This window comes from Micromonospora sp. NPDC005163 (assembly GCF_053599835.1).
In genome coordinates this window covers 55,795-109,956 of record NZ_JBSFYP010000019.1, presented here as the reverse complement: position 1 = coordinate 109,956, position 54,162 = coordinate 55,795, and the positions used below count along the sequence as shown (strand labels likewise).

The window sequence follows — 54,162 nt, the reverse complement described above, 5'->3', positions numbered from 1 at the left end:
TTCCCAGTCTCTGAACCGGTGGTAGCGGTCGAGGAGTTCTCCGCCATAGGCGTCATTCGCGGCGATCTGGCGTAGGTCGGCGTGGCCGGCGAGGACGTCGCGGGCCATCTCCTGGAGGTCGCCGCCGGCGGCTCCCTCGCGTAGCCGGGGTGAGGCTGGCGTGGAGGAGCCTGGCCAGGCCCGGGTCGCCTTCGGTGAGGTCGAGGAACTGCTGCTCTGGTGGTGGTTCAGGTTGGGTCACGGACCACCGGGCTCGTGTAGGGCTGGTCGGGCAGGGGCACCTTGGACAGGTCGCCGCCCTGCTCGGCGAGGGTCTTGATGAAGCTGAAGAAGCCGAGGATCGCGGTGCCGGCGGCTTGGATCTTCAGCGCGGCGTCGTTGACCTTCTTGACCAGTTCGATGGCTTGCCAGGCGGCGACCCCGTAGCCGACGACGGCTCCGGCGCCGGGTTCGATGAGCGCCGTGCCTGCGGCGGCGCTGACGCCGATGATGATGGCTTTGTCGATCATCATCTCGACGAGGCCGTCGATCATGTCGGCCAAAAGCCAGATGGCGCGCGCCGCTTCGTGGTACTTCTCTTTGATCTCGATGAGGACGAGGTTCTGCAGAACGAGTGCCTTGGTGAGCTAACGGAAGTAGACGAAAGCCGCGTCACCGGCCTGGCCGTCCCACTGCTGATCCATGTGCGAGGCGGTCGGACTGACGTTCTGACCGAGGGCCTGCAGGCTCTGGCCGAGGTTGCCGTAGGCATCGCCCGCCTTGTAGAAGCTCTCCCAGTCTCCGACCAGGGCGTTGCTGATGGTGCCGATGACGTCGTAGCCGGCGCAGTCCTTGATGATCTGGTTGACCCAGTGCGAGATGGAGATCGCGTCCAGGACGCCGATCGGGTTGGCGAAGCCCTTGGTCATTGTGGGATCGGGTTCGCCGGGCTCGACGAGGAAGTCGGTCGGCTCTCTCACGGCAGGTTCCACCCGTCGGGTGACCACGGGGAAGCTCATAGCCGCTGCGGTCGACGGTCGGGTAGGTCGCGTCCAGCCGGGCCGCGCTGCCGGTGTCGGTGCGCCGGTAGTAGTCGGCGGTTTCCTGAAGTGCGTCGCGTGACTTGCCGAGCAGCTCCATCAGGTGGGTGAGCCGCTTGTTCATCTCGTCGACGAGCTTCTGGTGTGCGGGCCACGCTTCGTTGAGCAGGCCCTGACCGTGCCACGGCAGGTCGGTGTGCTTGAGCGTGTACGCCTTGGCGGTCTGGGCGTCGAGGGCGGCGTCGTTGAGGCGGGAGACGGCGCGCTCCAGGGCGCTGGGGTCGACCGAGAAGCTCACGACAGGCGATCCCCGATGATGCCCGTCACCACGAGCAGGACCGCGGCAACGAGCAACGCGAGAGCCATGATCCGACCGCGCCGTTTCGACTCCGCATTGGTGCTCGCTCGGTGGACGCCGAGGCCGGCCACGGCAGCCACCCCGAGGGGTGTCGCCACCGACATGAAGCGGAAGAACGACCAGACGCTGAAGGTACCGTCGTCCCCCACGATCGCCAGCTGGTAGACCAGGAAGCCGAGGCCGACCACGCAGAAGAAGAACAGCACCATCGACACCAGCGCGACGCTCTTGCGGAAGTCGTGCCACTGATCGAGCTTGTCCGGCACCGCCGTCACCGGATCCGTCCGCCCCGTCTCGCCCACGACCGCACCATGCCACAGCCCGACCACGCACCGCGACCCCGCCGTCACCCGCAGACATGAGAGGTCGGGGCCGAGCGCACCGGCACGCCTGGGTCTCGGAAGACGCCGCATGCGCTGCGGGCGTCCCGCGCGGCGGTGAACGATCGGGTACGGTCCGTTCCGAGCCGTTCACCAGTGGACAGTACGAGGGCCACGCGCACTGTCCACTGCGGCGGGTCGCTGCCGGGAAGCCGCCGGCCGGTCGGAGAGGAGCCCTTCATGACGGCCAGCGCAGACGAGTTCCGCCAGTCGATGGACGACGCTCTGCGTACCCTGCGCGAGTTGCGGGCCAGCCGCCCCGCGGAGGAGAGCGTCGAGACCCGCGGCGAGGCCAGTGCGGCAAACGGCCTGATCACCGTGGTGGCTGCTCCGGGCGGTCGGATCGAGTCGATCACCGTGTCGCCGCAGGTGCTGCGTGAGGGCGGCGACTACCTTGCCGAACAGTTGACGATCTCCGTCAACGCCGCCCTCGACGACCTGCGGGCCCGCACGGTCACCGACGCACCGGACGTGCCGGATCCGTCCGTGCTGCTCGAGCGCCTCGAAGGCGTCCAGCAGCAGTCGGTGCGCCAGATGCAGTCGTTCCTGAGCACGCTCACCGCCGCTCAGACCCGAATCGCGCGGTCAGGAGGCTGACCGATGTCCTTGGAGATCGATCCGGATCAGGTCCAGGCGGCCGGCACCCGGCTCGTCGACGTGGGTGAGCGCCTGGCGACGGCGATCGAGGGGCTCGACGCGCGGCTGAAGGGCTTGGGCGAGCCGTGGGGCGGAGACATGCTCGGCACCCTCGTCGCCGCTTCCTTTCCGGTCATCTCCGGCTATCTGCTGGAGTGCTGCGCCGCGATGGCCGACGAGTACCAGAGCAGCGGCGAGGATCTGATGGCCTTAGCGGACGACATGACAGCCGTCGAGGAGGAGCTGGTCGGCCGCTTCCGCGCGCTGGCCGGGGAGTTGGGCTGACCGTTGGGCATGACGATCCCGGGTGAACTCGCCTCGCTGCTCGCCATGATCGGGTACGACTGGCCGGAGGGCGACGAGGCGAAGCTCTTCGATCTCGGGCAGGTCTGGATGGACTTCGCCACCACCGTCGACGAGATGGGCCGGAAGGCCGATGAGCTGGCCGCAGAGGTGACCGGCGCCAATCGGGGGGAGGTCGTGGCCGCCTTCAACGCGTACTGGTCCGGCGGCGAGGGGCCGGGCGGCGTGCTGGCCGGAAACACCACCGCCACCACCGTGCTGGGCGCCGGCTACGTGGTGGTCGCCGCGGTCGTACTGGCGCTGAAAGTCCAGATCATCGTTCAGTTGATCATCCTCGCCGTCCAGATCGCCCAGGCGGTCGCCACGGCGGTGGCCACCTTCGGTGCGTCCCTGCTCGAGATCCCGATCTTCAAGATGATCACCAGCTTGATCGTCGACCAGCTCATCGACATGGCCCTGCAGGCGATCCTCGGTGGGTAAGCGCAACCGCAACCGACACCTGCGCGATGCGGCGGTGCCGCCCGAGGTGGAGTCGGCGTTGGTCAAGCCGGTCGCCCAACTTGCCAGGACCCCTCGGGTACGCCGCGAGTACCACGTCGGCGACGAGCAGCGACCCAAGCACCGGGACACTGACCGGAACCTGGCCATGGGCAGCGCGAGCCGCGCTCCGGCCAACGGCCAGACCGCGCTGGACCGCTCGGTGCAGATCAAGGAAACCAACGAGCGTCGCCGAATCGGCGTCGACCACGAGACCGGCGAGATCGTCATCCTGGACCGGCACCGCCGCATCGAGCCGAGCAATCCCGGCGAGGACGTCGTCGAGATCTACCACGGCCACGTCCGCGGCTGGGATGACCACAGCTCGGACGGCCTGAACGACGACATGCGCAACGCGCTCAAGCGGAGCGGGCTGGTAGACAAGAAGGGCCGGCCGACCGCGCCGCCGAAGGACGAGGAATGAGCACACAGCGCAGCTACTACGAGCCGGCACCGGCGACCCACGACGGCGCCACGGCCGCGCTCGCCGCGGGTGACATCGACGCTCTCACCGACTCGATGGTCGGGCTGGCCCTGCACGACGCGGACTGGCGCTGGTGCCAGGACTTCTACCTGCGGCTACTGGACCACCCGGAGGAGGACGTCCGGGCGACTGCGGCGATCTGCCTCGGTCATCTGGCCCGCATCCACCATCGGCTCGACACCGACCGGGTCATGCCAGCCCTGCGCGCCCGGCTGCGCGACCCGGCCATCGGCGGCACGGTGGAGGACGCCATCGCCGACATCGAGCAGTTCCTCGGCCTGCCGCCGGGATAGGCGACCCGTTCGTCAAGCCGCACACGTTCCGGTCAACGCGCGAGTTGAAGCCTTCTGACACAGGTGGCACCGAGCACCGTCTTGCCGCGCCTCGGGTCCGCCGTGGCTCTCGCTGGCCTGACCTGGCTTCTAGTCCACCTGGACGCTCAGAGCAGGAAGTCGTACAGGTCCCGGGGCACAGGGGTCGTCGCCTGCTTGGCCCAATCGGTGGGTAGCCCTCGCGCGTCAAGCGCCGCGATGTCGTTGAGCAGCATCCCGAAGGCAATGAACGTCTTGACGCGCAACGGGTCGAGGCCGCTGATGGCGGCGACGCGCGACCAGAGCCGGCCGAAGGCGTCGCGAACCGCGTCGCGTACGTCGGGATCCCCGCAGGCGGCGAATCCCTGCATCTGCAGCATGAGCCGCTGGCGGTCGACAAGCAGCTGCTTGTACTCCGCACCCATCAGCATGAGCGCATCGACACCGGTGGCGTCGCCCGCGGCGGCGACCATGCCGTCGGACATGGCGTCAAAGGCCGCGGTCACGACGTCGATGAACAGTGCGCGTTTCGTGCCGAAGAGCCGGAACACGTACGCCTCGCTGATTCCGATCTCGCTGGCGATCAGCTTGACCGATGTGCCGTGCAGGCCGGCGCCGGCGAACGCCGCGGCGGCCGCCTGCCGGATCTGCGTACGCCGCTCTTCAGCCGTGGCCCTTCCCGACATGGCACCCCCCACTTGTGAGTAGTAACTCACCATAGGTCGCCGGGTTCAGCTTGCTGTGAGTGGGTACTCACAATTACGTTGTGAGTGGTCACTCACAACGCGCCTGAGGAGGAACGATGGACGACAGCACGAGCGTCGTCGAGACCACGAAGGGTGCGGTACGGGGCCGGAGCACCGGCGGTGTCAGCGCCTTTCTGGGTATCCCCTACGCCGCGCCGCCGCTCGGACCGAACCGGCTCCGGGCGCCACAACCGGTACAGCCGTGGACCGGGGTCCGCGACGCGACCGCGTACGGCCCGACCGTGCCGAAAAGCGACTACCCCGCGCCCGTCGTCCCACTGCTTCCCGAAGTTACGATTCCGGGCGAGGACTGCCTCAACCTGAACGTCTGGACACCCGGCACATCGCCGTCCGACCGTCCCGTCTTCGTGTGGATCCACGGTGGGTCGTTCACCAGCGGCTCCGGGGCGAACGCCGAGTACGACGGGACCGCCTTCGCCCGCGACGGTGTGGTCTGCGTGACCATCAACTACCGGCTCGGCGCGGACGGCTTCCTCGAACTGCCCGACGCCGACACGAACCGCGGGCTACGCGACATGATCGCCGCCCTCGAGTGGGTACGCGACAACATCGCCGCGTTCGGCGGCGACCCCCGTCAGGTCACGCTCGCTGGCGAGTCGGCAGGCGCGATGGCCGTCGCGCCGCTGATGGCGGTGCCCGCCGCCCGCGGCCTGTTCGCCCGCGCTGTGCTGCAGAGCGGCGCAGCCTCGAACGTGCTGACCGTCGATCAAGCCGCCCTGGTGGCAGAACGGCTCACGGCGGGACTCCGCATCCCGGCGACAAGAGAGGCCGTCGCCGGTGTACCGATCGACCAGCTCATCGGCGCCGTCACGCAGCTGGGACTGCACGTACGGGCCCCCGGCACGGCTGCCGGATGGGGTGACATCGCGCGGCTGCTGCCCTTCGCCCCCGTGGTCGATGGCGACCTGCTCCCACACCCGCCGATGGAGGTCGCAACCACCCAGGTGCCGGCATTGATCGGCACCAACCGGGACGAGGGTCGGCTCTTCTTCGTCCCAGGTCGAGCCATCGACGTCATCGACGAAGCCATGCTCGCGGGATTCGCCGCGAACAACGGGATCACCGATCTCGCACCGTTCGTCGGCACGACGCCCGGCGAGACGTTGGTCAACGCCTACACCCACGCCCGTTTCGTACGGCCAGCGACCCAGCTGGTCAGGGCCAGGGGTGCGGTGCCGACATGGAGCTACCGATTCGACGGGCTCGACCTCGAGGACAACGACGGCCTCGGCTCCTGTCACACAGCGGAGGTGCCATTCGTCTTCGCCACCACCGGTCTACCGCAGATGCGACCGCGGATCGGCGCGCATCCGTCGGCTGCCGTGGCCGACACGATGCACTCCACCTGGGTCCGCTTCGCAACCACCGGCGACCCAGGCTGGGCACCCGGCACGACGGCGCACCTGGCGAGCCACCCTACGGGGAGTGTGGTCTAACGATATTCGGATCGGCGCCCTCGGACATAGGTTGATTTGCCGGGAGCTGTCCCGAACGTCCGCGCCAGGGCGGGCTCCGCCACGTGGTACGAATGCCTCAATAGGGGCATGAGCCACAGGACGGGCGAGCCGATGACGACGAGCAGGGCGGGCAAGCTGCTGCGGAAGCCCGAGGATCCGCAACGGGCGACGTTCCTGGAGCTGTTCTTCGACCTGGCGTTCGTCTACGTGCTCACCCAGCTCTCGCAGGTGCTCAGCCGGGACCTCACGTGGCGCGGCGCCTTCCACACGCTGGTGCTGCTGCTGGCGGTGTGGTGGGTCTGGTGCAGCACGGCGACGGTCCCGGACAGGTTCGACCCGCAGCGGCCGACGATCCAACTGCTGGTCATCGCGACCCTGGTCGGCAGCCTGGTGATGGCTGTCGCGCTGCCGGCGGTGTTCGGCGCGCAGGGCCTGGTCTTCGCGGGCGCGTACGTCGCCGTCCAGGTCGGTCGCAGCCTCGGCCTACTCATCGCCCTGCGGGGTCACGAGTTGCAGCGCGGTGCCCTACGGGTGCTCATCTGGTTCTGCGCATCCGCCGTGCCGTGGATCGCGGGGGCGCTGGTGCACGGCACGGCCCGCGAGGCACTGTGGACGCTGGCGGTGGCCATGGACTACCTGGCGGGGAAGCTCCGCTACCTCACCCCAGGTCTGGGCCGCTCACCGCCCGCGGAGTTGCCGAGCGCGGCCGAGCACCTGGCCGAACGCCACCGACAGTTCTTCATCATCGCGCTCGGTGAGTTGATCCTGGTCTCCGCTTCGACCCTCGGCGGCAGCGGCTTCGCGCCCGACCGGACCGCGGCGTTCGTGGTATCGATCGCCACCACGGTGCTGCTCTGGCGTATCTACATCTACCGGGCGGGCGAGCTGTCGGCCGCGGCCATCGCGGGCTCCGCCGATCCGGCCCGCCTCGGCCTGTCGGCGTTCTACGCCCACCTGGTCATGGTGGCCGGCGTCGTCGTCACCGCGGTCGGTGCCGAACTCGTCATCGCCCATCCAACCCGGCACGCCCAAACGGCCTGGATCGCGGTCATCCTCGGCGGACCCGCGCTGTTCCTGGCCGGGCGTGCCCGCTTCGAGTACGCGGTCTTCAGCCGGGTGTCCCGGGATCGACCGATCGGGCTGCTCGCGTTGGCCGCGCTGGCACCGGTGATGCTCCTCGTACCACCGCTCGTGGCCGCCCTAGCCGCCACCGCGGTCCTGGCCGGGGTCGCCGTCTCGGACGCCGCCGGCGCGCGAGGGCGTCCACCTGAGCCGCCGTCGCCACCCGGATAACCCGAAGCGCGCCCGGTTGGCCACCGTCGTGTGGATGCCACCACACCCGGCCGGAAAGATTCCGCGAGGATCCCCGCATCGCCGCAATGTGACAACGACGACAGGAGCTTCATGGACCAGTTGAGCCGCCGCGCCCGCGACCTCGGGATCGTCGTGGGGGCGCTGCCCACGGGGCGGGACAACGCGATCACCGACGTCGACGGAGTCCTGGTCGGGCACACCACCATCGACGACGGCGCCGACCTGCACACCGGCGTCACCGCCGTCGTACCGAGTCAGCTCGGCCCCGGACGATGGACCCTGCCGGCCGCCGTGTTCTCCGGCAACGGCCACGGGAAGCTGGTCGGCTCGACACAGGTGGACGAACTCGGCGTGCTGGAATCACCGATCGTCCTGACCGCCACGCTGTCCGTCTTCCGGGCCGCGGACGCGCTGCTGAGCCACCTGATGGACCGTCGCCCCGAGGGTCTGTCATTCAACCCCCTGGTTGGCGAGACCAACGACGGCCACCTCTCCGACATCCGCCGCCGCCCGATCAACGAGGGACACGTGCTCGCCGCCGTCGCGGGGGCGTCCGGCGGGCCACCGGTGGAGGGCTGCGTCGGGGCCGGCACCGGCACCACGGCGCTGGGCTTCAAGGGCGGCATCGGCACGTCGTCGAGGACGGTGCGGGTCGCCAACCGACCGGGGACGATCGGTGCGCTCGTCCAGTCCAACTTCGGCGGAGTGCTCACCGCCCTCGGCGTGCCGCTGCCGGTCGGTGAGCTGATCCCGGACGCCGACCGGGCCGAACCACCCGGCAACTCCTGCATGATCGTCGTCGCCACCGACGTACCCCTGGACGCCCGGCAGCTCGGACGACTAGCCCGGCGGGCGGTCTTCGCGATGGGCCGGGTCGGGGCGTCCTACAGCAACGGCAGCGGCGACTACGCGATCGCGTTCAGCACGGCGGAGCCGGACCAGCAGCCCATCCCCGACGGGGAGATCAACCCGGTCTTCGCGGCCGTCCTGGATTCTGTCGAGGAGGCGCTGCTCAACTCGCTCTTCACCGCCTTCACCACCACCGGTGTGGCCGGTCATACCAGTCGTGCCATTCCACACGGGGCGGTGGTCCGGCGATTGGCGGCGGCCGGCCGGCTGGCGACGCCAGCCTGATTCACGCGGTGGAGTTGACGCCGGCCGGACAGCGAGTGGGGTACCGATCGTCAACGGGCTCGGGTGCGAGCGGCGGTGACGATGCCCGCACGGTCCAGGACGGCCACCACGATCAGCACCCCGGTGGCGGTCGCGCTGGCCGCGACCAGCGGCAGTCGCAGGACGATCGCCGCGCCGGACAGGACGAACAGGCCGATCACCCGCGGCCAGGAGAGTCGCCGGTGGATCGCCAGGGAGAACAGGATCCGCCCGACGAGGAAGAGGGTGGGCCCGCTCAGGATGACCACGACGGCGGTCGTGTCACCGATCTCGGTGGGGTGGGCGATGCTCAGTTCGGCCCCGACGGCGGTGACCACTATGCCGGCGATCATCACCAGGTGCAGGTAGCTGGTGGCGACCCCTAGCCGGGACGGGTCGGCGTTCTCGATGGCCGGGCCCAGACGCTGGCCGGCCGGCGTCACGTAGAGCAGACCGATCAGCACAGCGGTGGTGAAGACCAGCAGGAACGCGGCTGTCTCCGGGAGGTTGAGGCGGGTGCGGGCGTACGTGAGGCCGGCGACCAGGACGAGTTCGCCTAGCGCGATGATCATGATCTGCTGGTACCGCTCGGCGAAGTGCTCACCGGCGAGGTGCAGCTCCTCCTGTCGGGCCCGACCCAGCCGGGGCGTGGGCCAGCCGAGTCGTGGGCCGATGAGGTCGATCGCGAGAGCGAGCACCCAGAGCGGCACCCGCCACTCCGGCAGGAACGCGCCGGCCAGCCACGGTACGGCGGAGACGCCGTACCAGCAGAGGATCCGCAGCGCCCGGCTCTGCCGCGGGTGACCGCGCAACATGAGGCCGGTGACCGTGCCCCGGGCAAGGTGAACCGCGACGTACGCGCCGGCGAAGAGCAGGCCTCGCCCGTCCAGCGCCTGCGGGATCGCCACCCCGGCCAGCAGGCTGCCCAGCGTGGCGCCGATCAGCAGCCCACGCAGCGCCTGAGTCTCCGGGTCGTACCAGTCGGCCAGCCAGGTGGTGGTCACCCAGATCCACCAGACCCCGGTCAGGAGCAGCGCGGTGCGCAGCGCGCCCACCAGGGTGAGGTCGGCGAGGAGGTGCTGGGCCAGTTGGCTGAGGGCGAGGACGAACGCCAGGTCGAAGAAGAGTTCCAGGAAGGAGGCGCTGAGCGGGACGTCCCTTCCTCGCAGCAGCCGTTCGGGCCTGCTCACCATCAGCGCTCCTCCCGGCGGCATGCCCTGCGTCCGTCGTACCACCCGGGACCGGCCGCCGCGGCGAAAGCCGGCAACGGGCGCGGTCGGGTGGGGAGGAAAGGTCGCCGGTTCGCCACCTGTCGCCCGATCCGGGCGGCTGGTCTGCTGGTGGTGCAGCTCAGGTCCACCAGAGAAAGCAGGGTTTTCCATGTCGACTCTCCGCCGTACCCTCGCCGTCACCGCGACGCTCGCCGCGGCCGCCGCCACCTCGGTGTTCACCGCGTCGCCGGCGATGGCCAGCACGCCAGCCAGCTGCTCCAGCGTCCGCCAGATCGGCACGACGCGGGTGCTGACAGTCGGCGGGATGGAGGCCGCCTCGGTCAAGCAGTACTACGGCTGCGGCTACAACTACGCCTACATCTACGTCTGGGAGCAGTACCGCAACACCCACTCCAACTGGGACCTGTACGTGCACGTGATCGACCACAGCGACAGCGGCTCCGACTACGGCGTGGGCGAGCTGAACAACACGACCCGCGCGGAGCTGTGAGGCGCGCCCGCGAACACGGCCGCCCACTGCACGCACGTCACCGGTTACCTGAACTCGACGGGCGGCTCGACCAGCAAGGTCTGCTGACGCCCCCAGACCATGCACGTCGAGCCGGCGTCCCCGCCGCCCGGACGCGCCGGGAGCAGGAGGTGCTGACCGTGCTCTGCCGCCCGTTCGTCGAGGGTGGGGTGCCATTCCCCGAGCCACCTCCGGTGCGGGCGATCGCGGCCACCCTGCACGTCACCGAGAGCGCCGTGAAGAAACACCTGTCGCGGCTGTACGACAAGTTCGACCTCACCACAAACGACGACCGCCGCCGCTCGCGGCTGGCCGGCGAGGCCGTCCGTCGGGGTGCGGCCGGTCCAGCACCGGCCGCACCCTGACCTTGCGGCAGGGGCTGGTCGCCCCGCCGTGTCGTTGATCCGGTTGTAGCCTGCCCCACCAGGGACGACGGTGGGAGCACCGACCGTCGAGGGGGACGCCGATGACCAGTCAGCGGGAGACCGTGCAGGTCGACCACGACCTGTTCCGCGCCGTGTACGACTCACCCGCGTCGCTGCCCGGCCGACACCGGTGGACCACCCCGGAATCGGACGTCCGGCGGCTGGAGAAGCTGCTCGGCATGCCGGCGCGCACCATCGGCGCCCCGCTCTGGGTCAGCGGCGACGAGCCGGACTGCCCGAAGTGCGGCCGGCGGATCACCTGGTACGACATCGTCTCGTCGGCGCTCTCCGGCCTGCACGACAAGAACATGATCGCCACCGTCATCCTCGGCGAACGCAAGTACGTCAACACCGAGATCCCGGACGCCATCCCCGGAGTGCGCTGCGCCGACTGCCACACGACCATCGACGGCCTGCGCAGCTTCAAGTGCCACAACTGGGCGTACGCCTTCGAGGCGCTGGAGGCCGTCCGCGAACGGATGGCCGGCGGCCTCGGGCCGACCTGAGGCCACCAAGCAGAGCGGCTGTGCGGTCGCTGGACGAAGGTCGGTAAGCCGTCCCGACCTTCGACTCCTGCGCGGCCGCCTGCTGCGTTCCTACCCTTTCTCCCAGATGAACGGGGTATGAACATCTGGTGAGGTGATGCATGGTCGACACCGGCAACATGGACGTTCCGGAGATCAGCGCCGAGTGGTACCGCGACGTGATCGGCGTCGCCGCCGACAGCCCGCCCCCGGTGCAGTGGTTCGTCGGGCACGCCACCGAGGGGATGATCCTGCTGCTCGGCGCGCTGCTGCTGGTTGCCGCGCTGAGCCGCCTGTCCGGCGGCCCGCACGACCGGGCACTCGCCCTGGTCGCGCCGGTGCCGACCCTCCTGGCGTACGCCGGCAGCGAATGGCTCAAGACCGTGGTGGACGAGGAGCGACCGTGCCGGACGGTGGGCCGGGCCATCATCGCCGGCAGCTGCCCACCACCGGGCGACTGGTCGTTTCCCAGCAATCACGCAACCCTGGCCGGCGCGCTGGCGATCACCACGCTGTTGCTCTCCCGCCGACTCGGACTGGTCGCGCTGCCGCTGGCCGCGCTGGCGGCGATCTCGCGGGTCTTCGTGGGCGTGCACTATCCGCACGACGTGATCGCTGGGCTGCTCCTCGGCGCCCTGGTCGCCGCGCTGGCCACCCCGGTGCTGGCCCGCCCGACCACCGAAGCGCTACGCCGCCGCGCCGACGCCCGTCGCCCGGTCCCCGACCTGGCGGGCCGGCCCCGCCCCTGATCCCGCCCGCCCCGCGTCGCCCGGGCGCTACGCCCCGCGCACGCCCTCCCGAGCGTGACGACGTCCCACCCGACGGCATCTGGCCGCCGAAGATCGTGCTCGATCCTGGTTGTAGTGGTCTCAGGCGCGGCAGAGGCAACTACATCGTGAATCGAGCACGATCTTGAGCGGCGGGCGGCGGGCGGCGGGCGTCCCACGGGCGGCAGTCAGGTGGCTAGCAGGAGGGTGCCGAGGGTGCCGAGCAGGAGGAACGGGCCGAACGGAAGGTGGGTGGACCAGCGGGCCCGGCGGGCGGCCAACAGGCCCAGGCTGACCAGCGCGGACAGCCCGAACGCGAGAAGCAGCCCGAGCAGCAGGAACGGCCAGCCGTACCAGCCGAGCAGCGCGCCCACGCTGAGCGCCAGCTTGGCGTCGCCCAGCCCGAAGCCGCGGCGGCCGAGCAGCAGCGTGCTGCCGGCGAAGAGCACCGCCAGCCCCGCGCCCGCGGCGACGGCTCGCAGCCAGGGCCCCGGCTCGGGGTCGCCGAGCGCGGCCGCGCCGAGCAGCAGCCACGTCCCGGCCGCCGCCGGCAGGGTGAGCCGGTCCGGCAGGCGGTGCACGGCCAGGTCGACGAAGACCGCCGGGACCGTCCAGCCGAGCCACCAGGCCAGCGCCGGCAACGCCCCACCTGGCGGACCGGCCAGCGCCAGCAGCAGCACCACGGCGAGCCCGGCGATCGCGGCCAGCTCGACGGTTCCCGGCGGCGGGCCGACCCGGGCGCGGCAGCGACCGCACCGGCCGGCCGGGCCGAGCGCGGGCCAGGGCCGGGTCAGCCCGACCGGCGCCCCGCACGCGTCGCAGCCGGTCCGGCTGGCGGTGCCCGACGGTACGGCGTGACGCAGGACGGCCAACCGCAGGAGCGGGCTGACCGCCACGGTCGCCAGCACGGCGGGGAGCCAGGCGCTCGTGGCACCGGACGGCGGGGGTGCGGGGTGCCGATCGGGTGGATTCTCCTGACCCGGTACGGCCGCCGGAGGGCCGGTCAGCGGCATGTCGACGCCCGCACGGCCCGTGCGTCGAGCGCGAAGGCGAACACGGATCGTGACTGAACGATCGCTTGGGTGTAGCGGATGGCGCAGAAAGGGACGTGGGCAGCCGGTCGTCCGACGGCCTCCCGGGCCGGGCCCGGGCCAGCCATCCCGCCGGCCGGTGCGGCTCCTCGATCGGACGCCGGCTCCGCCCGGATGCCGGGATGACGCCGCGATGTCCCACTCTCGGGACCGGCGGAGCGGTCCCTGCCGACCCGTTCGGCCCGGAGTGGGCAGGCCGTGGCCCGCCCGTCGGTCGGCCGATGCTCGGAGCGCGGCACAGACACCCCTCACCACCACCTGTCATCACGCAGAGTGTTCACTTGAATTGCCTCTGTTGCATCGGCGAGCGTCAGCCTATGCTCGCCCCTTGGGTGTGACGCAAGCCTCACTGCAACAACCGACCGACACAGGACCATCCATTTGTAAAAGATCCGTAACGGTGAATGCAGAAGCGCAATGAACGGCTCCGGATGTGCTGATCCGGGCGCGCTTCCGCATGCCCGGCGGCGGTGATCCGTCGCCGCACCGGGCGACCACGAGGAGGCTCGACGGTGCGCGGACGACAGCTCAGGCGAGCAGCAATCTGCCTGCTAGCGGTCGTGGCGGCGGTGTCAGTCACCGCCTGCGGCAGCGGACGGGAGGCCGTCGAACGGCCGGCGCCGGCCCGGAGCGACGGACAACAAGCGGACCGGGAGGTCGAAAGGCGGGCTGCGGAAAAGGCGGCGCTCGACGCGTACTCCGGTTATCTCGCCGCCTCGCGTACGGCGAGTCGACGCAGTGATCCGCGCGCGCCGGAACTGTCCCGGTATCTCGCCGATCCACTGCTCACTCGGGTGCGAGTGTCCATTCGCGAGGCAAAGGAGCACGGCGCGATGCGTACCGGGGCGGTGAAGTCCGACCCGACCGTGACCTCGATCAGCCTGGACTCGGCCCCGGCCACGGTGGAGATCCAGGACTGCCTGGACGCGAGCGGTTACCGGCTGGTCTACGCCAAGGACAAGCGGGTGGTCCCGGGCAGTGGCGGCGGCAGGCACCTGGCCACCGCCACCGCGACCCGCTATCCCGACGGCCGCTGGCTGATCAACTCCAGTGCCGCGCACCGGGACCAGCCGTGCTGACCTGGGGAGGAAGGGGCGCCCCGGCCCGTACCGCCCGGGCCGGGACGCCCCGCCGGGCACTCACCGGGATCGGCCTCGCGCTGCTGCTGGTGGTCGGTGCAACCGTGCCGGCCGGCGCCGCCCGGCGCGCCGACCCCGGGGCGGAGTGCCCGCTCGACCAGCCGGACTGCAGCGTCTGGGACGACGAGCCCGGCACGCCGGGCGGTCCCGGCGGCGGCGGCGACAACGGCGGCGGGGACTCCGGCGGCGGGGACTCCGGCGGCGGGGACTCCGGCGGCGGAGGTGGTGGCGGCGTCTGCCAGTGGGGCGGGCGGACCATCCCCTGCTACGACGACCTGCTCGGCCGGTTCAACAACGGCGACGGGTGCTACTACAAGCTGACCGAGGGGGACGTCGAGCCGCCCGAGGGCCAGCAGTGGTATCTGCAGACCTGCAACGGCGGCGACCTGGGTGCCCAGGACATGGTGCTGCTGGATGGGCCACCGCCCGGCTACGGCGCACCGCCCGACCCGGAGGAGCTGGCCCGCCGCGCCCTGGCGTCGATCAAACTGTTGCCGGCGCGGCTCAGGGTGGCACCCCGCAAGAGCGTCGGCCCCGGACTGGTCGGCCTGCCGGTCTGGATGTGGGCGACACCGAGCGCCAATTACTTCGGCCCGCTGCACGCCTCCGCGTCCGACCGTGGGCTGACCGTCTCCATCGAGGCGAAGGTCGACCGGATCGTCTGGGACATGGGCAACGGCGACAAGGTCACCTGCCCGGGCGCCGGCACCCCGTACGACGCGAAGGGCAAACACGCCGGCCAGCCGTCCCCGGACTGCGGCTACGACAGCGGCTACCCGAAGGCCGGCACCTACCGGGTCGGCGCCACCACGTACTGGACGGTGCGGTGGTGGACCAACGGCGGCGTCCAGGGCGAACCGATTCCGCAGACCGGACCAGCGGCACCGTGCCGATCCAGATCAACGAACTCCAGGTGGTGACGCGATGAGCGGGCGGAACGAGTGGCTTTCGACGGAGCTGGTCCGGTGAGCCTCGCGACACGCAACGGAACCCCGGTGGACGCGCCGGTCAGCCCGCCCAAGGTGGTCCGGCAGCGCCGGATCCGCCCGGGGCTGCTGGGTCTGGCTGTACTCCTGATCGCGCTGGGCGGGCTGGGCGCGGCGTTCGCGGTCACCTCGGTCCGGGCTACCGGCAGCTACCTCGCGGTGGCCCGGCCGGTGGAGGTGGGGCGGGAGATCAGCGCCGCCGACCTGATCGCCGTGCAGGTCGCCGGCGGTCAGGGACTGCGTCCCGTGCCCGCCGGGCGGCTGGACGAGGTGGTCGGCAAGCGCGCCGCCGTGGCGCTGGTCCCGGGCACCCTGCTCACGCTGGGGCAGGTCACCGACGACGCGCTGCTAGGCCCCGGCCAGCAGCAGATCGCGCTCGGCCTCAAGACCGCGCAGGTGCCAGCGCGTGAACTGCACCCCGGCGACAAGGTCCTGCTGGTCAGCACCCCGGACGACAACGCCACCGGAGCGGCTGCCGCGGGCACCCGCTTCTCCGCCACCGTGATCGACATGGTGAGCCCGGCCAACGACGACAAGGTGCTGTACCTGACGCTCACCATCCGGGACGTGCCCGCGGTGGTGGCGCTGGCCGCGCAGGAGCGGATCGCCGTCGTGCTGACCGAGGCGGCCTGAACATGGCGATCATCGCGCTGGTGTCCGCGAAGGGTTCGCCCGGCGTGACCACCTCGGCGCTGGCCTGCGCGCTGGCCTGGCACCGACGACTGGTGCTCGCGGAGTGCGACCCGGCCGGCGGGTCGATCCTCGCCGGCTACCTGGGTGGTCAGCTGGACGGGCCGCGCGGCATCGGCGAGCTGGCCGTCGGGGAGCTGCGCGACGGCAGCCTGGAGACCGCCTTCTGGTCCCAGCTGGTCGACCTCGACGCGCCCCGGCGGGAACGGCTGCTGCTGCCCGGGCTGGTCGACCCGACGCAGGCCGGCAGCGTCACCCCGCTCTGGCAGCGCTTCGCCGACTACTTCAACGCCCTGGACCGCGGCACCCCCGGCTACGACGTGCTGGTCGACTGCGGCCGGCTGCACGTCAACGGCCCGCCGTGGCCGGTGCTGCGGGCCGCCTCGGTGGTGCTGCTGGTGACCCGGGCCGAGCTGCCGGATCTCTCCGGCACCCGGGCGGTGGTCACCGCGATCGAACGGGACTTCGCCGAGCACCGGGTGCCGCCGGGCACCCTGCGGCTGCTGCTGGTCGGTGGTGGGCAAGGTCGGGCCGAGATCAGCCGCGCGCTGAAACTGCCGGTGATCGCCCGGCTGCCGCACGATTCGCGTACCGCCGGGGTGCTCAGCCTGGGCGGGACGGTACGCGCCGGACGGCCGCTGCTGCGCGCGGCGGCCGCGCTGGAGGTGCCGGTCGGCGCGCTGCTGGAACGGCGGCGCGCCCGGCTGGCCTGGCCGGTGCAGCAGGGAGTGCCGGATGCGGTTGGAACCGGTCTCCGCCGACCCGCGCCAACAGCCGCCCGGCGTCACCTCCACGACGCCGCCGCTGGCCGCGCCGAACGGCCGGCACCATTCGGTGCCACTGCCGGCGCCGCCTCCGGCACCCGCGGCCAGCCCGCCGCCGGAGCCGCCACCCCGCCCCCGGATGGACTTCCAGGTGGTCCGGGAGCTGCGCCGGGAACTGACCGAGCGGCTCACCCTGTGGCAGCGCGGCCGTGAGTTCACCGTCGACGAGGAGGACACCGAGCGGGCCCGGCTGGCCGTCACGGTGGTCGCCGAGTACGCGGACGCGGTCCGCCGGGCCGGCACGCCGATGGCCGCCGGTGAGGAACGCCTGCTGCTCGACCAGGTGACCGCCGAGCTGGTCGGGTTGGGTCGGCTGCAGACCCTGCTGGTCGACGACACCATCGAGGAGGTGCACATCCTCGGCTGCGACCAGGTACGCATCACCCGGCACGGCGGCGGGGTCGACTGGGCGGAGCCGATCGCCGACAGCGACGCGGAACTGGTGGAGATCCTCCAGGCGGCGGCACGCCGTGCGGGCGCGACCGAGCGGTCACTGTCCACCGTGAAGCCCACCCTCGACCTGCAACTGCCCGACGGCAGCCGGCTGGCCGCGGTGTTCCTGGTCAGCCACCGCCCGTACGCGGTGATTCGCAAACACAACACCCTGGACGTGAGCCTGGACGACGTGGCCGGCGCCCGGGGTGACCTGGACGAGATGATCGACCCACTGCTGCGCGACTTCCTCCGCGCGGCGATGCGCGCCGGGCTGAACATCATGGTCGCCGGGCTGGCCGGCGCCGGGAAGACCACGATCATCCGGGCGCTGATGAACGAGATCCCGCCCGACGAGCCGTACGTGCTGCTGGAGGAGAGCCGGGAGCTGCTGCCGGCCCGCCGCCGGGAGCGGCACCGGGCGGTGATGAGTTTCGAGGCCCGCGAGGGGCACGGCGAACGTGGCTTCGACGGCCGGCCGGCCGGCGAGGTGACGATCGCCGACCTGATCCCGCTCTCGCTCCGGATGGGCGTACTGCGGATCATCGTGGGTGAGGTGCGGTCCCGGGAGATCGTGCCGATGCTCCAGGCGATGACCACCAGCCGGGGCTCGATGTGCACCATCCACGCCCGCACGTCCGCCGGCGTCGGTGAACGGATCGTCGAGCTGGCGCTGGCACACGGCCGCGAGATGACCGTCGACCAGGCCCGCCGGATGGCCGGCAACGCCCTGGACCTGATCGTCTACGTCACCGTCGAGGACGAGACCGCGATTGGCGGCCGTAAGCACCGGTTCGTCTCGCACGTGGAGGAGGTGATCGGGGCTGGCGAAGCCGGGCGCATCACCACCACCACGGTCTTCGGGCCCGGCCCCGACGGCCGCGCGGTCCCCCGGCACCTGCCGGAACGGGTCCGTGAGCAACTGCTGCGGGTGGGCTACGACGCCCGGCTGCTGACCCGGTGGATCGAGGCTGGCACCGGTGCCTGGCGCCGCCCCCGGCAGACCCGACTGGCCCGGCGGTGATCCGGTGCGGGACAACCTGGAACTGATCGCGGTGGTCTCCGGCGCCGCCTGTGTCGCCGGTCTGCTGCTGGCCGTGGTCGCGCTGATCGGCACCCGGCGGCCCGCCGGCCCAGGCCCGGGCGCCGGACCGGGTCTGAGCCGGCTCTGGCGCGGCTCCGGCGCCACCCCCGGCGAGCGACGGGCCTACCAGGCTCTGCTGATCACCGCGTTGGTCGCCGGCGCGCTGGCCTTTCTGCTGACCGGGCTGCCGGTGGTGGGTCTGCTGGTGGCGGTGGCGGTGCCCGGCACCCCGTGGCTGTTCGCGGTGGGCAAGGCCGAGCAACGGGCAATCGCCCGGATCGAGGCGGTCGGCGAGTGGACCCGCCGACTCAAGGACGTCTCCGGCACCGGGCAGGGCCTCCAGCAGTCGATCATCGGCACGATCGGCAGCGTGCCACCCGGCATCGAGGACGAGGTCCGGCTGCTCGCCGCCCGGTTGCAGGCCGGCTGGATGGCCCGCTCCGCGCTGCTGGCGTTCGCCGACGACATCGGTGACCCGGTCTGCGACCAGGTGGTGGCGGCGCTGATCCTGCACCTCACCGACCGGGGCGAGCGGCTCGGTGACGTACTCGGCTCGATCGCCGGCGCGGCGGCGGCGGAGGTCGCCACCCGCCGGGAGATCGAGGCCAAGCGCACCCAGCCCCGGTTCGCGGTCCGCTTCCTCACCGGCATGACCCTCGCCACCCTGGCGTACGGGCTGATCAACACCGAGTACATCGAGCCGTACGGCACACCGGTGGGTCAACTCGTGATGGCCGCCCTCGGTGCCGCCTTCATCGGCCTGCTGGCCTGGGTGCGGTCGATGAGCCAGCCGCAGCGGCCGGCCCGGTTCCTGCCGTCGCCGGACCCGCAGGAGGTGATCGCGTGATCGTGAACTGGCACCTGGCCATCGCGGTGTGCGGTGGAGCTGCCGTGGGGCTGGGTCTGTTCCTGGTGGTCCGCGAGCTGGTGCCGGCGACCCCGGCGCTCGGACCGGCACTGCGCCGGTTGCACCAGCCGGCCGGCACCGGCCGGGTCGCCGCTCCCGCGTCCCGGCAACTGGACTGGTTGACCGGGCTGGCCCGCTGGCTGCGGCCGCCGCACCGGCAGCTCGCCCTGATCGGCCAGACCTCCGAGCAGTACGCGCTGTCGGCGCTGATCGGGCTGGCCGTGCCGACCCTGCTCGGGGTGGCGCTGTTCGTGCTGGGTATCTCGCTACCGCTGGTCGTACCGGTGCTCGGCAGCCTCGGCATGGCGCTGATCGCCGGGCTGCTGGCGCACCGGTCGGTGCTCGCCAAGGCGGACGCCGCCCGGGACGAGTTCCGCCAGGCCGTCTGCACGTACCTGGATCTGGTGGCGTTGCAGCTCTCCGCCGCGCACGGGCCCGTGCAGTCGCTGGAGCGGGCCGCGGCCGTGTGCGACGGCTGGGTCTTCGACCGGATCCAGGAGTCGCTGCGGATCGCCCAGATGCAGATGCACGCGCCCTGGGACGAGCTGCGCGACCTCGCCGACAAGATCGGCATTCCGGAACTGGGCGACGTCGGCGCGATCATGCGCTCCTCCGGGAGTGAGGGAGCGCAGGTGCACGAGACCCTGCGCAGCCGGGCCGACTCGCTACGCGACCAGATCCGCACCGACAACCTCGCCCGCGCCGAGGGGGTGACCAGCAAGCTCGACATTCCGGGCGCACTGCTCGTCTTCGTGCTGCTCGGCTTCGTCGTCTACCCGTTCATCGCCCGCGTCTGACCCCACCCCGAGAAGGAGTACGCCATGTCCATCATCAGCTACCTGCACGTCGTGATGACGACGCGTCTGGCCGAGCTGCGCCGCGACGGCGAGCGCGGCGACAGCCCGGTGCCGACCGCGGTGATCATCTTCGGTCTGGTCTTCGTGGCGACCATCGTCACCGGCCTGGCCCTGGGCAAGGCCAACGACTGGATGAAGGCCATCCCGAACCACACGAACCCGAAGTAGCCGGCGTGCGCCGAGTCGCGTTCCCGAGGTGGCGCCGGGTGATGGCCGACGCCCGGCGCGCCACCTCGCGGCCGGCGACCGGGAGCGGGGAGCCAACCCGGTGGAGCTGGCGGTGGTGATGCCGCTGATCCTGGTGCTGCTCTTCGCGTCGCTCCAGGTCGCGGCCGTCTTCCTGGCCCGCTCCACGGCGTTGAACGCCGCGCAGAGCGGGGTCAACGCCCAGCGGCTGTACGACGCTCCGGACGACGCCGGGGTCGCCAGCGCCACCCGCTTCCTGAACGCCACCGGCGGCTGGCTGGTGGGCTGGGCAAAGACCGGCCCAAGCTGCGTGACCACCGACACCGAGGTGACCTGCACGGTGCGCGGCCGGTCCCTGTCGGTGGTGCCCGGCGTGGACTTCGCGGTGCGGCAGACCGCGCACGGGACAGTGGAACGGGTGACCACGCCATGAGCCGCGGCGTCGAGCGGGGCTCGGTCTCCATCGAGGTGGCGGTGCTCGCACCCGCGTTCATCGCGCTGATGGTGCTGGCCGGCGTGGCCGGGCGTAGCGCGGTGGCGGCGGAGGCGATCGACGCCGCCGCGCACGACGCGGCCCGCGCCGCCTCGATCTCCCGGAATGCCGACACCGCGCGGACCGCGGCGCGGGAGGCCGCCCGCAAACAGCTGGACTGGCACGGGCTGGCCTGCAGCAACGACCTCGACCCGACGTTCACCGGTTCGGTCGCCGGCAGGTCCACCAGCTTCGACGCCGCCTTCAGCAGCCCGCTCGGTGCAGACGCCACGGTGACGGTGGAGATCAGTTGCCTGGTGTCGTTCAAGGACATCTCGCTGAGCGTCGTGCCCGGTATGCCGACCGACAACCGGATCACCGCGGACTTCACCTCTCCGCTGGACCGCTACCGGAGCCGGCAGTGACCGCGTTCGCTCCCCGGCCTCCGCACACCGGTGAGCACGGCCGGGTCAGCATCTTCCTGGCGGTGGCGATGACCGGCGTACTGGCCATCGTGGGCCTCTCCTTCGACGGCGCCGGGCAGCTGCGCACCCTGCAACGTTCCGACAAACTGGCCGCCGAGGCGGCCCGGGCCGGTGGGCAGGCCATCGACCGGGCCACCGCGATCGAGGGCGGGCCGACGCGGCTCAACCGGCCGCAGGCCCGCGTCGCGGTCGCCAACTACCTGGCCGCCGCCGGCACCACCGGCCACACCGTGAGCTTCCCGGAAGTCGCCGGGGAGACCCTCGTCCGGGTTCGCGTCACGATCACCTACCGCCGTTCGATGCTCGGGCTGTTCGGCTTCGCCCGCACGGTCAGGGTCACCGGCGAGGCGACCGCGCGAGCCATCACCCGCGAGCCATCACCGCAGGAACCGTAGGAAGGAAGGCAGCCATGCCCGCATCGGGTGGGTCCGTCGTACGGCGGACCGGACGGATCCTCACCGGCTTTGGCGCGCTGATCGTGCTCTGTACGCTGCTGGCCGGCGCGCCGGTCGCGCTGCTCGCCTTCGCGGGCAACCCTCTGCCCGACCACCTGCCGAGCCTCGCCGAGGTGGGCACCGCGCTGACCAGCAGGGATGACGGCCAGCTCTTTCTGCGGGCGTTGGCGCTGGCCGGCTGGTTCGGCTGGGCCACGTTCGCATTCTCGGTCCTCGTCGAGCTGGTTGCACAAAGCGTGCGTCGGCCGGCGCCGAAGCTGCCCGGGATGAGCCGGCAGCAGAAGGCCGCCGCCGCCCTGGTCGGCTCGGTGGCGCTGATCCTCGCGGCCAGCCCGGCCGCCGCCAGCGCCGCCGCCGTCTACGCCGGCACGCCGTACGCCCACCCGGACTCGCCGGCCGTCGCCACCCTGGCCGGTCCGGCGTCGGCGTCGGCGTCGGCCGCGAGTGACGAGGCGTCTCCGGTGTACCGCGTGGCCCGGGGCGACTACCTCGGCGAGGTGGCCGAGCGTTACCTGGACGAGTTCGCCGACTACCGACGGCTGGCCGAGCTGAACCGGCTCGACGACCCGGACCGGATCCGTCCCGGCCAGTTGCTCCGATTGCCCGCCGAGGCCACCGACCAGGGTGCCCGCTCGCACGCCACCGGCCGGCTGGTCGCCCGGCCAGCGCCCAAGCCGCCAGCGCCCCGCCCGGCACCCGAGCGGGCCGCACCGGAGCGGGTGGCACCCACACCGCCCGGTGGTACGGAGTCCGCCGGTCAGCCTCCCGCGATGACCGTCGGCGCCGCCCGGCCCGGCGCTACCGACCCGGTCAACCGGCCGCTGGCGGTCTCCGCTGTGCTGGCCGTGGCGAGCATCGTCGGCGCCCAGATCGGCGCGGTGCTCGGGCTGCGCCGCCGTCCGGCCACCGCCGGTGCGGCCCCTCGGCTGGCCGCATCCACCCGCACGCCCCGGGGCGCCGCGGGCCGGAGCATCGGCAGCACAGCTGGGACCACGACCCGGGCCGCCCGCATCACCGCCGGACCGAGCGGCGGAATGGCACCGACCGGCGCGCCCGGGCGGGCCGGCGACGAGGGTTGGGGCGGCTACGACGAACACGGTGGCCTGCTGGCCGGCGGGCCCGGCCTGGACTCCGTTCCGGACGGACCGCAGGTTGGTCGGCACCGGCGCGGCTGACCGGCGCCCGCCCGTCCCGGTCGGTCCCCACCATGGTCGCCGCCGTGTGGCGGTCAAGCGACGGACTCCCGACGTCCGCCAGGTTGGTGGTCACGCCGGGCTGGCGGCACGTTGGGTCCCGAGAGCGTTATGCCTCACAGGTATAAATATGACTCTGAGGTATATCCGCTGAAAGCAACACCGTCCCCGCAGCGCGGACACAGGGCCAGGCGGCGCAGGGTGAGCAGCGATCGGCAACCCGGCAGCCTGGCCCGAGCGCCGGGCACCAGGCCCCGGGCGGATACCCGTTCGCCGGATGTCAGGGCAGGCGGGTCTGCAGCACGCCGTTCTCGATCCGGGTGGGCAGGATCTGCTGGTCGTTGCCGGACGGCCCCTGCACGACCTCGCCGCCGTTCAGCCGGAAGGCGCTGCCGTGCCACGGGCACACCACGCAGGCGTGGCCGCCGATCTCCTCCACCTCACCCTCGCCGAGCGGCCCGCTCTGGTGCGGGCAGCGTTCCAGCATCACGGTGACATCGTCACCGTGCCGGTAGAGGATCACCGAGACGTCGTCCACCTCGCGGGTGACCAGTGTGCGTTGCGGCAGCGCGGCCATGTCGACCAGCGAGTGCCAGCCGTCGCTAATCAGGTGCATCTCGGAGATGCTCTGGTTGACCTGCGCACCCTGCTTGTACGCCAGGTGACCGCCGATGTACGCACCGAGGCTCACGGCGGAGAGCCCGAGAAAGCCGAGGGTACGGCCGACGCCGTGCCGCCCGGACATCCGTGCGGCGAGCGAACCGGCGTAGAGCGTCACTCCCACGGTGTTCGCGACGGCGTGCACCAGGCCGACCCGGCGCTGGTCCCGGGAGAGTGCCGCCCAGTCGTTCAGCCCGGCGACCGCCGCCGGCAGCGCGCTGACGGTGCCCAGACCGACCAGCACGGTGGCGGGACGGCGCTGCCCGGGCATCAGGTCCAGCACCGCGGCGCTGATCCAGGCGCCCACCGGCACCTGCACCATCGCCGGATGCAGCGGATGCCCCAGCGTCACTCCGTGCAGCAGGTCCCGCAGCCGCCGCGGACGCAGCGTGCCGAGGACCGCCCGCTGGAGCCGGTCACCCACCCGGTCCAGCCTTGAATCCTGCTCAACTCTCGTCAATAGCGCTCGCACCCGTACCGACTTCCCGGCGAACGCGGTCGCAAACCGGTCGGCGGTGACAGACCTGCGGCGCGGCGGGCATGCTGGGCCGATGGGTGTACGGGTGGAACGCGCCGGGCCGGTGACGACAGTGGTGCTGGACCGACCGGCAGCCCGGAACGCCGTCGACGGGCCGACCGCGCGAGCCCTGGCCGACGCCTTTCGAGCCTTCGACGCCGACCCCGGCGCGGCGGTGGCCGTGCTCTGGGGTGCCGGCGGCACGTTCTGCGCCGGCGCCGACCTCAAGGCGATCGGCACGCCGAGCGGCAACCGGGTCGAGCCGGAGGGGGAAGGCCCGATGGGCCCGACCCGGATGGCGCTGAGCAAGCCGGTGATCGCGGCGATCTCCGGGTACGCGGTGGCGGGCGGCCTGGAGTTGGCGCTCTGGTGCGACCTGCGGGTCGCCGAGTCCGACGCGACGCTCGGCGTGTTCTGCCGCCGCTGGGGAGTGCCACTGATCGATGGCGGCACGGTCCGACTGCCCCGGCTGATCGGTGAGAGTCGTGCGATGGATCTGATCCTCACCGGCCGACCGGTGCCGGCCGATGAGGCGTACGCGATGGGGTTGGTCAATCGGCTTGTGGCGCCCGGCCAGGCGCGGGCCGCGGCCGAGGAGCTGGCGGCGGGGATCGCCCGGCACCCGCAGACCTGCCTGCGCAACGACCGGGCGGCGGTGCTGGCCGGAGCGGGCCAGCCCGAGTCGGAGGCGATGGCGACCGAGCTGGCGTACGGGATGGTCTCGCTGGCCACCGACGCGGAGGCCGGCGCAGCCCGGTTCGCCGCTGGTGCGGGCCGGCACGGCACGATGCCGCCGGGAGGGGGGAACCTCCCGGCGGCATCCGGTGCGGGCTAGATCAGTTGCGGTTGATGGTGAAGGTCGACGTGGTGTTGCGGATGTCCTGGTAGTTGTTGGTCAGCCGCAGGTTGTTGAAGGTGACCGAGCCGACCGCCGGGCCCTGACCGGGTTCCGGCATCTCGTTGGCCCAGATCGCGTAACCGGACTTCGCGTCGAACGCGTCACCGCTCTTACGGACGCCGCTGATCGAGACGTTGGTGAAGACCGTGTCGGTGATCGGGTTCTCCGGCTGCGGTCCGTTGTACTTGGTCTGGAACATGATCCCGGTGTACGTCGGGTCGACGATGTCCACGTCGGACACCCGGATGCCGCGGAACTCCTTCGAGGCGGAGAAGACCCAGATCGCGGGGAATGTCTGCGCTCCCCAGAAATGCCCACCCGCCCGGATCAGCGAGATGTTCTGGAACTGGGTCGGTGGGCTGGCGCCGAACCCGATGAACGGGTAGCCGAAGTCCAGTGAGCTGATGGTGAGCCCCGAGTACGTCAACATGTCCGCGATGTACAGGTTGCGGAAGATGTTGTTGTAGCCGCCGTAGACCGCCAGCCCGGCCGCCCGCCAGGTCAGCGTGGCCGAGAGGTTCTCGAACACGTTGCCATTGTTGGAGGTCGACGCACCCTGGTCGGTGGCCGAGAAGAGGGCGAACGCGTCATCGCCGTTGGACCTCCCCTCGGTGTTGGTGATCAGGTTGTTGGTGCTGCCGTTGGTCAGGTTCACACCGTCGGCGAAGGTGTTCCGGAAGCGGCTGTTGCGGATGGTCAACCCGCTGACGCTCACTCCCCAGTACGCGCAGACGGTGTGCTCGACCCAGACGCTGTCCAGGGTCATGTTGTCGACGTCCTTCAACTCGCCCCAGACCTTGCCCGGTCCGTCCTGCCGGACGGTGTAGTTGCCGAAGAAGGCGATGTGCGAGAAGGACGACCCGCTGGCGGAGGACTCCACCCGGAAGCCCGCATCGGTGTTCGACTGGCTCGTCGGCGTCTGGAAGCGGGTGTACCACATGCCCGCGCCGACCACCGAGATCGGCTTGCCGTACACCTGAAGCTTCTGCGCGGTCTCGTACGTGCCGGCCGGCAGGTAGACGCCGATCAGGTTGCCAGTGGTGTCCATCCGAACCGCGTCCAGCGCGTTCTGCACGTCCTGGTGGCTGAAACCGGTCGGCACCCGGTACCGCGCCGGGTCCGGGTTGGCGCGCGGCGCGACCAGCTCCAGGTTGACGAAGTCGATCGCGTACGTGGTGGTGTTGGCCGGGTCCTTCTGCAGACGGATCCTGCTGCCGGCCGGGATGGTCGAGTTCAACATCACGTTCGCCTCGTCGTACAGGTGCCGGGGCGGGCCGGCGCTCGGCGAGTCACTCGGGCTGGCCTCCGCGCCGTACAGCCAGATGTGCTTGGAGGTCAGGTTGATCGGCTTGTGCAGGGTGCCGTTGACGTAGATGTTCAGCGTCGAGTCGATGCCCCCGCCGCCCGGCGAGTCGGGGATGGAGAAGCGGGTGACCAGCGTGTTGGTCGCCGCCCGGGTGGTCCACTCGACGTACGAGCCGGTGCTGTTCAGGGTCACCGCACGACGTCCGGACGCCTCACCGCCGAGATTGCCGATGTCCCGGTTCGGCCCGACCTGCCCGGCGCCACCGCCGGTCGTGCCGTCCTCGGCCTCGTACATGTCGTAGCCGAGGTTGGCGCCGCGCCCCACGAAGAGCGGGCGGTCACTGGTGTTGTTGGTCTGCTTGACCGGCAGCTCGTTGCCGTCGGCGGCGAGCACCACCCGGACGGTGTACTTGCCGTTCGCGGCGGTCCAGGTGCCGAGACTGATCGGGCCGACCGTCGCCCCGGCGTTGATCACACCGGAGTACGAGCCGGTCAGGGTACGGACCACGGCGCCGGACTCGTTGAGCACGGTCAGGGTGACGCCGTGCGCGCCGGACGCGGACGCCTGGTTACCGGCGTTGCGGATCGAGACGGAGAAGTTCACCGTGCTGCCGGGGGGCGGGTTGCCCGGTGACCAGTCGACGGCCGAGGCGACCAGGTCGGAGCTGGCGACCGCGCTGACCACCAGCGGGCTGGGGTTGGTGTAGCTGTTGTTGGTGTCGTCCTGCTCGACGACGGTGTTCGACTCGTCGACCTTCGCGCTGAGCGGGTAGCTACCCGAGTCACGCGTGCCGATGGCGGCGCTGACCGTGGTCGAGGCGCCGGCGGACAGGCCGCCGACCGACGCGGTGCCGACCCGGGTGGCGCCCAGGTAGAAGTTGACGTTGGTGGCGCCGGAGGCCGCCGAGCCCGCGTTGCGCACGGTGGCCGAGAGCGTGATGGAGCTCGTCTCGACCGGCGCGGACGGGGTGAACGACATGCCGGTCACGGTCAGGTCCGGGTTCGGTGCCGGGGTGCCGATGACCTGGAACTCGGCCACCTGTCCGGCCGGGGCGCCGGTGTTCGAGGCGATCGAGAGCCGTACGTCGGCCGCCGCACCGGAGACCGGGATGGTCACCGTGTTGCCGCTGGCCGGGTTGAAGCTGTAGTTCGCCGCGCCGACCAGGGTGGTGAAGGTCGACGAGCCCTGGTCGCGGCCGAGCACGGTGATGTTCTGGGTACGCGCCCCCCAGGCCGCGTCCGGGTTCAGCTTCAGCACGATCTGGCTGAGGCTGGCGTTCGCGCCGAGCTGCACGGTCAGCGTGCTCGGGTTGCCGTTGCCCTCCCAGTAGGTGGCCACGTTGTTGTCGTTGGCGTTGGTGGCCACGAACGTGTGCACGTACCCGGAGGCGGTGATCGGCTTACCGACCGCCAGGTTGGTGCCGACCGGCGGGTTGCCGGTGCCGGTCCGGGTCACGGTGTTGCTGTTCGCCGACTGGTTGCCGGCCGCGTCCTTGGCCCGCACGTAGTAGGAGACCGTGGCGCTGTCCGGCTGGCTGTCGGTGTACGTCAGGGTCGAGGCGTTGACGCTGCCGCGCAGTCCGCCGTTGGCGTAGACGTCGTAGCCGGTCACCCCGACGTTGTCCGTGGACGCGGACCAGGTGAGCCGGATCTGCCCGCTCGAGGGCTGGGTGTACGAAAGGTTGCCGGGGACGCTGGGGGCCTGCGTGTCGGGGCTGCCGACGGCGCCGTAGACCTCGACCTCGGAGAACTGGGCGGCCGGCCAGCCGGTGTTGCCGGTGACCTGCACCCGCACGTAGCGGGTGCTGGCGGCGGTGAAGCTGACGGTCGCGGTGTTGCCGGTGGCCGGGTTGAACGTGTAGCCGGCCGACGCCTTCAGGGTGGAGAACGACGAGCCGTTGGTGGAGCCGAGCACCGACAGTGTCTGGGTGCGGGTCTGCCAGGCCGACGCGGGCGGCAGTTTGAGCACGACCCGGTCCACGCTGACCGTGGCGCCGAGGTCAGCCTGAATCCACTGCGGGAACGCGTTGTTGGCGCTCTCCCAGTAGGTGTCCGCGTTGCCGTCGTTGGCGTTGCCCGCCACGTAGTTCTGGTTGTGGGTGCTGGCGGTCATGGTGGCGGAGAGTCCGGCGAGCATGGCCACGCGCGCGGCGGCCGCGGACGGGTCGGCCACCGGTGCCGCGCTGGCCGTGGGGGTGACGACCGGGGCGGTGACGAGGAGCGTCCCGGCGAGTACGCCGGCGAGCAGCCGCCGGTGGCCGGTGCGGGTGGTTCGGGGGACGGAACTGGGCGCGCCGGTTGGCGGCGTGCCTCGTCTGGTGCCGTTACTGGACATGGGGTCGCTACACCTCTTTCGGGGGTGGGTGGGGTGTGGTGCCCGGAGCCGGTGCCCCCGCCCCGGCTGGGCGGGGCCGCCGACCTAGCTGGAGTGGACCTCGAACTCGCTGAGCTGACCGGCCGGCCAGCCGCTGTTGCCGGTGACGGTCAGCCGCAGGTACCGCTGGCTGGTCGGCGCGAACGTCACGGTGACCGTGTTGCCGCTGGCCGGGTTGAAGGTGTAGCCGGCGGACGCCTTCAGGGTGGTGAACGACGAGCCGTTGGCGGAGTTGAGCACCGACAGCGTCTGGGTGCGGGTCTGCCAGGCCGATGACGGCGGCAGCTTCAGCACGACCCGGGACACCGACCGGGCGGTTCCCAGGTCCACGGTCACCGACTGTGGGAACGCGTTGTTGGCGCTCTCCCAGTAGGTGCTCGGGTTGCCATCCACCACGTTCAGCGCGGCGTACACGTCGACGTGGCTGGTCTCGGTGACCGGCCGCCCGGCCGCCAGGTTGCCGGTGGGTGGCGGCGTGGTCGGGGGCGGAGTCGTCGGGGGCGGCGTCGTGGGCGGCGGCGTGGTGGGCGTGCCGCCGTACACCTCGACCTCGGAGAGCTGTGCGGCTGGCCAGCCCGTGTTGCCGGTGATGCTCACCCGGATGTAGCGGCGATCACCGGCGGGCAGGCCGATCGACACGCTGTTGCCCGTGCCGGGGTCGAAGACCCGGCCGGCGGAGGCGGCCAACGTGGCGTACGACGACCCGTCGGTGGAGCCGAGCACCGACAGGGTCTGGGTACGGCGCTCCCAGCCGGCGGGCAGCTTGAGCACCACCCGGTCGACCGACCGTGCCGAGCCCAGGTCGACGGTCACGGTCTGTGGGAAGGCGTTGTTGGCGCTCTCCCAGTAGGTGGCCGCGTTGCCGTCCACCGCGTTGCCCGCGGTGTAGCTCTGGTTGGTGCTGGTGGCGGTCGCCGGCCGGTTCAGCGCCAGGTTCCCCCCGGTGGGCGGTGGGGTGGTGGGTGGCGGAGTGGTGGGTGGCGGGGTGGTCGGCGGGGTGCTGGGTCCACCGCCCCACTGCGGGTCGGGCCACGGGCCGCAGTACGGGGTCGGGGTGTACCAGCCGGAGTTGCCGGCGCCCTGGGTGATCTGGAAGCCGCCGCCCACGCAGTTGTGGATCGGGTTGCTCTGCGCGATGTTGGTGGCCCGCACGTTGGTGAACGACACCTGGCTGGGCGCCTGCACCTGGAGGGCGTACGTGCCGGCGCCGTCGATCCGTACGTTGTTGAGGTTGATGCCATTGGTCTGGCCCTCGATCCAGTGCAGCGCCGCGTACGAGCTGTCCAGGATGTCGGTGTCGGTGATGTTGATGGTGGGCTGCTGGAACGCCTCGTTGAGCGCGGAGAACCAGACCGCCCCGACGCCGAAGTTCCAGTTGTAGTCCGAGTTGCCGTTGCGGATCAACGTGTTCCGGGCGATCGTCCAGGTGCCCTGGACTCCGGTGGCGCCCTGCACGCCGGGGTAGCGGTTGGCGACGTGGATGCCGCCACCGTTGGTCAGCGAGTCGGCCGTCACGTTGTCGGTGATCTTGATGTCCCGACCGCCGTAGCTGACCAGGTGGTTCGCCAGCAGGGTCACGCCGATGGTGTTGTGCGTGAAGGAGTTGTTGACGTTCGGCACGCTCTGCGCCCACATCGCGAGCGCGTCGTCGCCGGTGTTGCGGACGAAGGTGTTGGTCACCGTCGAGTTGGTCACGCCGGTGTGGAAGTTCACCCCGTCGGCGGTCTGGTCCAGGATCCGGCTGTTACGGATGGTGAAGTTGTCCATCGGGCCGTCCATCCAGGCCCCGACCTTGGTGTTCTCCAGCCAGAGGTTGTCCACCACCGAGTTGGTCATCGCCCCGCCCAGCGCGTTGACCTGGTCGTCGTCCACCCGTTCCCGGATGTCGCCGATGATGGCGAAGTCCCGCAGCGTCACGTTGCGACTCGGCCCGCCGGCCTCGTGCGGGCGGACCGCGCCGGTGTACCCACCGCCGGGGACGTACTTGCCGTAGATGCCGGCGGCCCGCTTGCGGTCGGTGGGGTGCCGGCCACCGAGCACCGAATACCACGGGCCGGCGCCGCGCAGGGTCACCCCGTCGACCACCACGTGGTCCCAGAGGGTGAAGGTGCCGGTCGGGATCCAGACCGCCCGGCCCTGGGCCTTCCCGGCGTCGACCGCCGCCTGGAACTTCGCGGTCGAGTCGGTCGCGCCGCTCGGGTCGGCGCCGAAGTCGGTGACCACGTCGAGCACACCGGTGGGCTTGTCGAGGGGCCCGCCGACCAGCTCGAAGTCGGCCAGGTCGATGGTGAAGCTGGGCGACTGGGCGGTCGAGGAGACCTGCAACCGGATCTTGGCGCCGGCCGGGTAGGTGCTGCCGAACATCGCCCGGGTCTCGTCGTAGAAGTGGTGCGGGTTGGTGTCGCCCGGGTTGTTGTTGAACGGGTAGCCGCCGTAGTACCAGCCGTACTTCGAGGTCACCGGAACCGACTTCAGCAGGTTCCCGTTGGCCCGCAGGTCGATGGCGGCGTCCCGGCCGGTGCCGGCCGGGCTGTCCGGCAGGCTGTGCCGGAAGGTGACCGCGTTGGCGGGGGCGGTGAGGGTGAACTCGACGTACTCGCCGACGGAGTCGAGGGTGACCGCCTCCCGGCCGGACGCCTCGGACGGCAGCGTGCCGTAGCGCCGGTCCGGGCCGATCTTCGTGCCGGTGTGGGCGGCCTTCTCGGCCTCGTGCTCGACGAACGGGACGGTGGCGCCCCGGCCGGGGATGTCGAAGGGGGACAGCCCGGCTGCCGAGGCCGGGGTCGCGGTGCCGGTGATCGCGAGGGCGGTCACCGATGTCGCGGCGAGCAGGGTGGCGACGATGGCGGCCAACGCTACCCGGGTCGGGTGTCGGAAATGGTGCGGGGTGCCGGTGGTGTGGTTGGCCATGAGCTGCGCTCTCCCTTTCGTCAGGCAGGCCAGATCCCCCCGTGTCCGTGCGGCGTGGCGTCCCCCGTTCCTCCTTCCTCCTCGTCGTCCGGCGCGGGGCCGGGATGGTGGTGTGGTGCCGGCGGCCGGGACGGGCCGCCGGCACCACGGCGATCAGGTCAGGCCAGGCCCGTCCGCCGCCCGCGGCTCGTCCGCAGGTTGGGCGGTACGCAGCCAGACGGCGGTGTCCGACGGCACCAGACCCTCGTCGAGCGGCCCGCTGGCCAGCAGCAGGTCCCCGTCGCCGGGCAGCGGCACCGGGGCGTCGGTGAGGTTGACCAGGCAGCGGAAGCCACCGCCACGGCTGAAGGCGAGCACGCCGTCCGGTGCGGGCAGCCAGCTCATCTCGCCGTCGCCGAGCGCCGGGTCGGCCCGCCGGATCTGGATCGCCGCCCGGTACAGCTCCAGCATCGAGGCGGCGTCGCCGGTCTGCGCCCGGGCCGTCCGGTCCTTCCAGTCGGCCGGCTGGGGCAGCCATGGCGTTGCGGCGCCGTCGGGGCTGAACTCGAACGGGGGCTCGTCACCGGCCCACGGCAGCGGCACGCGGCAGCCGTCCCGACCGGGGTCGACCCGGCCGGAGCGTTCCCACATCGGGTCCTGGCGCAGCGCGTACGGGATGTCCTCGACCTCCCAGAGCCCCAGCTCCTCACCCTGGTAGACGTAGGCGGCGCCGGGCAGCGACAGCGACAGCAGCGCGGCGGCCCTAGCGCGGCGGGTGCCCAACTCCAGGTCGGTGGGGGTCCCCTCGCGCTTGGCGGCGAAGCTGAACGTGGTGTCCGCCCGGCCGTAGCGGGTCACGTGCCGGGTGACGTCGTGGTTGGAGAGCACCCAGGTGGCCGGCGCGTTGACCGGCGCGTGCGCGCTCAGCGTCCCGTCGATGCTCTCGCGTAGGGCCGAGGCGTCCCAGGCGCAGCCGAGGAAGTCGAAGTTGAACGCGGCGTGCAGCTCGTCCGGGCGCAGGTAGTTGGCGAACCGCTGCCGATCCGGCAACCACACCTCACCGATCAGGGCCCGCTCGCCGGGGTACTCGTCGGCGACGCGCCGCCAGCCCCGGTAGATGTCGTGCACCCCGTCAAGGTCGTGGAACGGGTGCGGCAGGTCCGGGTGGACCTCGGGCAGCGTCCCGTCCTTGACCAGCAGCCCGGCCGAGTCGATCCGGATGCCGTCCACCCCCCGGTCGAACCAGAACCGCAGGATGTCCTCGAATTCGGCGCGCACCCTGGGGTGGTCCCAGTTGAAGTCCGGCTGCTCGGGGGCGAACAGGTGCAGGTACCAGTCGCCGGGGCTGCCGTCCGGGTTGGTGGTCCGGGTCCAGGTCGGGCCGCCGAACTCACCGACCCAGTCGGTGGGCCGCTGGTCGCCGTTCGGGCCCCGGCCGGGACGGAACCAGAACAGGTCCCGCTCCGGCGCGTCGGGCCCGCCGACGAGCGCGGCCTGGAACCAGGGGTGCACGTCCGAGCAGTGGTTGGGTACCACGTCGACGATGGTCCGGATGCCCAGCGCGTGTGCCTCCGAGATCAGCGCCTCCGCCTCGGCGAGCGTGCCGAAGACCGGGTCGATGTCGCGGTAGTCGGACACGTCGTAGCCGGCGTCGGCCATCGGGGAGGGGTACCAGGGACTGAACCAGATCGCGTCGATGCCGAGCGCGGACAGATGATTCAGCCGGGACCGGATACCGGCGATGTCGCCGATGCCGTCGCCGTTGCCGTCGGCGAAGCTACGCGGATACACCTGGTAGATCACCGCTCCACGCCACCACGGACTGCTGTCTGCTGTGGACACGAGCACCTGCTTTCTGTTTCAGTACGTCGGCGGGTTCGCCGGACCTGAGAGTGTGTCGGGCGAACGGCTGTTGTTCGCCACGGGAGGTTGCGCTGGTCGCTATCCCTTGAGGCTGCCTGTGGTCAGACCGGACATGATGTTCCGCTGGAAGATCAGGAAGACGATGACGGTCGGGACCGCGGCGATGACCGACGCGGCGATGACCACGTTCATGGGCGTACCACCCGCGAAGGCGTAGATGCCGACGCTGACGGTCCGGGTCTCCGGCGACGGCATGACCAGCTTCGGCCACAGGAAGTCCTTCCAGACGGCCGTCACGGCGAAGATCGACACTACGCCGAGGATGGGACGGGACATCGGCAGGATGATCGACCACAGCGTGCGCAGCGGCGTCGCCCCGTCCACCAGGGCCGCCGCCATCAGCTCCTCGGGGATCGAGTCGAAGAACCGCTTCAGCAGGAAGATGTTGAACGCGTTCGCGACCAGGGGCAGCCAGATCGCGAACGGCGAGTCGAGCAGGTTGATGTGCAGGATCGGCAGGTCGATCACGGTCACGTACTGCGGGACGATGAGCACCATCGCCGGAATCATCAGCGTCGCCAGCATCAGCGCGAGGATCACGTTGCCGAACATCGGCCGAAGCTTGGACAGGGAGTACGCGGCGGCGGTGTCGAGGACGAGCTGGAACACCACCGCGCCGGCGGCGTAGTAGAACGTGTTGAACAGCAGCTTGGCGAGGTCCAGGTTGTTCCAGGCGTCGATGTAGTTCTGCGGCTGCGGGTCCTTCGGGAACAGCGACGGCGGCGTCTGGGCGATCTCCTGGCCGGACTTGAGCGCGCCGGTGACCATCCAGTAGAGCGGCCCGAGGAAGACCAGCGTGAAGCCCACGACGACGACGGTGAGCAGAGCCCAGTAGATGAACCTGCCGCGCCCACGGCGGAGCTGCGCGTGAGAGATGAGGGTCCGGGTGCCGGAGTCCTGTGCCATGTCTCGCCCGTCCTAGTCCTGTTTCGCGCTCAGCCGCAGGTAGGCGGCGGAGAAGCCGGCCAGCACCACGAGCATGAGCACGCCGAGCGCCGCGGCGCCGTTGAGGTCGTTCTGGAAGAAGCCGTGCTGGTAGATGAGGTACGCCACGGAGGTCGCGGAATCCTCCGCGCCCGCGCCGTTGGCGAGGATCAGTGGCTCGATGAAGAGCTGCATCGTGGCGACGATCTGGATCATCGCCAGGAGCGCGAGGATCAGCCGGGTCTGCGGGATCGTCACGTGGCGGATCCGCTTCCAGATCCCGGCGCCGTCGAGCTCGGCAGCCTCGTAGAGTTCGCCCGGGATGTTCTGCAGCGACGCCAGGTAGATCAGCACGGCGCCGCCCATGTTCATCCAGGTCGACGCGAGCACCATCGCCGGCATCGTCATGTCGGGGGACTGCATCCACTGCGACGTGGGCAGGTGCAGCGCCTTGAGGATCGCGTTGAAGAGACCCGCCTCGCTGGGGTCGTACGCGTAGAACTTGAAGAGGTACAGCGCCGAGGCTGGTGGCAGCATCACCGGCAGGTAGACCAGGATCCGCAGGTATCCCTTGGCGTGGCGGAACTCGTTGAGCAGGATCGCCACGAAGAACGGCACCGCGTACCCGAGGACGAGCGCGAGCACCGTGAAGTAGAGCGTGTTCTGCCAGGCGGGCCAGAAGCTGGGGTCGGCGATGATGCGGGAGTAGTTGTCCCAGCCCACCCAGGTGGTCTCGCCGCGCCGCGTGCGCTGGAAGCTCATCACGATGCCGCGGATCATCGGGTACCAGGAGAAGACGACGAAGCAGAGCACCGCCCCGATCAGGAACGCGTGACCGGTGAGGTTGTCCCGCACCTTGCGGCCGAGGCTCGTACGCTGCGGCCCCGTGTAGGGCGGCGTGGGACGTCCCGGCTTTCTGGTGGTACCCGGGACGGTGGTGATCGCCAAGGCAACTCCTGGGTGAGTCAGTGACCGGACGGTGTGGCGCGGATGGGGTGGGGGCCGGGTCGGCGTACCGGCCCCCACCTGACCGGATCAGCTCTCGGCAGCCAGGAGCTGGTTGACCTTTTCCTCGGCCGTCTTGAGCAGCGCGTCGATGTTCGAGTTCGGGTTCGTCAGCACCCCGGACATCGCGGCGTCGAGCACCGCGTAGACCGCCTGCGCGTTGCGCGGCTCACCCTTGATCGGCACCGGGGTCGCCTCGAAGATCGCGAAGTTCGCGGTGTCGACGTTCGCGTTGGCCTTGCGCAGTTCGAGTTCCTGCTTCTGCGCCTCGCTGCCGTTGGCGAAGAGCAGCGGCTGGGGCAGACCCACCGGGTAGTTCTGCGGCTTGGCCCGGACGTAGTCGAACTGGCCCTTGCCCGGCGTCAGCTTCTGGTACGCGATCCACTTCAGACCGGCCTTGACCTGCTCGGGGGTGAGGTCCTTCTTGAAGAAGTAGCCCTCGCCGCCACCGAGCGTGCCCTTCGCCGCGCCGTCCTGACCCGGCAGCGGGCTCATCGCCCAGTCCTGGAACTTGCCCTGGAACTGGCTGACGATCGCCTGGGTGGCGTCCGGCGCGCCGATGAACATGCCGACCTTGCCCGCACCGGCGTTGGTCAGCAGGTCGCCCCACTGCAGCAGCTGCCGGGCGCCCATGCTGTTGTCGCCGTACCGCATGTCCTTGATGTTCTGCAGGACCTGCTTGCCCATCGCGTTGTTGAAGTCGGCCTTCTTGCCGTCCGGCGTCAGCACCTGGCCGCCCTGCGAGTAGAGCAGGGACGTGAAGTGCCAGCCGCCGGTGTTGCCGGCGCTGTACTCCGAGTAGCCGGCGATGCCGTTGCCGAGCGCGGAGATCTTCTTGGCGGCGGCCCGGACCTCGCCCCAGGTCTTGGGCGGGCTGTTCACGTCGAGCCCCGCCTGCTGGAACAGGACCTTGTTGTAGACCAGGCCCATCGAGTAGTTCTTCACCGGGACGGCGTAGAGCTTGCCGCCGTCGGTGAAGACCTCCTTGAGCGCCGGGTCGACGCTGTCCCAGGTCGGGATGGCGTCCTTGTTGGCGTACTGGGAGATGTCCATCGCCTGGCCGGAGTCGAGCACCTGCTGGAGATCGGTCATGTACCCGTAGAACACGTCGGTCACGGTGCCGCCGGCGAGACGGGCGGTGAAGTCCGGCGGGTTGTTGCACTGCTCGCCGACGCTCACGCTCTTGATGACGATGTCCGGGTTCTGCCGCTGGAACTCGGCGACATCATCGTTCCAGTTCTTCAACAGCTCTTTCTGAGCGCCGACGGGTTGGCAGTCGACCGTGATGGTGACCTTGCCGCCTGCGTTCGTGTCCTTGTCGTCGCTCTTCGTGGAGCATGCCGTGAGGCTGAACCCCAGGCCGGCCACGAGCGCTAACGCCGCAGCCTTTCGGTATTGCGGTACGGACATCTGTCCATCCCTTCGGGAACGGGTGTCTCCATGACGTTCGATGAGCTGCGGTGATGCGACCTGACCGCCGGTAACTGCGCCGGAGCCACGTGTGAGTGGAGTCACTGTAACGAGGCCGACTCATTTCGGCAAGGTATCGATGCTGTAGTGAAAGGACACGACTTTCTAACGGCAAATGTCGACAGGACTTCGAAACGGGCCCGAGATGATGACCTTTGGTCCCTTATGGCCCGTCAGCAGACCAGGCCGTCGCTGCGGTATTCGAGCAGCAACGAGAACGGCCGCCGACCGCGAGAAGCGGTCGACGGCCGGGAGGTCGTCTCAGCGATCCGGGGGCGGGGCCGGGACGGTCAGTCGGCGGCCCGCCTGCCGATCAGCGGCCCGGGGCGGGGGCGGTGGAACCACGCACCACCAGCTCGGGCTCGAACAGCAACTCGTCCTGCAGCACGCCGACACCCTCGATCTGGGTGACCAGCAGGTCCACCGCGGCCTGCCCCATCGTCTCGATCGGCTGCCGCACGGTGGTCAACGGCGGGTCGGTGCAGGTCATGAAGGCCGAGTCGTCGAAGCCCACCACCGACACGTCGGTCGGCACCACACGACCCAGCCGGCGCGCGGCCCGGATGGTGCCCAGCGCCAGCACGTCGCTGGCGCAGATGATCCCGGTGACACCACGCTCGACCAGCTTCGTCGCGGCGACCCGCGCCCCCTCCATCGAGAAGCTGGAGCGCTCGACGCACTCCGTGTCGTCGGTCCAGCCCGCGGCGCGGATCATCGCGTCGAGCTTGCGCCGGGACGGCACGTGCCCCTCCGGGCCGAGCACCATCCCGATCCGGTCGTGCCCCAGCGAGCGCAGGTGCCCGTACGCCTGCTCCACCGCCACCGCGTCGTCCGTGGAGACCCGGGGGAAGCCCAGCTCGTCCACCCCCGCGTTCACCAGCACCACCGGCAGGCCCCGGTCGGTAAGCCGTCGGTAGTGGTCGTGCCGCGCGTCGGCCAACGCGTACGAGCCACCGGCGAAGATCACCCCGGAGACCTGGTGGTCGAGGAGCATCTCCACGTAGTCCATCTCGGAGACGCCACCGATGGTGCGGGCGCAGAGCGCCGGGGTGTAGCCACGCTGGGCGAGGGACCCGGTGACCACCTCGGCGAGCGCCGGAAAGATCGGGTTCTGCAACTCGGGCAACACCAGCCCGACCAGCCGGGCACGCTCGCCGCGCAACTTGGTCGGCCGCTCGTAGCCGAGCACGTCCAACGCGGTCAGCACGGCCGTCCGGGTCGCCTCGGAGACCCCGTCCCGGCCGTTGAGCACCCGGCTGACGGTGGCCTCGCTGACGCCCGCCTTCTTGGCAACTTCAGTCAACCGCTTGGTCACGGCCGCAATCGTACGTCACAGAAATGAAAGAAATGAACAGGGAACTGCCGGGCAGTTGCTTCTCCGCTGCGGCGGGTGGCCCTGCTCAGAGCCTTGGCCTTCAGTTGCCACTTGATGCTTCATCGGGGATGCCGGCGATCTGAGTGACGAGGAAGTCGAGCCGTCCCTCCTGGCCGTCCGGGGGATGCGGCCACTGTCCGACAGGACAGCCATGCCGTGCAACGCGCTCCAGGTGACTTGGCTGGAGCGACACCCCACCTGTTGGGTTGGTTCATGCTGGTCGCCACCGTCATACCCGTCGGCGACGCGCTGATCGTGCTGCGCAGCAACGGTCCCAAGGTTGCCGTCTACGGCATCCACGGGATCACGGCCGTGGTGATGCTGGCGATCAGCGTGCTCCTGCTCGTCGCGTAACCGGTTGTCACCTGGGCGACGTCGGGCACACGTCACCGCAGGTTGCGCAGGGCGTCCTCGATGGCCCGGTGGAAGGTCGGATAGGCGTAGATCATGTGCCGGAGCTGGCTCAGCGGCACGGCCGCGTGCACCGCCACCACCAGCGCGGAGAGCACCTCGCCGCCGGCCGGGCCGGCCGAGGTCGCGCCGATCAGCACGCCCCGGTCGGCGTCCGCGATCAGCTTGATGAACCCCTCGTCGCCGACCCGGTGGATCCAGCCCCGGGTCGAGCTGCCCAGCTTGGTGTACCCGATCTGCACGTTGATGCCGCGCTCCCGGGCCTGCTGCTCGGTCAGCCCGACCGCGCCGACCTCGGGGTCGGTGAAGGTCACCCGGGGCAGCGCGCGGTAGTCGGCGCGCGGCACACTGCCCGCGGATCCGCTCGACGCGCTGGAGCCCAGCGAGCTGGCCGCGCCCATCGCGCCGCCGACCACGCTGGCGGTGCCGCTGGCGTCCGGCCCCGCGTTCGCCTGCCGAGCCTGGGCCAGCACGTCGGCGATCACGATCGCCGCCTGGTACATGGCGATGTGGGTGAACGCCCCCTCGCCGGTCACGTCACCGACCGCCCAGATGCCATCGGTGACGCGCAGCCGATCGTCCACCGGCAGGTAGCGCTGGGCGGCGTCCACCCCGACCGTGTCCAGCCCCAACTCCTCCAGGTGTGCCCGGCGGCCGGTCACCACCAGCAGCCGGTCCGCGGTGAACTCCGCCCCGCCGGCGCCGTGCAGGGTGAACCGGCTCCCGTCGTGCTCGACCCGCTCGGCTCGTACCCCCGTGTGGATCTCCACGCCGTCGGCGCGCAGCGCCGCGGCGGCCACCTCGGACGCCTCCGGTTCCTCGACGGCCAGCACCCGGTCCAGCGCCTCCACCACCGTGACCCGCACCCCGAACCGTGCGAAGACCTGGGACAGCTCCAACCCGATGGCGCCACCGCCGAGCACCAGCAGTGACTCCGGCAGTTGCTCGACCTCGATCGCCTGACGGTTGATCCAGTACGGAGTGTCGGCCAGACCTGAAATCGGCGGCACCGACGCTCGGGTGCCGGTGCCCAGCACGATCCCGTGCCGGGCCTGGAACACCTGGTCGCCGACCCGGACCCGGCCCGGGCCGTCGAGTCGGCCGCTGCCCCGGACGAACCGGCCACCGCGGTCCGTGAACCGCCGCACCGCGACCGTGTCGTCCCAGGTGTCGGTGGCCTCCTCGCGGATCCGCTTCGCCACCGGCGCCCAGTCCGGCTGGACCTGCGCCGTCCCGGCCAGCCCGTCGACCCGACGCGCCTCGGCGAGCGCGTTGGCCGCTCTGATCATCATCTTGCTCGGGATGCAGCCCCAGTACGGGCACTCCCCGCCGACCAGGTCCCGTTCGACGCCGACGACGCTCAGGCCGGCCTCGGCGAGCCGCCCGGCCACCTCCTCGCCGCCGACCCCGAGCCCGACCACGACCACATCCACCAACTCCGGCTCCGCCACCCCGACAGCATCCCCCAGCGGCCCGGCCCCGACCACCGAGGCCGGGAAAAGCCGGCGCGCGCACCGGGCCGGAGCGCCTACGGTGGCCGGATGCACGCGCGCTTCGCCCCGGTCCGGGACTGCTTCCACGACCTGCTGGCCGCCGGTCGGGAGACCGGTGCCAGCCTGACCGTCTGGTACGACGGCCATCCGGTGATCGACCTGGTCGGCGGCTCCCGCACAACCTCCGGATCCAGCGATGGGGCCGACGGTCCGGCCGACGGCGACCCGTGGCGACCGGACACGCTGGTCAACGTCTACTCGGTCGGCAAGCCGGTGGCCGCGCTCTGCCTGTTGATGCTGGCCGACCGGGGTCGGGTCGATCTCGACGCGCCGGTCGCCCGGTACTGGCCGGAGTTTCGCACCCCGGCCACCGTGCGTCAGGTGTTGTCGCACACCGCCGGGCTGCCGGCCTTCCCGGTGCCCCGACCGGCCACCGCGATCGTCGACTGGGCGCTGCTCACCGGCGACCTCGCCGCCGCCGACCCCGAATGGGCGCCCGGCTCGGTGGCCGGGGAGCACGCCTGGACGTACGGGCACCTGGTGGGCGAACTGGTCCGCCGGGTGGACGGCCGTTCGGTGGGCCGGTTCCTGGCCGAGGAGATCGCCGGCCGGTGGCTGCTCGACCTCGGCTTCGGGCTGTCCGAGGCCGACCAGCGGCGCTGTGCGGACCTGCGCTACGGCGACCCGGAATGGCCGGTCCGGATGCTCGGCGAGCCCGGCTCTCTCCGTGCCCGCTCGATGGACAACCCGCCCGGCGGACGGGACCTGGCCATGCTCAACAGTCCGCTCTGGCGGGGCGCCGAGGTCCCCGCGGTCAACCTGCACGCCACCGCGTCCAGCCTGGCCCGGCTCTACGCCGGCCTGCTGGCGGGCGGTGTCCTGGACGGCGTCCGGCTGGTCAGCCCGGAGCTGGTGACCGAGGCGACCCGGGTCCAGTACGACGGGCCGGATCTGGTGCTGGACCGCCAGGTCCAGTGGACGCTGGGCATGCAGTGGGAGCCGGACGGCAGCTGGGGCATGGGCGGCATCGGCGGCAGCAGCGCGTGGGCCGACCCGGAGCGCGGATACACCTTCGCGTACGCCACCGCGCAGTTGGCCGAGCACGACCGGGTCGACGAACTCGTCGAGGCACTGCACTCGTGCCTGTGACCGGATGTTAGGAAGGGCCCCTTGTACAACACCAGGCGTTAATAAGGTGCCCTTCCTTTCGGGCCGGGGATGGTGACCGGGGTGCCGGCGGGGGTGAGCAGGGCGCGGGCGGCCACCGCCATCCGGCGCCGCTGCGGCACCAGGGCCCGCCGGGCGAAGACGTCGTATCCCTGCGCGGCCACTTCGTCCAGCATGCCGCCGTAGAGGGCGTACGCGGTGCGCATGCAGGCCTGCGAGGCCGGCGCGAGCATGGTGATGCCGGGCGCGGCGGCAGCGTAGTGCGCCTGGGCCCGGGTCACCTCGTACTCGATCAGCTCGCGGATCCGGGGCGTGCCGCGACCCCGGGCGCGGGCCTGGGCCAGCTCGTCGTTGGTGACGTCGAACTTCGCCAGGTCCTCGTCCGGCAGGTAGGTGCGGCCCCGGTCGAGGTCCTCGGCGACGTCCCGGATGAAGTTCGTGAGCTGGAAGGCGAAGCCGAGCTGCCGAGCCGGCTCCCGGGCCTCGGCCGGGTCGGAGCTGCCCAGGATAGGCAGCATCATGGTGCCGATGACCGCCGCCGAGCCTTCCATGTAGTCGAGCAGGTGGTCGTAGGTCGGGTACGCGGTGACCGTCAGGTCCATCGCCATGCTCTTCAGAAACGACGCGAAGTCGTCCCGGTCGAGGTTGAAGACGGCGATCGTGTGCAGCACGGCCGGCAGCAGCGGGTCGTCGACCGACGCGCCGTGCAGGCCCGCCACGAAGCGGCTGGCCCAGTCGTCCAGCCGGGCGGCCCGCTCGGCCGGCGGCAGGTCCTCGGTGCCGTCCACGATCTCGTCGGCGTAGCGGGTGAATCCGTAGAGGGCGTGCACGTGCCGCCGTTTCCAGGCGGGCAGCAGCCTGGTGGCGAGATAGTAGGTGCGACCGTGGCGTCTGTGCAGTTCACGGCACTGGTCATAGGCAGCGGTGAGATCGGCGTCCACCGGCCCTCCTCATTTATCGACGCACCAATCGACGCAACTCGTAACTCTAGGGTACGCTCGGCCGCATGGCCAACGACGCAGTTGCCGGTAGCGCGATCCGCGTGACGCCGGCACGGCCGGGCGATGGGGCCAATCCAGTCCGCGCCGTGCTGGCCGCGTACACCCAGGACCTGATCACGGCGGTGGACGACACCCTGACCACCTTCCTCAACGGCGAGGTCGACTCGCTCGCCGAGATCGACGCCGCGATGGGCGACTTCGCGGCCTCCGCGCGAGGGGCCGTGCTGGCCGGAGGCAAGCGGATCCGGCCCACCTTCGCCTACTGGGGCTGGCGCGGGGCGGTCGGCGGCAGCGAGCCACTCCCCCCGGTGCTACCCGCGTTGGCCGCCCTCGAGCTGCTGCACACCTTCGCGCTCGTGCACGACGACGTCATGGATTCCTCCGCCACCCGCCGAGGCCGGCCCACCACCCACGTCGCCCTCGCCGCGCAACATGTCGCCGCCGGCCGCCGGGGCGACCCCGGCCGGTTCGGCGAAGCGGTCGCGGTGCTCATCGGCGATCTCTGCGTGGTCTGGGCCGACCGGCTGCTGGCGCACGCCACCGTGGCGCCGGCCCGGCTGTTCGAGGTCCGCCGGTGCTACGACCAGATGCGGGTGGAGACCATCGCCGGGCAGTATCTGGACGTGCTCGGCGAGAACGACGTGGTCAACTGGTCGACCGACCGGGCGCTGCGGGTGGCCCGCTACAAGACGGCGAGCTACACCGTCCAGCGACCGCTGCTCTACGGCGCCTGCCTGGCCGGGGTGCCCGCCGATGACCCGCTGGCCACCGCGTACACCCGCTACGGCCTGGCCGTCGGCGAGGCGTTCCAGCTCCGCGACGATCTGCTCGGCGCCTACGGCGACCCGGCCGCCACCGGCAAGCCGGCCGGTGACGACCTGCGCACCGGCAAGCCGACCACGCTGCTCATGCTGGCCCGGCAGTTGGCCACCCCGACCCAGCTCAAGGAGCTGGACCGGGCCCGCGAGGGCCGGGTCGACCGGCTGGCCGAGCTGATCGCCGACACCGGGGCGGTGGCGCGGGTGGAGCGGATGATCGCCGAGCGGGTGGGTGACGCGCTGGCCGCGCTCGACGCCACACCCGTGGACCGGACGGCGCGAACCGCGCTGACCGGGCTGGCCACCGCCGCCACCAACCGGCGGGCCTGATGAACGACTTCTCCAAGGAGGTGGCCACGTGCGGACGGTGACAGGACGGACGGACCGGGTGGTGGTCGTCGGCGCCGGGTTGGGCGGGCTGGCCTGTGCGCTGCACCTGGCCGGCAGCGGCCGGCAGGTGACCGTGCTGGAACGTGAGCCGGTGCCGGGCGGGCGGGCCGGGCGGCTCGCCGCGGACGGCTACGAGTTCGACACCGGCCCGACCGTGCTCACCATGCCCGAGCTGATCGCCGAGGCGCTCGGGGCGGTCGGGGAGGAGCTGGGCGACTGGCTCGACCTGACCCCACTCGACCCGGCCTACCGGGCGTACTACCCGGACGGCTCGACCCTCGACGTGCTGACCGACACCACCCGGATGGCGGCCGAGATCTCCCGGGTCTGCGGCCCCCGCGAGGCCGACGGCTACCTGCGCTTCGTCGACTACGCGCGGGAGCTGTGGCGGCTGGAGCGGGCCGACTTCATCGAGCGCAACCTGGACGCGCCGACCGACCTGATCACCGGCAACCTGCTCAAGCTGCTCGCCGGCGGAGCCTTCCGCCGACTCCAGACGAAGATCAACCAGTTCTTCCGGGACCCGCGCACCCAGCGGATCTTCTCCTTCCAGGCGATGTACGCCGGGCTCGCCCCGCACGACGCGCTGGCCATCTACGCGGTCATCGCGTACCTCGACTCGGTGGCCGGGGTCTACTTCCCGCGCGGCGGCATCCACGCGGTGTCCAAGGCGATGGCCGGCGCGGCCGAGAAACACGGCGTGCAGATCCGGTACGACACCACGGTGACCCGGGTGGAGACCGCGAACGGCCGGGCCACCGGCGTACTCACCGCCGACGGCGAGCTGGTGCCGGCGGACGTGGTGGTGCTCAACCCCGATCTGCCGGTCGCCTACCGGGACCTGCTCCCCGCCGCCCGCCAGCGGCGGCTCACCTACTCGCCGTCCTGCGTCGTCCTGCACGTCGGGTCCCGGCAGGGATATGCGAAGATCGCCCACCACAACATCCACTTCGGGCGCGCGTGGAAGGGCACCTTCGATGAGGTCATCCGCCGGGGCGAGCTGATGACCGACCCGTCGCTGCTGGTCACCAACCCGAGCCGGACCGACCCGTCGGTGGCCCCGCCGGACCGGCACACCTACTACGTGCTCGCCCCGGTGCCCAACCTCGACCGGGCCCCGTTCGAGTGGCGCGGCGACCTGACCCGGCGCTACGGCGACCAGCTGGTCGGCACCCTGGAGGAGCGCGGCTACGTCGGCTTCGGCGCCGGGGTCGAGGTGCTGCGGGCGATCACGCCCGCCGAGTGGGCGGAGCAGGGCATGGCCGCCGGGACCCCGTTCGCCGCCGCGCACAGCCTCTTCCAGACCGGTCCGTTCCGCCCCTCGAACCTGCACCGCGACCTGTCGAACGTGGTCTTCGTCGGTTCCGGCACCCAGCCCGGGGTCGGCGTGCCGATGGTGCTGATCTCCGGCAAGCTGGCCGCCGGCCGGATCACCGGGGAGGGCCGGTGAGCAGCCGCGAGGAGCACCTCGTCGAGCTGGTCGACGACGCCGGCCGGGCTCGTGGTGAGACCACCGTCGCGGCCGCGCACCAACCGCCGGGGCATCTGCACCGGGCCTTCTCGGTGCTGCTGGTGGACCCGGACGGTCAGGTGCTGCTCCAGCGGCGGGCAGCGGTCAAGACCCGGTTCCCGCTGCGCTGGGCCAACTCCTGCTGTGGCCACCCCCAACCGGGCGAACCGCTCGCCGAGGCGGCCAACCGGCGGCTGCGCGAGGAACTGGGCACCGGCCCCGTCGAGTTGACCGAGGTGGGCGTCTACGTCTACTACGCCGAGGACCCGGCCACCGGGCGGGTCGAGTTCGAGTACGACCACGTCCTGCGCGGCGAGTTCCGCCCCGCCGCCCCGCTGCTACCCGACCCGGACGAGGTGGCCGAGCTGCGCTGGGCTGACCCCGCCGCCCTGGAGGCCGAGCTCGACCGTGATCCCCGCTCATACGCACCCTGGCTGGGCGGGGTGGTGAACCGGCTGCTGCGCCCCTCGGAGCCGACGTCCGGCGTACCCGGCCCGGCGGTGACCCCGTCCGGATCGTCGGCGGATGACGCGGCGGAGCGGTCAGGTGGTCGATGAGGCACTGAGCGCGGGCGCGGTCGCACGTCGGCTGGGGGTCGCGGTCACCACGCTGCGCACCTGGCACCAGCGCTACGGGCTCGGTCCCAGTGAACACATCCCGGGCCACCACCGCCGGTACACGCCGGCCGACCTGGCCCGTCTCGAAATCATGCGACGGCTCACCGCCGAGGGGGTGAGCCCCGCCGAGGCGGCTCGTTGGGCCCGCCAGGCGCCCGATCCCACGCCCGCCGACGCCGTCGCCCGGAGCCGAATCCGCCCCCCGGGTCGCGACGGCGGCGGAACCATCCCGGTAGGCCGCGCCGGCCCGGCCGCCAGAGGACTGGCCCGGGCCGCCATGCGGCTGGACGCGGCGGCGATCAGCGAGACCATCGCGCAGGCCCTGGCCGTCGGCGGAGTGGTCGCGACCTGGGATCACTTGCTGCGCCCGGTCCTCGTCGGCATCGGTGACCGGCACGCCGCCACCGGCGGCCTGATCGAGGTGGAACACCTCGTCTCCCGCTGCGTGTCGGAGGCGTTCGCGGCGAGCAGCCGGGCCGCCGCGGCCAGCGGACCGGCCCGGATCCTGCTCTCCTGCGCCGATGAGGAGCAGCACAGCCTGCCGCTGGAAGCACTGGGCGCCGCGCTCGGCGAGGCCGGGCTCACCTACCGGATGCTCGGCGCCCGGGTGCCGGTGGCCGCCCTCGTCGAGGCGGTGACCCGGACCGGGCCGGCCGCCGTGGTGCTCTGGTCGCACACCCGGGCCACCGCGGACCCGGCTCAGCTCAGCGCGCTGCTCGCCGCACCCCGCCGCCCGCTGCTGGTCCTCGCTGCCGGCCCCGGCTGGCGGGCCGAGACTCTGCCCTCCGGGGTGGTGCGGCCGGCCGACCTGACCGAGGCGGTCTCGCTCGCCGTCGCGGTCCGTGACTCGCTGGACCAGGCGAGAGGGGCCTGACCGGGGCTGTCGGCCCTCAGCGGCGTCCACTAGCGTCGGGGCGTCCGCCTACCCCGACCCCCCGGGAGCGAACAGATGCAAGCCCGCGCCCTCCTGGCGTCCGCCCTCACCGTGGTGCTGGCCCTGGCCGGCTGTGCCCAGCCGGACGGCACCCTCGCACCCGTCGGCGCGCCGCAGCCGGTCGAGTCGACCATGCCGCCCACCCCGAAACCCACTCCGTCGCCACACCCCACCCTCGCCAAGCCGCCGAAGCCCATCCTGCGGCCCCTGCCGGCCAAGCTCCCGGCCGGCCTGCGGCGCAGCACCGGCGTACGCCCGGTGGCCCTGACCTTCGACGACGGGCCCAGCCCGGCCTGGACGCCCAAGGTGCTCAACCAACTGCGGGCGGCCCGGGTGACCGCCACCTTCTGCCTGGTCGGCCGTGAGGTGCAGCGCCACCCGGAGCTGGTCCGGCGCATCGTCCGGGAGGGGCACCAGCTCTGCAACCACAGCTGGCGGCACGACCTTGAGCTGGCTCGCCGGCCGGTTGCCGAGATCCGGGCCGACCTGTCCCGGACCAACAAGGCCATCCAGGCGGCTGCCCCGGGCGCGAAGGTTCCCTTCTACCGTCAGCCGGGCGGCCGGTGGACGCCGGAGGTGCTGGAGGTGGCGAAGGATCTCGGCATGCGGCCGCTGCACTGGAACGTCGACCCGCAGGACTGGGACAAGCCGACCGCTGCCACGATCACCAAGCGGGTCCACTCCGCCGCCCGTCCCGGCGCCGTCGTGCTGCTGCACGACGGCGGCGGCAACCGGGCCGCGACGCTCGCCGCCTGCCCGCACGTGATCGCCGACCTGAAGCGACGCTTCGGCGTCACCCGATTGCGCTAGACCGGCCCTGACCTGCGGTTATGCGTCGAACTGAGGCTCCGGCCATACCGGTTTTGTCGACCGACCACGCATCACGTATGCTTTCTAAGCCTCCGGCGGGGCCGGATGGGAGCAAGTCCGCTTGAAGTTGCGAATGTGCAATGATGGCGGGGCCGCCCTCATCGTCTAGCGGCCCAGGACGCCGCCCTTTCAAGGCGGTAGCACGGGTTCGAATCCCGTTGGGGGCACGACCGGCGCAAGCCGGAGCAACACAAGCTAGGTCCTGTGGAGCAGTTGGAGTGCTCGCCGCCCTGTCAAGGCGGAGGTCGCGGGTTCAAGTCCCGTCAGGACCGCAGCGCCGACGCCGCGCCCAGCGCGGCGTTCTGCGTATCGGAGCGTGCAACCCTGCCAGCGGCCCACCCTGTTGGCGGGTAGCATGAGCCGAGCGATACGGCCAGGTAGCTCAGTTGGTACGAGCGTCCGACTGAAAATCGGAAGGTCGGCGGTTCGACCCCGCCCCTGGCCACATAGCCTTTCGCCGGGCTACAGAAGCGCCGATCAGCGGAGACGCCGGTCGGCGCTTTGCTTACCACCCCGCCAGCCCGTCTGTCCGGTCTGACCATCGTTGACCCCGGAATCCCGCTGGTGGCCGACTCCTGTCGCACGTGGATTGCACGGACGAGCCGGCGCGGCCCGGTTGCGGGCCGCCTTGATGATTTGACCTTCCACGACCTGCGGCACACCGGGCAGACCCTCGCCGCGCAGACCGGCGCGACACTGGCGGATCTGATGAGCGACTCGGGCACTCGTCCATGGCGGCGGCCCGGCGGTACCTACACGCCGTCGACGGCCGTGATCGTGAGAGCGCTAAAGCCCTGTCAGAACTCGCGGCGCACGGTGATGTCGCACCGCTGCCCCGGCACATTCACCATGCGCAGCTAGCGACGGAGCAGCGAAAACACTCCCGCCGCCGTCAGCACCAACAGCAGTGAACCCGCGAACAGGGCGCGTCCAAGCGGAAGGGGCATGGAGATGAAGAACGGTGCCTGCTGGACCAGAAAGCCCGCACCGATCATGGCCTGGGCCATGCCCACCCGCACGGGCTGGGACCGCTCTCCCGGCTTCAGGCGTGCGAGCCGAACCCAGGCTGCGGGAAACCGTCGTGACACGGCCACACGCACCCCGAGTACAACCGAGCCCAGGCTGAGGACCACGACCCCCACGCGCAAGGCGATCGTGCCCGGGTCCTCGTCATACAGGCTCATGCGCCCATCATCGGAGGGGCGTCAAGCGCGCAATTGCAGGACAGATCGCACGGCAGCCTCCGCCAACTTCCTGCCCTGGCATGGCCACCGTCGACGGCCCGATCGTGAGCCTCAGTTCGGAGCTGTAAACACTTAGCCCTTGCGCTAAGTGTCGGGCCGAGGCAATACTTAGCCACATGGCACAGTATGCGGCGGAGCTCGACGGCGTGTTCGTCGCGCTCGCCGATCCGACTCGGCGCGCTGTCGTCCGTCGCCTCGGTCGCGGGCCCACGAGCGTCGGCGATCTCGCGCGCGAGTTCCCGATGACCCTTCCCTCGTTCATGAAGCACGTGCGGACGCTCGAGTCGACCGGGCTGATCCGCACCGTGAAGTCGGGCCGGGTGCGCACCTGCGTGCTCAACCACGAGCGCCTCGTCCTTGTCGACGACTGGCTCGCGGAGCAGCGCCGGATCTGGGATGAACGCACCGACCGCCTGGAGCAGTTCGTCACCAATCTCAAGGAGAACCAGCAATGAACCCGGACCTCGACCTCAGCCTGGAGCGGGTCATCCGCGCCCCTCGGACAACCGTGTGGAGCGCGTGGACTGACGCGTTCCGCCTCGAACAGTGGTGGGTGCCCGCTCCGGCCGTGTGTCGTGTCGACCGCCTGGAGGTTCGGCCGGGCGGCGCGTTCGTGACGCGGCTGAGCGACGACGGAACCACGTTCGTTCCGCACGTCAACGCGTGCTTCCTCATCGTCGACGATCTCGAGCGCATCGTGTTCACGAACGCCATCGACAGCGAGTGGCGACCCACGAGCCCGGCGCCGGTGCTGATGACCGCCGAGATCACGCTGAACGATCATCCAGAGGGCACGCGATACCAGGTCGTCGTCCGCCACGGCGATCCCGCCGCTCGCGCTCGTCACGAGGAGGTCGGCTTCTCCGAAGGCTGGACGTCGGTCACGGAACAGCTCGCTGGGCTCGCCGAGAGCGCGGCCCTACGATGAAGATCGCCCTAACGGAGTTCATCACGCTCGATGGGGTCAGTCAGGGGCCAGGCTCGGCCACCGAGGACACGAGCGACGGCTTCGCGAGAGGCGGCTGGCTGGTCCCCTACATGGACCAACTGTTCATCCAGCGCGCCTCTGATTGGCTCGACCTCGCCGACGGCCTGCTGCTCGGGCGCCGGACGTACGAGGCGTTCGCGCGCGACTGGCCGCAGATCACCGCGCCGGACGATCCCTTCACCGGGCGGATGAATTCGCTGCCTAAGTACGTCGTGTCGAACACTCTCACCGCGGGGAGCTGGAACCCCACGACCGTGCTGCGGGGCGACCCGGTCCAGACGGTCAGGGCACTGAAGGCGCAGCCGGGGCGGGAACTCCAGATCCACGGGAGCGCACTTCTGGGCAACTCGCTGCTGTCGGCGGGCTTGGTCGACACACTGCGGCTCGTCGTCGCCCCTACGGTCATCGGGTCCGGGCGCCGACTGCTCGCCCACCCGAGCGAGTCTGTCGGCCTCCGGCTGCTGCATCAGGAGGTGACGGCGAAGGGTCTACTGCTCCTCGAATACGAGACCGTCGGCGACGCACCCAGCGGAGAATACGAGGGGGTCGCCGCCTTCGCGTAGACGCGCTTCCAAGTATCTGACCACGTCCTGCTGCACGCTGGCCGTACATCTGCCGTCCCCGGGAAGGACCGGGCCTCTGGAAGGCATGATCCTGACGCCGAGGGATCAGAGCGGCTGGACGATCTGGATCGGGTTGCCGTCAGGGTCGGCGGTCCATGCGATCAGCAGGCGACCGAGCCATTCGTGGGGGGACGCCAGCGCGGGAGCCCCGCTCTCGGTGACCTGGGCGTACGCGGCGGCCGTGTCATCGGTCCACAGGATCACGGCGGCCCGCTGCCCCTCGGGCACCGGGTCGAGGCCGTGGTCATCACGGGTGGAAGCGACCGACGCGATGCCGATCTTGTAGCCGTCGAGCACGAGATCGACGTGAATCGGCTCGCCCTCGGTCGGGACCCGGAACGTCTCGGTGAACCCGAGACGCGAGTAGAACCCGACGGCGCGCGGAACGTCCGCACTGAAGAGGATGATCTGCGGCGTACGGAACATCGACACGGCCGGACGTTATCAGCGCTCCCGCGTCACCGCAGTGGAGGCGAGTCGCCGGGCTGAGCGCCGTCAGCCGTCCCGGTGCCCTTGCTGACGGTGCTGCGCCATGCCGCCCTGGATCGCCTCCCACACGCTGCGCCCGGCCTGCCGCAGGGTCTCCCCCGCCTGCTCGGCGAGCTGCGCCGCACTCTGTGCGGCGGCCTGCGCCCCACCTGAGACGCCACCGGCACCGTCCTGACCGCCGCCGCCACCTCCCGACGGTCCGGGACCGGGGGCCGCCGATCCGCCGCTCTGGTCGCGGGCCTGCCGCTCAGGTCCCGCCCCCTCGGCACCCTGCCGCTGAGCCCCCTGCCCCTCGGGTCCCTGGCCGGCACGCCCCTGGCCGGCAGGCCCCGGGCCCTGCGGCCCCTGCCGCTCAGGTGGGCGGCCCTCCGGGCAGCGTCCGCCCGGACCGGCGGGCTCGGCGCGGCCCGGCTCGCCCAAGCCGGGACGGCTGGGGCCCGGTCGGGGCCGGTCGGCGGCCGCGCCGCCCTGCCGGCCCTGGTCGAGTACGTCGCCGGAGCGCTGCGCCGACCCGGTGACCTCGGCCGCCCCCGAGGCCAACTGCTGGGCGCTGCGGTTGACGTCGTCGATCGCCACGCCGGCCGTCCGGGAGATGGCGTCGATGATCTGCGGGTTGTTGTCGATCGTGTCCAGCGCCCGGCCGAGAATGGCCACCAGTTGCTCCAGCCGCACCCGCAGCTGCGCCTCGGCGTGCACCCCGTTGATGTCCAGCTCCACGCCCTGCAGGTGCACCCGTACGCCGGCGTCGAGCTGAAGCAGGTTGGCCAGCCGGGCCCGCAGGGACAGATCGGCGTCCAGCCCGTCCACGGCCAGCCGGATCGAGTCGACCGAGACCTTCGGAATGTCGAGCAGGACGTCCGGATCCCCACCGCCGTCGGCCCGGCCCGGCTCCCGCTGCTGCGCGCTCTCGCTCATGCTCTCCCGCTCCGCCGCACTCTCGCCCGGCTCGTCCGGGCCGTCCGGCGCGCTTACCCGCTTTCCCGCGGGGCATCCCGTCCGTGACGGACCGGCGACCGACTGTCCGGAACCGGGCACTTCGCGAAGCTGCACACCCGAGCATGAGCCGGTATGGTCCGGGCCTATGGGACAGGGGATGACTGATCCGGCCGACATCCGGCAGGACCTGGAACGGTTCTCCTTACGGTGCACCCTCCTCGTCCCGGGTCCCGCCGAGCACGCGTTCGCGGTTTTCACCGACGACCTGGCCGAGTGGTGGGTCACCGAATACACCTGGTCCGGCCCGGAGGCCCTGGCCGAGCTGGGCATGGAGCCGCGGGCCGGCGGCATGCTCTACGAGATCGGCCCGTACAACTTCCGCGCCGACTGGGGCCGGGTGCTCACCTGGGATCCCCCGCGACGGCTGGTCTTCGTCTGGCAGCTCGGCCCGGACCGGGTGCCGGTGCCGGACCCGGCCCGGGCGAGTGAGGTGGAGGTGCTGTTCCTCCCCGACGGCCCCGAGCGGACCCGGGTCGAGCTGGAGCACCGCCACTTCGACCGGCACGGCGAAGCGGCCGAGGGATACCGCAAGGCGCTCACCGCCGGCTGGCACGAGCTGCTCACCCGCTACCTCGCCACGGTGTCGCGCCGCGACCCCACCACCCCCGCCTGACCGACAGCCCTCACTCCGGCAGGTCAGCGCCCGAGTTGTCGTTCGGTGGCCGAGCCGCCGAGGTCCCGGCCGCCCAGGTCCGCGCGGCGTCCCGCCTCCGCCCCGGGCCCGAAGCCGGTGCCGGCCAGCCGGCGTGGCGGCGCGGTGCGCAGCCGGGGGTACTGCTCGGCGAGTCGTCGCTGCACCCGGTCGGAGCGGTCGGCCAGCACGAGCGCCACCGACGGTGTGCCCGAGCCACTGGCCGCCGCCGTCTCGGCCATCCAGAGCCGTCCCCCGATCACCTGCGCGAACCCGGCGAGCCAGGACCGGCGGAAGGCGGCCGGATGCTCGCCGGCCGGCACCGCCGTGCCGGCCAGGCCGTGCGCCGCCTGCACGAGCAGCGACGTGAAGAGCAGGTCGACCCGTTCCAGGTCGCTGGCGAAGCCGAACAGGTGCAGCGCGAACCCGTTGCCCTGCCGACGGCGTACGCAGCGGCAGCGCAACGGTTCGGCGACCGCGGCGAGCAGGCCGACCTTGTCCCGGGCGTACGGGGCGACGATGTCCACCACGCGGTCGCCGACCGGGTCGGTGGTCGGGTCCCGGGCGGCGAGCAGCGCCCGGTCCACGCCGTAGCGGGCGATCAACTCGGTCGCCTTGGCGGTGAACGCGGCGGACTCCGCGGGCGTGCAGGCCTGGTCCTCGGCCTGGGCCAGCAGCTTGCGCACCTTGCTGAGCATCGCCTCGGACATGCCCCCAGAGCTATCACATCCACCGTCCGGCACGGGGCCGCGCCGGCATCGATCGATACGTATCATCGTCACGATCAGCTCCACCATCCGATACGGATGGTCAGACCAACTGTTCCGGAGGCATGCATGTCATCCCCGAGCGCCCGACTGCTCGCCACCGCCACGGCCGCCGCGCTGTTCTCGATCGGCGCGCCCGCCGGGGCCGCGCAGGCCGCCCTCGCCCCCGCCCCCGCCCCCGAGGTGAACCTCTACGCCCCGCTCGCCACCTGTTACGGCGGGGCCGTCCGCTCCTACTTCCAGACCGGCGGCTACGGCGGTCAGGCCGGCACGTACCGCACCACGAGCCGCTGCGGCGACATCAACGTACGCAACGCCAGCGCGTACGGCACCGAGGCGTGCGTGATATTCGTCGACAAGACGGGTGCCTGCAACTACTGGACCTACCTGCCGGCCAACTCAGGCTGGACCGTGGTGGCGACCAACGTCCGCGACGGGGTCAACTTCCGGGTCCGCTTCGACAACCTGCGCTACGAGTACGAGCCGCTGGTCGCTTACCACGCGTTCTGAGCGACCCACCCGTCGCGACGTCCGGCCCCGGCGGGCGTCGCGACGGGGCGACACCGTCAGGCGGCCCTGCTGCGCAGGGTGGCGATCGTCGACCCGGCGAGGGTGAGCAGGCAGTCGGGGAGCAGCCCGTCGGCCTCCGCCGCGCCGAACAGCGCCTCCCCGGTCGGCACATCCCGGTTCGCGTACGCGCTGACGAAGCGTGCGACCCACCGGGTGTCGTAATCCGCCTGGTCGATCCCCGGGAAGTCCAGGGCGCAGCCGCTACCGGGCGGCGCGTCACCGAGCATCGTCGCGGCCAGGCACCAGGCGACCCCGTAGGCGCCGCTCAGGCCGGCGCGTTCGACGACCGCGTCGAATGTCCCCACCACCGCGTCGCCATCCCCTGCGA

At 71.3% G+C, this 54,162-nt stretch carries 56 protein-coding genes, 3 tRNA genes and 3 pseudogenes (2 of these 62 cut by a window edge); 40 read left to right on the top strand and 22 right to left on the bottom strand.

The window, feature by feature from the left end:
• From ACWD6N_RS15810 to ACWD6N_RS15795, 4 genes are all read right to left on the bottom strand, one after another.
• Window positions 1-108: the 5' portion of a hypothetical protein gene (locus tag ACWD6N_RS15810; protein WP_450004924.1), read on the bottom strand. It extends 87 nt beyond the left edge of the window; only the first 108 of its 195 coding nucleotides appear in the window; it begins with the start codon at window positions 106-108; its stop codon lies off the left edge, out of view.
• Between the two features lie 119 nt (window positions 109-227).
• Window positions 228-542, bottom strand: a complete 315-nt coding sequence (locus tag ACWD6N_RS15805) for a hypothetical protein (protein WP_450004923.1) — start codon at window positions 540-542, stop codon at window positions 228-230.
• Between the two features lie 84 nt (window positions 543-626).
• The gene (locus ACWD6N_RS15800; RefSeq protein WP_354966561.1) at window positions 627-959 is read right to left on the bottom strand and encodes a hypothetical protein; all 333 of its coding nucleotides are present in this window, start codon (window positions 957-959) and stop codon (window positions 627-629) included.
• A 354-nt stretch (window positions 960-1,313) separates the two neighbouring features.
• On the bottom strand, window positions 1,314-1,679 hold the full coding sequence (locus ACWD6N_RS15795; RefSeq protein ID WP_449936828.1) for a hypothetical protein: 366 nt from the start codon (window positions 1,677-1,679) through the stop codon (window positions 1,314-1,316).
• 258 nt (window positions 1,680-1,937) lie between these two features.
• On the opposite strand from ACWD6N_RS15795, the gene ACWD6N_RS15790 reads away from it, so the two are divergent.
• The 5 genes from ACWD6N_RS15790 to ACWD6N_RS15770 are packed head-to-tail and all read left to right on the top strand — an operon-like array spanning window position 1,938 to window position 4,010.
• Window positions 1,938-2,354: a YbaB/EbfC family nucleoid-associated protein gene (locus tag ACWD6N_RS15790; protein WP_354966559.1), complete on the top strand. Its 417-nt coding sequence runs from the start codon at window positions 1,938-1,940 to the stop codon at window positions 2,352-2,354.
• A gap of 3 nt (window positions 2,355-2,357) precedes the next feature.
• On the top strand, window positions 2,358-2,678 hold the full coding sequence (locus tag ACWD6N_RS15785; protein ID WP_354966558.1) for a WXG100 family type VII secretion target: 321 nt from the start codon (window positions 2,358-2,360) through the stop codon (window positions 2,676-2,678).
• A gap of 9 nt (window positions 2,679-2,687) precedes the next feature.
• A complete protein-coding gene (locus ACWD6N_RS15780; RefSeq protein ID WP_387324672.1) occupies window positions 2,688-3,176 on the top strand; it encodes a WXG100-like domain-containing protein in 489 nt (162 codons plus the stop codon).
• A complete protein-coding gene (locus ACWD6N_RS15775; protein WP_354966556.1) occupies window positions 3,169-3,657 on the top strand; it encodes a hypothetical protein in 489 nt (162 codons plus the stop codon). The genes ACWD6N_RS15780 and ACWD6N_RS15775 overlap by 8 nt, the downstream gene beginning before the upstream one ends.
• Complete coding sequence (locus ACWD6N_RS15770; RefSeq protein ID WP_354966555.1) at window positions 3,654-4,010, top strand: hypothetical protein; 357 nt, start codon at window positions 3,654-3,656, stop codon at window positions 4,008-4,010. Before ACWD6N_RS15775 ends, ACWD6N_RS15770 begins: the two co-directional genes overlap by 4 nt.
• Window positions 4,011-4,156: 146 nt before the next feature.
• Here ACWD6N_RS15770 and ACWD6N_RS15765 read toward each other — a convergent pair whose 3' ends face one another.
• Entirely contained in the window at window positions 4,157-4,714 is a 558-nt protein-coding gene (locus tag ACWD6N_RS15765) for a TetR/AcrR family transcriptional regulator (RefSeq protein ID WP_354966554.1), read from the bottom strand.
• 116 nt (window positions 4,715-4,830) lie between these two features.
• Between ACWD6N_RS15765 and ACWD6N_RS15760 the strand changes: the two genes are divergently transcribed.
• From ACWD6N_RS15760 to ACWD6N_RS15750, 3 genes are all read left to right on the top strand, one after another.
• Window positions 4,831-6,231, top strand: a complete 1,401-nt coding sequence (locus ACWD6N_RS15760) for a carboxylesterase/lipase family protein (protein ID WP_354966553.1) — start codon at window positions 4,831-4,833, stop codon at window positions 6,229-6,231.
• 108 nt (window positions 6,232-6,339) lie between these two features.
• Window positions 6,340-7,545 (top strand): low temperature requirement protein A, encoded by a 1,206-nt coding sequence (locus tag ACWD6N_RS15755; RefSeq protein ID WP_354966552.1) that lies wholly within the window; start codon window positions 6,340-6,342, stop codon window positions 7,543-7,545.
• 111 nt (window positions 7,546-7,656) lie between these two features.
• A complete protein-coding gene (locus ACWD6N_RS15750; RefSeq protein WP_354966551.1) occupies window positions 7,657-8,700 on the top strand; it encodes a P1 family peptidase in 1,044 nt (347 codons plus the stop codon).
• 50 nt (window positions 8,701-8,750) lie between these two features.
• On the opposite strand, the gene ACWD6N_RS15745 is transcribed toward ACWD6N_RS15750, so the two are convergent.
• Complete coding sequence (locus tag ACWD6N_RS15745; protein WP_354966550.1) at window positions 8,751-9,911, bottom strand: low temperature requirement protein A; 1,161 nt, start codon at window positions 9,909-9,911, stop codon at window positions 8,751-8,753.
• A 187-nt stretch (window positions 9,912-10,098) separates the two neighbouring features.
• Between ACWD6N_RS15745 and ACWD6N_RS15740 the strand changes: the two genes are divergently transcribed.
• From ACWD6N_RS15740 to ACWD6N_RS15725, 4 genes are all read left to right on the top strand, one after another.
• Window positions 10,099-10,440 (top strand): hypothetical protein, encoded by a 342-nt coding sequence (locus ACWD6N_RS15740; protein ID WP_387324679.1) that lies wholly within the window; start codon window positions 10,099-10,101, stop codon window positions 10,438-10,440.
• 149 nt (window positions 10,441-10,589) lie between these two features.
• Window positions 10,590-10,823, top strand: coding sequence for a helix-turn-helix domain-containing protein (locus ACWD6N_RS15735; RefSeq protein ID WP_354966548.1), 234 nt, complete (start codon window positions 10,590-10,592; stop codon window positions 10,821-10,823).
• A gap of 101 nt (window positions 10,824-10,924) precedes the next feature.
• The gene (locus ACWD6N_RS15730) at window positions 10,925-11,389 is read left to right on the top strand and encodes a hypothetical protein (protein WP_354966547.1); all 465 of its coding nucleotides are present in this window, start codon (window positions 10,925-10,927) and stop codon (window positions 11,387-11,389) included.
• A gap of 140 nt (window positions 11,390-11,529) precedes the next feature.
• A complete protein-coding gene (locus ACWD6N_RS15725; RefSeq protein ID WP_354966546.1) occupies window positions 11,530-12,156 on the top strand; it encodes a phosphatase PAP2 family protein in 627 nt (208 codons plus the stop codon).
• Window positions 12,157-12,362: 206 nt separating this feature from the next.
• Here the strand turns inward: ACWD6N_RS15725 and ACWD6N_RS15720 are convergent, their stop codons facing one another.
• Window positions 12,363-13,082 (bottom strand): A24 family peptidase, encoded by a 720-nt coding sequence (locus tag ACWD6N_RS15720; RefSeq protein WP_354966545.1) that lies wholly within the window; start codon window positions 13,080-13,082, stop codon window positions 12,363-12,365.
• 725 nt (window positions 13,083-13,807) lie between these two features.
• On the opposite strand from ACWD6N_RS15720, the gene ACWD6N_RS15715 reads away from it, so the two are divergent.
• The 12 genes and pseudogenes from ACWD6N_RS15715 to ACWD6N_RS15660 all read left to right on the top strand — a co-directional run.
• Window positions 13,808-14,344 (top strand): hypothetical protein, encoded by a 537-nt coding sequence (locus tag ACWD6N_RS15715; RefSeq protein ID WP_387325148.1) that lies wholly within the window; start codon window positions 13,808-13,810, stop codon window positions 14,342-14,344.
• Window positions 14,338-15,332 (top strand): annotated as a pseudogene (locus tag ACWD6N_RS15710) (hypothetical protein). Before ACWD6N_RS15715 ends, ACWD6N_RS15710 begins: the two are co-directional and overlap by 7 nt.
• A gap of 37 nt (window positions 15,333-15,369) precedes the next feature.
• Window positions 15,370-16,023, top strand: coding sequence for an SAF domain-containing protein (locus ACWD6N_RS15705; protein ID WP_354966543.1), 654 nt, complete (start codon window positions 15,370-15,372; stop codon window positions 16,021-16,023).
• Window positions 16,024-16,025: 2 nt separating this feature from the next.
• A pseudogene (locus ACWD6N_RS15700) lies at window positions 16,026-16,823 on the top strand (ParA family protein); the annotation flags it as partial.
• On the top strand, window positions 16,816-18,360 hold the full coding sequence (locus ACWD6N_RS15695) for a CpaF family protein (protein ID WP_354966542.1): 1,545 nt from the start codon (window positions 16,816-16,818) through the stop codon (window positions 18,358-18,360). The pseudogene ACWD6N_RS15700 and the gene ACWD6N_RS15695, both read left to right, overlap by 8 nt.
• 4 nt (window positions 18,361-18,364) lie before the next feature.
• Window positions 18,365-19,267, top strand: coding sequence for a type II secretion system F family protein (locus ACWD6N_RS15690; RefSeq protein ID WP_354966541.1), 903 nt, complete (start codon window positions 18,365-18,367; stop codon window positions 19,265-19,267).
• The gene (locus ACWD6N_RS15685) at window positions 19,267-20,124 is read left to right on the top strand and encodes a type II secretion system F family protein (protein WP_387325150.1); all 858 of its coding nucleotides are present in this window, start codon (window positions 19,267-19,269) and stop codon (window positions 20,122-20,124) included. The genes ACWD6N_RS15690 and ACWD6N_RS15685 overlap by 1 nt, the downstream gene beginning before the upstream one ends.
• A 24-nt stretch (window positions 20,125-20,148) precedes the next feature.
• On the top strand, window positions 20,149-20,352 hold the full coding sequence (locus ACWD6N_RS15680; RefSeq protein ID WP_354966540.1) for a hypothetical protein: 204 nt from the start codon (window positions 20,149-20,151) through the stop codon (window positions 20,350-20,352).
• A gap of 28 nt (window positions 20,353-20,380) precedes the next feature.
• Window positions 20,381-20,803 (top strand): TadE/TadG family type IV pilus assembly protein, encoded by a 423-nt coding sequence (locus ACWD6N_RS15675; protein WP_354966539.1) that lies wholly within the window; start codon window positions 20,381-20,383, stop codon window positions 20,801-20,803.
• Entirely contained in the window at window positions 20,800-21,267 is a 468-nt protein-coding gene (locus tag ACWD6N_RS15670) for a TadE/TadG family type IV pilus assembly protein (protein ID WP_354966538.1), read from the top strand. The genes ACWD6N_RS15675 and ACWD6N_RS15670 overlap by 4 nt, the downstream gene beginning before the upstream one ends.
• A 68-nt stretch (window positions 21,268-21,335) precedes the next feature.
• Window positions 21,336-21,722, top strand: a complete 387-nt coding sequence (locus ACWD6N_RS15665; RefSeq protein ID WP_354966580.1) for a hypothetical protein — start codon at window positions 21,336-21,338, stop codon at window positions 21,720-21,722.
• A 14-nt stretch (window positions 21,723-21,736) separates the two neighbouring features.
• Window positions 21,737-22,699: pseudogene (locus ACWD6N_RS15660) on the top strand (LysM peptidoglycan-binding domain-containing protein); the annotation flags it as partial.
• Window positions 22,700-23,255: 556 nt separating this feature from the next.
• On the opposite strand, the gene ACWD6N_RS15655 reads toward ACWD6N_RS15660, so the two are convergent.
• Window positions 23,256-24,107 (bottom strand): Rieske 2Fe-2S domain-containing protein, encoded by an 852-nt coding sequence (locus ACWD6N_RS15655; RefSeq protein ID WP_354966537.1) that lies wholly within the window; start codon window positions 24,105-24,107, stop codon window positions 23,256-23,258.
• A gap of 79 nt (window positions 24,108-24,186) precedes the next feature.
• Between ACWD6N_RS15655 and ACWD6N_RS15650 the strand changes: the two genes are divergently transcribed.
• Window positions 24,187-24,987 carry a crotonase/enoyl-CoA hydratase family protein gene (locus ACWD6N_RS15650; protein ID WP_354966536.1) on the top strand — a complete coding sequence of 267 codons (801 nt, stop codon included), beginning with the start codon at window positions 24,187-24,189 and terminating at the stop codon, window positions 24,985-24,987.
• Between the two features lies 1 nt (window position 24,988).
• On the opposite strand, the gene ACWD6N_RS15645 is transcribed toward ACWD6N_RS15650, so the two are convergent.
• The 7 genes from ACWD6N_RS15645 to ACWD6N_RS15615 form a co-directional block, all read right to left on the bottom strand.
• The gene (locus ACWD6N_RS15645) at window positions 24,989-28,690 is read right to left on the bottom strand and encodes a discoidin domain-containing protein (protein WP_354966535.1); all 3,702 of its coding nucleotides are present in this window, start codon (window positions 28,688-28,690) and stop codon (window positions 24,989-24,991) included.
• 84 nt (window positions 28,691-28,774) lie between these two features.
• Window positions 28,775-31,639 (bottom strand): galactose-binding domain-containing protein, encoded by a 2,865-nt coding sequence (locus ACWD6N_RS15640; RefSeq protein WP_354966534.1) that lies wholly within the window; start codon window positions 31,637-31,639, stop codon window positions 28,775-28,777.
• Between the two features lie 153 nt (window positions 31,640-31,792).
• A complete protein-coding gene (locus ACWD6N_RS15635; protein ID WP_354966533.1) occupies window positions 31,793-33,460 on the bottom strand; it encodes a glycoside hydrolase family 13 protein in 1,668 nt (555 codons plus the stop codon).
• A gap of 99 nt (window positions 33,461-33,559) precedes the next feature.
• Window positions 33,560-34,447 (bottom strand): carbohydrate ABC transporter permease, encoded by an 888-nt coding sequence (locus ACWD6N_RS15630; RefSeq protein WP_354966532.1) that lies wholly within the window; start codon window positions 34,445-34,447, stop codon window positions 33,560-33,562.
• A 12-nt stretch (window positions 34,448-34,459) separates the two neighbouring features.
• On the bottom strand, window positions 34,460-35,413 hold the full coding sequence (locus tag ACWD6N_RS15625) for a carbohydrate ABC transporter permease (RefSeq protein WP_354966531.1): 954 nt from the start codon (window positions 35,411-35,413) through the stop codon (window positions 34,460-34,462).
• A gap of 87 nt (window positions 35,414-35,500) precedes the next feature.
• A complete protein-coding gene (locus ACWD6N_RS15620) occupies window positions 35,501-36,880 on the bottom strand; it encodes an ABC transporter substrate-binding protein (RefSeq protein ID WP_354966530.1) in 1,380 nt (459 codons plus the stop codon).
• Window positions 36,881-37,253: 373 nt separating this feature from the next.
• Entirely contained in the window at window positions 37,254-38,255 is a 1,002-nt protein-coding gene (locus tag ACWD6N_RS15615) for a LacI family DNA-binding transcriptional regulator (protein WP_354966529.1), read from the bottom strand.
• Between the two features lie 216 nt (window positions 38,256-38,471).
• Between ACWD6N_RS15615 and ACWD6N_RS15610 the strand changes: the two genes are divergently transcribed.
• Window positions 38,472-38,669 carry a DUF4267 domain-containing protein gene (locus ACWD6N_RS15610; protein WP_354966528.1) on the top strand — a complete coding sequence of 66 codons (198 nt, stop codon included), beginning with the start codon at window positions 38,472-38,474 and terminating at the stop codon, window positions 38,667-38,669.
• Between the two features lie 32 nt (window positions 38,670-38,701).
• Here ACWD6N_RS15610 and ACWD6N_RS15605 read toward each other — a convergent pair whose 3' ends face one another.
• Window positions 38,702-40,177, bottom strand: coding sequence for a dihydrolipoyl dehydrogenase family protein (locus ACWD6N_RS15605; RefSeq protein ID WP_354966527.1), 1,476 nt, complete (start codon window positions 40,175-40,177; stop codon window positions 38,702-38,704).
• Between the two features lie 90 nt (window positions 40,178-40,267).
• Between ACWD6N_RS15605 and ACWD6N_RS15600 the strand changes: the two genes are divergently transcribed.
• Complete coding sequence (locus ACWD6N_RS15600) at window positions 40,268-41,368, top strand: serine hydrolase domain-containing protein (protein ID WP_354966526.1); 1,101 nt, start codon at window positions 40,268-40,270, stop codon at window positions 41,366-41,368.
• Between the two features lie 38 nt (window positions 41,369-41,406).
• Here the strand turns inward: ACWD6N_RS15600 and ACWD6N_RS15595 are convergent, their stop codons facing one another.
• The gene (locus ACWD6N_RS15595; protein ID WP_354966525.1) at window positions 41,407-42,327 is read right to left on the bottom strand and encodes a phytoene/squalene synthase family protein; all 921 of its coding nucleotides are present in this window, start codon (window positions 42,325-42,327) and stop codon (window positions 41,407-41,409) included.
• A gap of 65 nt (window positions 42,328-42,392) precedes the next feature.
• Here ACWD6N_RS15595 and ACWD6N_RS15590 point away from each other — a divergent pair, with 65 nt between their 5' ends.
• The 8 genes from ACWD6N_RS15590 (at window position 42,393) to ACWD6N_RS15555 (ending at window position 47,971) form a co-directional block, all read left to right on the top strand.
• A complete protein-coding gene (locus tag ACWD6N_RS15590; protein WP_354966524.1) occupies window positions 42,393-43,535 on the top strand; it encodes a polyprenyl synthetase family protein in 1,143 nt (380 codons plus the stop codon).
• 28 nt (window positions 43,536-43,563) lie between these two features.
• Window positions 43,564-45,045 carry a phytoene desaturase family protein gene (gene crtI / locus ACWD6N_RS15585; RefSeq protein ID WP_354966523.1) on the top strand — a complete coding sequence of 494 codons (1,482 nt, stop codon included), beginning with the start codon at window positions 43,564-43,566 and terminating at the stop codon, window positions 45,043-45,045.
• A complete protein-coding gene (gene idi / locus ACWD6N_RS15580; RefSeq protein ID WP_354966522.1) occupies window positions 45,042-45,662 on the top strand; it encodes an isopentenyl-diphosphate Delta-isomerase in 621 nt (206 codons plus the stop codon). Before crtI ends, idi begins: the two co-directional genes overlap by 4 nt.
• Window positions 45,652-46,596 carry a MerR family transcriptional regulator gene (locus tag ACWD6N_RS15575; RefSeq protein ID WP_354966579.1) on the top strand — a complete coding sequence of 315 codons (945 nt, stop codon included), beginning with the start codon at window positions 45,652-45,654 and terminating at the stop codon, window positions 46,594-46,596. The genes idi and ACWD6N_RS15575 overlap by 11 nt, the downstream gene beginning before the upstream one ends.
• Before the next feature lie 75 nt (window positions 46,597-46,671).
• Entirely contained in the window at window positions 46,672-47,466 is a 795-nt protein-coding gene (locus ACWD6N_RS15570; RefSeq protein ID WP_354966521.1) for a polysaccharide deacetylase family protein, read from the top strand.
• A gap of 154 nt (window positions 47,467-47,620) precedes the next feature.
• Window positions 47,621-47,693 (top strand) — tRNA-Glu (locus ACWD6N_RS15565).
• 31 nt (window positions 47,694-47,724) lie between these two features.
• Window positions 47,725-47,798, top strand: a tRNA-Asp gene (locus ACWD6N_RS15560).
• 99 nt (window positions 47,799-47,897) lie between these two features.
• Window positions 47,898-47,971 (top strand) — tRNA-Phe (locus ACWD6N_RS15555).
• A 412-nt stretch (window positions 47,972-48,383) separates the two neighbouring features.
• Here ACWD6N_RS15555 and ACWD6N_RS15550 read toward each other — a convergent pair.
• On the bottom strand, window positions 48,384-48,710 hold the full coding sequence (locus ACWD6N_RS15550; RefSeq protein WP_354966520.1) for a hypothetical protein: 327 nt from the start codon (window positions 48,708-48,710) through the stop codon (window positions 48,384-48,386).
• Window positions 48,711-48,886: 176 nt separating this feature from the next.
• Here ACWD6N_RS15550 and ACWD6N_RS15545 point away from each other — a divergent pair, with 176 nt between their 5' ends.
• The 3 genes from ACWD6N_RS15545 to ACWD6N_RS15535 are packed head-to-tail and all read left to right on the top strand — an operon-like array spanning window position 48,887 to window position 50,321.
• Window positions 48,887-49,225, top strand: coding sequence for an ArsR/SmtB family transcription factor (locus ACWD6N_RS15545; RefSeq protein WP_354966519.1), 339 nt, complete (start codon window positions 48,887-48,889; stop codon window positions 49,223-49,225).
• A complete protein-coding gene (locus ACWD6N_RS15540; protein ID WP_354966518.1) occupies window positions 49,222-49,698 on the top strand; it encodes an SRPBCC domain-containing protein in 477 nt (158 codons plus the stop codon). The genes ACWD6N_RS15545 and ACWD6N_RS15540 overlap by 4 nt, the downstream gene beginning before the upstream one ends.
• On the top strand, window positions 49,695-50,321 hold the full coding sequence (locus tag ACWD6N_RS15535) for a dihydrofolate reductase family protein (protein WP_387324698.1): 627 nt from the start codon (window positions 49,695-49,697) through the stop codon (window positions 50,319-50,321). The genes ACWD6N_RS15540 and ACWD6N_RS15535 overlap by 4 nt, the downstream gene beginning before the upstream one ends.
• Window positions 50,322-50,426: 105 nt before the next feature.
• On the opposite strand, the gene ACWD6N_RS15530 is transcribed toward ACWD6N_RS15535, so the two are convergent.
• Both ACWD6N_RS15530 and ACWD6N_RS15525 read right to left on the bottom strand, forming a co-directional pair.
• Window positions 50,427-50,807 carry a VOC family protein gene (locus ACWD6N_RS15530; RefSeq protein WP_354966578.1) on the bottom strand — a complete coding sequence of 127 codons (381 nt, stop codon included), beginning with the start codon at window positions 50,805-50,807 and terminating at the stop codon, window positions 50,427-50,429.
• 69 nt (window positions 50,808-50,876) lie between these two features.
• Window positions 50,877-51,785: a hypothetical protein gene (locus ACWD6N_RS15525; RefSeq protein WP_354966516.1), complete on the bottom strand. Its 909-nt coding sequence runs from the start codon at window positions 51,783-51,785 to the stop codon at window positions 50,877-50,879.
• 166 nt (window positions 51,786-51,951) lie between these two features.
• On the opposite strand from ACWD6N_RS15525, the gene ACWD6N_RS15520 reads away from it, so the two are divergent.
• Window positions 51,952-52,479 (top strand): SRPBCC family protein, encoded by a 528-nt coding sequence (locus tag ACWD6N_RS15520; protein WP_354966515.1) that lies wholly within the window; start codon window positions 51,952-51,954, stop codon window positions 52,477-52,479.
• A 23-nt stretch (window positions 52,480-52,502) separates the two neighbouring features.
• On the opposite strand, the gene ACWD6N_RS15515 is transcribed toward ACWD6N_RS15520, so the two are convergent.
• Entirely contained in the window at window positions 52,503-53,207 is a 705-nt protein-coding gene (locus tag ACWD6N_RS15515; RefSeq protein WP_354966514.1) for a DUF2786 domain-containing protein, read from the bottom strand.
• A gap of 126 nt (window positions 53,208-53,333) precedes the next feature.
• On the opposite strand from ACWD6N_RS15515, the gene ACWD6N_RS15510 reads away from it, so the two are divergent.
• Window positions 53,334-53,774, top strand: coding sequence for a hypothetical protein (locus tag ACWD6N_RS15510; protein ID WP_354966513.1), 441 nt, complete (start codon window positions 53,334-53,336; stop codon window positions 53,772-53,774).
• 56 nt (window positions 53,775-53,830) lie between these two features.
• Here ACWD6N_RS15510 and ACWD6N_RS15505 read toward each other — a convergent pair whose 3' ends face one another.
• Window positions 53,831-54,162: the 3' portion of a hypothetical protein gene (locus tag ACWD6N_RS15505; protein ID WP_354966512.1), read on the bottom strand. It continues 58 nt past the right edge of the window; only the last 332 of its 390 coding nucleotides appear in the window; its start codon lies beyond the right edge, outside the window; its stop codon occupies window positions 53,831-53,833.

What these genes read in the sequence shown, in the direction of transcription:
- ACWD6N_RS15695 (WP_354966542.1), top strand. Translation starts at nt 16,816, where the DNA reads ATGCGGTTGGAACCGGTCTCCGCCGACCCGCGCCAACAGCCGCCCGGC.
- ACWD6N_RS15530 (WP_354966578.1), bottom strand. Translation starts at nt 50,807, where the DNA reads ATGTTCCGTACGCCGCAGATCATCCTCTTCAGTGCGGACGTTCCGCGC.
- ACWD6N_RS15765 (WP_354966554.1), bottom strand. Translation starts at nt 4,714, where the DNA reads ATGTCGGGAAGGGCCACGGCTGAAGAGCGGCGTACGCAGATCCGGCAG.
- ACWD6N_RS15790 (WP_354966559.1), top strand. Translation starts at nt 1,938, where the DNA reads ATGACGGCCAGCGCAGACGAGTTCCGCCAGTCGATGGACGACGCTCTG.
- ACWD6N_RS15590 (WP_354966524.1), top strand. Translation starts at nt 42,393, where the DNA reads ATGGCCAACGACGCAGTTGCCGGTAGCGCGATCCGCGTGACGCCGGCA.
- ACWD6N_RS15520 (WP_354966515.1), top strand. Translation starts at nt 51,952, where the DNA reads ATGGGACAGGGGATGACTGATCCGGCCGACATCCGGCAGGACCTGGAA.
- ACWD6N_RS15570 (WP_354966521.1), top strand. Translation starts at nt 46,672, where the DNA reads ATGCAAGCCCGCGCCCTCCTGGCGTCCGCCCTCACCGTGGTGCTGGCC.
- ACWD6N_RS15665 (WP_354966580.1), top strand. Translation starts at nt 21,336, where the DNA reads ATGACCGGCGTACTGGCCATCGTGGGCCTCTCCTTCGACGGCGCCGGG.
- ACWD6N_RS15680 (WP_354966540.1), top strand. Translation starts at nt 20,149, where the DNA reads ATGTCCATCATCAGCTACCTGCACGTCGTGATGACGACGCGTCTGGCC.
- ACWD6N_RS15780 (WP_387324672.1), top strand. Translation starts at nt 2,688, where the DNA reads ATGACGATCCCGGGTGAACTCGCCTCGCTGCTCGCCATGATCGGGTAC.
- ACWD6N_RS15670 (WP_354966538.1), top strand. Translation starts at nt 20,800, where the DNA reads ATGAGCCGCGGCGTCGAGCGGGGCTCGGTCTCCATCGAGGTGGCGGTG.
- ACWD6N_RS15620 (WP_354966530.1), bottom strand. Translation starts at nt 36,880, where the DNA reads ATGTCCGTACCGCAATACCGAAAGGCTGCGGCGTTAGCGCTCGTGGCC.
- ACWD6N_RS15600 (WP_354966526.1), top strand. Translation starts at nt 40,268, where the DNA reads ATGCACGCGCGCTTCGCCCCGGTCCGGGACTGCTTCCACGACCTGCTG.
- ACWD6N_RS15515 (WP_354966514.1), bottom strand. Translation starts at nt 53,207, where the DNA reads ATGTCCGAGGCGATGCTCAGCAAGGTGCGCAAGCTGCTGGCCCAGGCC.
- ACWD6N_RS15645 (WP_354966535.1), bottom strand. Translation starts at nt 28,690, where the DNA reads ATGTCCAGTAACGGCACCAGACGAGGCACGCCGCCAACCGGCGCGCCC.
- ACWD6N_RS15730 (WP_354966547.1), top strand. Translation starts at nt 10,925, where the DNA reads ATGACCAGTCAGCGGGAGACCGTGCAGGTCGACCACGACCTGTTCCGC.
- ACWD6N_RS15745 (WP_354966550.1), bottom strand. Translation starts at nt 9,911, where the DNA reads ATGGTGAGCAGGCCCGAACGGCTGCTGCGAGGAAGGGACGTCCCGCTC.
- ACWD6N_RS15770 (WP_354966555.1), top strand. Translation starts at nt 3,654, where the DNA reads ATGAGCACACAGCGCAGCTACTACGAGCCGGCACCGGCGACCCACGAC.
- ACWD6N_RS15755 (WP_354966552.1), top strand. Translation starts at nt 6,340, where the DNA reads ATGAGCCACAGGACGGGCGAGCCGATGACGACGAGCAGGGCGGGCAAG.
- ACWD6N_RS15510 (WP_354966513.1), top strand. Translation starts at nt 53,334, where the DNA reads ATGTCATCCCCGAGCGCCCGACTGCTCGCCACCGCCACGGCCGCCGCG.
- ACWD6N_RS15750 (WP_354966551.1), top strand. Translation starts at nt 7,657, where the DNA reads ATGGACCAGTTGAGCCGCCGCGCCCGCGACCTCGGGATCGTCGTGGGG.
- ACWD6N_RS15535 (WP_387324698.1), top strand. Translation starts at nt 49,695, where the DNA reads ATGAAGATCGCCCTAACGGAGTTCATCACGCTCGATGGGGTCAGTCAG.
- ACWD6N_RS15630 (WP_354966532.1), bottom strand. Translation starts at nt 34,447, where the DNA reads ATGGCACAGGACTCCGGCACCCGGACCCTCATCTCTCACGCGCAGCTC.
- ACWD6N_RS15545 (WP_354966519.1), top strand. Translation starts at nt 48,887, where the DNA reads ATGGCACAGTATGCGGCGGAGCTCGACGGCGTGTTCGTCGCGCTCGCC.
- ACWD6N_RS15760 (WP_354966553.1), top strand. Translation starts at nt 4,831, where the DNA reads ATGGACGACAGCACGAGCGTCGTCGAGACCACGAAGGGTGCGGTACGG.
- ACWD6N_RS15550 (WP_354966520.1), bottom strand. Translation starts at nt 48,710, where the DNA reads ATGAGCCTGTATGACGAGGACCCGGGCACGATCGCCTTGCGCGTGGGG.
- ACWD6N_RS15525 (WP_354966516.1), bottom strand. Translation starts at nt 51,785, where the DNA reads ATGAGCGAGAGCGCGCAGCAGCGGGAGCCGGGCCGGGCCGACGGCGGT.
- ACWD6N_RS15640 (WP_354966534.1), bottom strand. Translation starts at nt 31,639, where the DNA reads ATGGCCAACCACACCACCGGCACCCCGCACCATTTCCGACACCCGACC.
- ACWD6N_RS15785 (WP_354966558.1), top strand. Translation starts at nt 2,358, where the DNA reads ATGTCCTTGGAGATCGATCCGGATCAGGTCCAGGCGGCCGGCACCCGG.
- ACWD6N_RS15740 (WP_387324679.1), top strand. Translation starts at nt 10,099, where the DNA reads ATGTCGACTCTCCGCCGTACCCTCGCCGTCACCGCGACGCTCGCCGCG.
- ACWD6N_RS15725 (WP_354966546.1), top strand. Translation starts at nt 11,530, where the DNA reads ATGGTCGACACCGGCAACATGGACGTTCCGGAGATCAGCGCCGAGTGG.
- ACWD6N_RS15540 (WP_354966518.1), top strand. Translation starts at nt 49,222, where the DNA reads ATGAACCCGGACCTCGACCTCAGCCTGGAGCGGGTCATCCGCGCCCCT.
- ACWD6N_RS15650 (WP_354966536.1), top strand. Translation starts at nt 24,187, where the DNA reads ATGGGTGTACGGGTGGAACGCGCCGGGCCGGTGACGACAGTGGTGCTG.